Origin of the sequence: Curtobacterium sp. 1544, assembly GCF_040544915.1 — a bacterium.
Classification (GTDB): domain Bacteria; phylum Actinomycetota; class Actinomycetes; order Actinomycetales; family Microbacteriaceae; genus Curtobacterium; species Curtobacterium pusillum_C.
Map to the genome: position 1 here is coordinate 1 of NZ_JBEPKX010000014.1, position 56387 is coordinate 56387.

Sequence of the window (56387 nt, forward strand, 5' to 3'; positions counted from 1 at the left end):
GTGGGCCCCCCCGCATGGGGGTGGGCCCCACCCTCCCCCCCCGTGCCCACCTGAGTGGGGCGCCCCCCGCCCCCCCCCCCCCGGGCGGGGGGGGGGGGGGGGGGGGCCCCGCGGCCCCCGCGCCTCCCGTCCGTCGTCCCGTCGCGCCGACGCGCGTGGTGCGGCAGACCGACTCCTCGGTGCCGCCGTGCAGGGCGAGGGGTGGTTCGAGGACGCTGCGAGTGCCCAGCGCTGGTTGCGGGATCGGCTCCTCAGTCCGCCACGGTGATCGTCACCGCGGCGGACTCGGTGGATGCGCCCGCATCGTCGCGGTAGCGCACCGTGATGGTGTGCCGACCCGGCGCCAGCCCGGCGTCCCCGCGTCGGATGTGCCCGCTGAACCGGCCACCGGTTCCGGTCGACACCGTGCCGACCAGCGCGCCGTCGACGGCGACCTCGACGTCGGTGTCCGCCCATCCGGTGATCGTGACCGGTAGCGGCCCGCCCGTCGCCGTGCTCTCGTCGGCGGGGTCGGCGATGGTCGGGACGAACGCGAAGTGGGCGCTGCTCGTCGCCGCGGAGGTGTTCCCGGCGGCGTCTCGCGCGGTGGCGCGGATCCCGGTGGCGGTCGGGGTGAGGCCGTCCACGGCGACGTGCCAGTGACCGTCGGCACCGGTGGTGGTCGACGCGGTGGCCGTGCTGCTCGTGCCGCGGACGACGGTGACGTCGATCGTGCTGCCGGCCTCGGCGGTGCCGGAGAACACCGGCGGGGTGGTGTCGGTGGGCCTCCAGGTCGCCGCGATCGTCGGCGCCGCCGGAGCCGTGGTGTCCACGGTGACCGTGACGACCACGGGGACCGAGGTGGCGTGGTCCGGTGTCGTCGCGGTGATGCTGACCCGTTCGACCCCGTCCTCGGAGAACCGCAGCGTGGTCCTCCAGGTGCCGTCGGACCCGGCGGTGGCCGAGGCGGTCAGGGTGCCGGCGCGCGCCTCGACGCGGCTGCCGGGCGCCGCCGTCCCGGTGAGCTCGACGGTCCGGCTGGCGACGAGCACCGTGTCCTGCGCCGGGACCGGGGGAGCGGAGCGCGGCGGCTGCGGGTCGACGCCACCGGTGGTCGAGGACGCGCCGGTCCCCGGTGACGTCGGGTTCGCGCGCGGTCCGTCGGTGGGGTCGTCGGGTGTCGCCCGCGCCCCGGCGGAGGAGTCCCCGAGGACCGTGTCGATGACGGGGGTCGGTGCGGTCGGGACCGTCGTCCGGGCACCGGATTCGTCGCGACCGGGCGACGGCAGGGGGCTCGGGTCGGCGACGTGGGCCGGGGCGGTGCGCTCCGCCGGTGCGGGGTCCGCACCTGGCGGCGCCGGGACGTCCGCGGCACCTGGTGCGCGCGCGTCGGCGGTGGACGTGCCGGTCGGGTGGTCGTCCGACGACGTGACGGCGAGCGCGACGACGGTCGTGACGACGACGAGCGCTGCGACCACGCCGACCAGCCCGGTCACCGGCAGGGGCGCCCGGCGAGCAGCGCCCGTCGTCGGGACCGAGCGGGCGGCCGACACGGCCGCCGCAGCGGGGGCGTCCGCGTGCAGCACCGCGTGGCCGACGCCCAGGCCGACCACCGGCGGGAGGAGTGCCGCCGCGATCCGTCCGGCGAGTCGGCGGGCGTCCTCGAGCACCGGCGGGCAGTGCACGCAGTCGCGGATGTGCGCCTCGAACCGGCGACGGTCGCGCGCCGTGATCGTGCCCGCTTCGTAGGCGCCGAACGCGGCCAGTTGCCGGCGGCACTCGTCGGGCAGGCCGTCCGTCGCGAGGTGTTCCTGGACCCAGGCCGCGCGGAGCGCCCGCCGTGCGCGGAACGCCAGGGACGAGACGGCGCCGGGCTGGAGGTCGACCAGCGGGGCGACGTGCCGAGGTCGCAGTCCCTCGACCTCGGTGTACCAGAGCACGCTCTGCCACCGTTCGGGCAGGGTGCTGAACGCTCGTCCCAGTGCCGTGCGATCGGCGGCGCGGGCCATCTCCGTCGCCGCGTCAGCGCCGGAGTCCTCGAAGGCGTCGAAGTCGACGTCCGCGTCCGTGTGGCGAGCGCGTCGGCGGAACTCGGTGTTGGCGACGTTGCGGATGACCGTGTAGAGGTAGGGGCGGAACAGTTCGTCCGGGCCGGCCCCGCGTTCGATCGCGCCGACGACGTTCGTGAAGGCCTCGGACACGACGTCCTCGGCGTCCGAGGAACCCACGAGTCCGGTCGCGTGCCGGACGGCGGCGCGGTGGTGCCGGCTCCACAGCGCTGCCACCGCCGACCGGTCGCCGTCACGCGTCGACCGGATCAGTGCAGCGTCACTGCCTGGCTCAGGGGCACCGCGCACGTCGTTCTCCTCCTCGTCCTGTCTGCACCGGCTGGGCGGTGCAGACCATCAGAACACACCGCTCTCGGATGCGAGGAGTCCGTGTCGGACGTTTCATCACGCGACCCCGGCGGATCCGACCGGCGGGGACGGTGTCACGCCCGTGTGGCCGTGATCACGAGGTTCTGCGTCGACGGCGAGCCGTCCGGGCGTTCGAGGCAGGTGATGAGGAGCAGCCGGTCGGGGACGGTGGCCCACACGTCGGCGTCGTCGGCGATGCGGTCCTTGTCCACCAGGGTCGAGCCGGTCACCGTGTACGCCACGCCGGCGACCGTGACCGTGGCGCCGGCCGCGACCCGACTCCGACCCCGATCGACGTCCGTCAGGAAGTTCCCCGGTGCGGTACCGCCGCCCCGCAGCGAGTGCATCACCACGACCACGGTGCCCGACGCGGCGTCCTCGGGAGCGACCCCGACGTCGCGGACCAGGTACGCCGACCGGAACCCCGGCGGCGTGATCCTGCCGCGCACGGCGTCGAGTGCACCGAGGGGGACGTCGAGGTGCACGGACGGGACTGCGAGGCGTCCGGACCCGCTGGACGTCGCTCGGGCGCCGGGAGCGCTCGCGACGGGTGCCTCGAGCCGGACAGGGTCGCCGTGCATGTCGCGCGCGGTGCCTGGCACCGTCGAGTTCGGCGCGGTCACCACCCCGCCGACCCCGAGGCCGAGCATCGTCACCGCGCTCGCGGCGGCGAGGACGAGCAGGAGTGAGGACGGTCGTCGACCGGATCGGACGTGCACGGTGTCTCCTCGAGTGGTCGGTCGTGGTCGCGGCAGGTGCCGCGCTGCATGTGCGGACCGGTGGGCGCTTCGGGTGCTGCCCACCGGCCCGCGCGCCGGGTCGTCGTTCGGGCGACGGACCCGGCTGGGCTCCGCCCGACGCAGGGTCGCCGAGCGGAGCGGTCGGGGGCCGCGGCACCGGGTGCCGCGGCGACGGGTCACGGTCGCGTTCGAGCGCGCGTCCGGGCGGCCCACGCTCCGAGGACGAGCAACAGGGTCAGGCCGCCGCTGCCGAGGAGCGCGACGGACCACCAGGGCGCCGTGCTGTCGGACGTCGTCCCTCCGGTGTCGACGGCCGCGCCGATCGCCGTGGGCACCGGCGACTCGGTCCCCTCGCCCGCCGTCGACGCACCCGGTGTCACCGGCGCCTGGGGGGTCGGCTCGGCGGTCGGGGTCGGAGCGACCGTCGCCGGAGCCGTCGGGGTCGGGGTCGGCTCGACCGTCGCCGGAGCCGTCGGAGTCGGGGTCGGCGTGCTCGTCGGTGCCGTCCCGGACCCCGAGGCGCCACCACCCTGGTGCACGACCGTGCCGCTGACCGAGGAGTCGTCGTCGCCGTCGATGCTGATCGTGGCCGTGTTCGTGTAGCGGCCCGCCAGGCCACCGTCGGTGACCCGCGTGGCGAAGTGGACGTCGTAGAAGTACCCCTGGCGCGCGGTGAACGTGACGCTCCGGGCTGTGCTGGCGTAGTCCTCCCGTGGCGCCGGCGCCCATCCGGTGAGCCCTTCTCGCCCGTCGTCCCAGGTGGTCGTCTGGTCCGTCTGCCAGAGCGTGGCGAAGGGGTACCCGCGGAAGCTGGTGACGAGTTCCTGGTCGGGCCCGGGTGTGTCGGTGACCGTGATGCGCTGACCGCCCCGCATGCCGTCCGCACCAGAACCGATCGCCACGGTCCACTCGACCACGCCCGCGGCGGCGTCGTAGCTGCCCCACTTGCCGCTCGTCCGGCCGGTGAACGTGCAGTCCACGGTGCACGTCCCGGCTCCGGTGCCGGGCTGTGCGGGTTCGACGGTGGTCGTCACGGCGGTCCCACCGACCTGGTAGGTCGTCGGGGTGGCGGAGTCGGTGATGGTCTCGACGGTGACCCAGAACGAGAACGATCCGTGCAGGTCGTTCGGGTGCGCGGCGACGTAGGCGCTGTCGACGGCGCAGTCGAGCTGGGTCGAGGACACGGTGCACCGCCCCATCGCGGAGCCGTCCGGTGCGAGCAGGGGGAACCCGTCGGAGCGGCCCTGGAGCTCGGGCGGCAGGTCCACCACGAAGCCGGCCGGGGTGGCGGGGGAGTCCGGCAGGGACCACGCGCCGGAGAGTTCGGCGGCGCTGCCGGACGTGACGGTCTGGGACGTGAAGCGGAGACCGTCGATCGTCGCGTTCGTGGTGTAGTCGGCGGAGGCGGACGCGGGGGCCGCGGCGCTGATGCCGGCGGCGATGGCGGCCAGGGCGGCGATCCCGGCCGCGAGGAGGACGGATCCGCGTCGGTCGCGGGGTCGGGCAGGGTGGTGGTGCATTCGGGCTCTCGGGTTCCTACGGCAGCCAGGCCCGCGGCACCGAGCGGGGACGTGGCCGTCGACTCGGGTCGTCGGGTTGCGGTGCCGAAGGTGAGAGTCCGCCCTCCCCGTTTCGTCACGCGCCCGCCGTGAGCCCAGCGAACCGGCACCCACTTGCCGGACGCACCCCGTACCCGCCGTGAGCGCAGCGAACTGGCGCGGTCGAGGCGGTGACGCCCCGAGCGAAGCGACGGCGGCACTCGCCGGGAGGGCACAACAGGAAATGCCCCCGGGCCGAAAGGCCAGGGGGCATCCCATTTGATGTGTCCGAGGGGGGACTTGAACCCCCACGCCCTAATACGGGCACTAGCACCTCAAGCTAGCGCGTCTACCAATTCCGCCACCCGGACAGGTGTTCCTTCACTTGTCGGCCGTCGTTCCGGGCTGTTTCCCCGGCGATCCTGCCGAGAGAAGACACTAGCACGGGTCTGAACGCCCGATGAACACGGCGGCGCATCCCGGGCGCGTCCTGCTGTGACGTCCGACGCAGGGCCCGTCGGCGCGCACCGGTAGCGTTGGGGCATGACGAACCCGGAGGCCACGCTGACCGACCTCGAGGCCACCGCGGCGATCGCCCGTGACCTCATCCGCATCGACACGACGAACTGGGGCGAGGGGAAGTCCCGCGGCGAGACCGAGGCGGCGCACTACGTCGAGGCGAAGTTGCAGGCGCTCGGGCTCGAGCCGCAGCTGTTCGAGTCGGAGCCGGACCGGGTGAGCGTCGTGGCGCGGGTGCCGGGGCGCAACCGTGACAAGCCCGCGCTGGTCGTGCACGGACACCTCGACGTGGTGCCGGCGGACCCGGCGAACTGGTCGGTCGACCCGTTCGGTGGCGAGGTCAAGGACGGCATGCTCTGGGGTCGTGGTGCGGTCGACATGAAGAACATGGACGCGATGATGCTGACGTCCCTGGCTGACGTCATCGAGCAGCAGGGTGCTCCGGAGCGCGACCTCGTGATCGCGTACTTCGCCGACGAGGAAGCCGGCGGGGTCCTCGGGTCGCACCACGTCGTCGAGCACCACCCCGAGGTCTTCGCGGGTGCCAGCGCGGCGATCAGCGAGGTCGGTGGGTACTCGATCACGCTCGGCGATCGTCGGGCGTACCTGTTGCAGACCGGCGAGAAGGCCCTGATGTGGATCAAGCTCGTCGCGAAGGGCACGGCGGCGCACGGTTCGCACGTGATCCGCGACAACGCGGTGACGAAGCTCGCGGCGGCGGTCGCCCGCATCGGCAGCGAGGAGTGGCCGGTCCGCCTGTCGGCGACGACGGACGCGATGGTGGCCGAGGTCGCCCGGTTCCTCGGGGTGGACCCGACGGTGACCGGTCCGGACGAGGTCGCACTGGCGACGGGCTCGGCCTCGCGGTTCATCCACGCGGCGCTGCACACGACCTCGAACCCGACGGTGCTGAACGCCGGGTACAAGCACAACGTCATCCCGGACCAGGCCGAGGCGCTCGTCGACATCCGCTGCCTGCCGGGCGACGAGGAGTCGGTGCTCGCCCGCGTGCGGGAGCTCGCCGGCGACGACGTCGAGGTCGTGATGTCCTTCCGCGACATCGGGCTGGAGCAGGACTTCGGCGGTCCGCTGGTCGACGCTGTGCGGGACGTCCTCGGTCGGCACGACCCGGGTGCTCCGGTGCTGCCGTACCTGCTGTCGGGCGGGACGGACAACAAGGCATTGTCGACGCTCGGGATCGCGGGCTACGGCTTCGTGCCGCTGCAGCTGCCGGCCGGGGTGGACTTCCCCGCGATGTTCCACGGGGTCGACGAGCGCGTGCCGCTGGACTCGCTCGCGTTCGGGCGTCGTGTCCTCGGGGACCTACTCGCCACGTACTGATATTGTTGATGGTCGCCATCGTGGCGGTGTTCTGACCGACCTCCTGTGAAAGGCCCGCACGATGCACATCCTCGAGGCGATCTTCCTCGGCTTCGTCCAGGGGCTCACCGAGTTCCTGCCCGTCTCGTCGAGCGCCCACCTCCGGATCGTGGGGCTGTTCCTGCCCGACGCGAAGGACCCCGGTGCCGCCTTCACCGCGGTCACCCAGCTCGGCACCGAGACGGCCGTCCTGATCTACTTCTGGAAGGACATCACGCGGATCATCGGGCGCTGGTTCCGTTCGGTGTTCCGACGCGACGTCCCGAAGGGCGACCCCGACGTCCGCCTGGGCTGGCTCGTGATCCTCGGGACGATCCCGATCGGGATCGCGGGGCTCGTGCTGAAGGACTCCATCGAGACCACGTTCCGGTCGCTCTGGATCGTGGCGATCGTCCTCATCGTGTTCGGCATCGTGCTCGGGGTCCTCGACGTCGTCGGCAAGAAGGTCCGGCGGATCGAGCACATGACGTTCGGTGGCGGCATCCTGATCGGCCTCGCGCAGATGCTCGCCCTCGTGCCCGGTGTCTCGCGGTCGGGTGCAACGGTCTCGATGGGCCTCGCGCTCGGCTACACCCGTCCGGCCGCCGCGCGCTTCGCGTTCCTGCTGGCCGTGCCCGCGGTGTTCCTGTCCGGCCTGTACGAGGCCGCGACGAGCCTCGGGGACACCGGAGCACCGTTCGGCATCGCGGACACGCTGATCGCGACGGTGGTGGCGTTCGTCGTCGGCTTCGTGGTGATCGCGGCCTTCATGAACTACATCAGCAAGCGCAGCTTCATGCCGTTCGTCGTCTACCGCATCGCACTCGGTATCGTTCTCCTCGTGTTGTTGTCGCTCGGAGTGATCCAGCCGTGAGGGCCTGGCAGGTCCCGTCCGTCCCCGAAGTCCCCGGTTCCGCGCCCCGACCCGTCGTGCACGACACGGCGACCGGCAAGCCCGTCGACCCGACCGGCGGCGAGGAACGCGCCGCGCTCTACGTGTGCGGCATCACCCCGTACGACGCCACCCACCTCGGGCACGCGGCGACCTACCTGGCGTTCGACACGCTCGGCCGGGTCTGGCGCGACGCGGGGCTCGAGGTCGAGTACGCGCAGAACACCACCGACGTCGACGACCCGCTGCTCGAGCGTGCAGCGCGCGACGGTGTCGACTGGCGCGAACTCGCCGCGTCGCAGATCGACCTGTTCCGCCGGGACATGGAAGCGCTGCGCATCCTGCCGCCGGACGACTACGTGGCCGTCACCGACGAGGTCGAGCGGGTCGCCGAGGCGGTCGCCTTCCTGCAGGAGACCGGGTACGCCTACGACGTCCCCACCGCGGACTCGGAGGGCGAGGACGTCTACTTCGACGTCAACCGTCCGACCGAGGCCTGGTCCCTCGGTGACGAGAGCGGCCTCGACCGCGAGACGATGCTCCGCCTGGCCGGAGAGCGTGGCGGCGACCCGGACCGCCCCGGCAAGCGCGACCCGCTGGACCCACTGCTCTGGCGCGCTGCCCGCGCAGGGGAGCCGAGCTGGGACACCGTCCTCGGCGCCGGACGCCCGGGCTGGCACATCGAGTGCAGCGTCATCGCCGGCGACCGCCTCGGGTTGCCGATCAGCGTGCAGGGCGGCGGCAGCGACCTCGTCTTCCCGCACCACGAGATGAGCGCCGGGCACGCCGCCGCGCTCGCGCACCAGCCGCTCGCGCACGCCTACGTGCACACCGGGATGATCGCCTACCAGGGCGAGAAGATCTCGAAGTCGCTCGGCAACCTCGTCACCGTGCGAGGGCTGCTGGACGGCGGCGCCGACCCGCGGGCGATCCGGCTCGCACTGCTGTCGCACAAGTACTCCGACGACTGGGAGTGGTTCGACTCCGAACTCGCCAGTGCCGTGACCCGACTGGCGACCTGGGACGCCTGGGCGTCCGGTGCCGACGCCGGGCACGCGGACGACGCCGCCGAGGTGGTCGCGCGGGTTCGTGGCCGCGTCGCGGACGACCTCGACACGCCCGGTGCGGTCGCGGCCGTCGACACGGCGATCGCCGGCGGCACCGCGGTGACGCCGGAGCTCGTCGACCTGGTCGACGCCCTGCTCGGCATCCGCCTTGCCTGACGCGCCCGGGCCCGTGCGCGAGGTCGCACGACGCGCCACGAGCGTGCCGCCGAGGTCGCACGACGTGCCGCGCGGACGGCACGCGGACGGCAGTTTTCGCGACCTCGCGTGGCGCCCCGCGCCCGACGCGATCCCCTGACGGACTGGAGGCGGGGGGGGCGCCGGGGCCCCCCCCCCCCCCGGCGGGGGGGGGGGGGGGGGCCCGGGGCCCCCCCCGCCTCCAGTCCGTCGACGGGACGGGTCTACTGCGGCGGCTGCGGCGGACGGAACCCCTCGCCGCCGGCCGTGCCGCCGTCCTTGCCGTCCTTGCGCTCCCGACGGCGCAGGTACTGCTCGAACTCCTGCGCGATGGCGTCACCGGACGCCTCGGGCGAGTCGACCGTGTCACGGGCCTGCTCGAGCTGGCCGATGTAGGACGCCATGTCCTCGTCGTCGGCCGCGAGGGCGTCGATGCCCTCCTCCCACTCGGTCGCGTCGTCGAGCAGCGAACCGCGCGGCACGGTGACGTCGGTGAGCTCCTCGATCTTGTCGAGCAGCGAGAGGGTGGCCTTGGGCGACGGTGAGTTGTGCACGTAGTGCGGCACCGATGCCCAGAGCGACAGCGTGGTCAGGCCGGCCTTGTCCATCGCGTCTGCGAGCACCCCGAGGATGCCCGTCGGTCCCTCGTACGACGAGCGGTCGACGTCGAACGCGGCACGCACGCCGGCGTTCTCGCTCGACACGAACACCGAGATCGGCCGGGTGTGCGGGACGTCGGCGAGCATCGCGCCGACGAAGACCACGGCGTCGATGGAGTAGACGTCGGCGAGGTCGATGATCTCGGCGCAGAACCCCCGCCAGGTGCGTGAGGGCTCCGGGCCGACGAGGACGAAGACGTCGCGCTCGGTGGGGGATCCCGTCGCGCCGATCACGGGCCGTCCCTCGGCGCCGGGGCCGTGCAGGACGATCCGGGGCCACTGGACGCCGCGCCCGCCGTTCTCGTCGGTGCCGACGTTCGGACGGTTGAACTGGTAGTCGACGTACCGCTCACCGTCGAGCTCGCGCAGCTCGTCGAGTTCGAGCGACTCGACGATGCGCCTGGCGAGACCGCTCGCCGCTTCTCCGGCGTCGTTCCAGCCCTCGAACGCGACGACGAGCAGTCGTCCGTCGCTGAAGGGGGAGTGCTGTGGCACGGACGGGACCTCCTGGTGGTGGAGCGGGGCGGGAGCGGCGCAGGCCGCACTCGGCCGGACACGATTCAGGCAACAAGGATAGGGCCGCTGGCGTTCCCCGCGCCCGCCCGTCCGCGCTGAGCGGAAAGCGCGTCGGACCGCCCCGGTAGACTCGTCGCCCGTGACCGCCCAGCATCCCGACCGAGTCCTGCCCGCAGCCGTGCTGTGGGACATGGACGGCACGATCATCGACACCGAGCCGATCTGGCAGCAGTCCCAGGTGGAGCTCACCGACCGCTACGGCGTCGTCTGGACCCACGAGGACGGTCTGGCCCTGGTGGGCAGCGGCCTCGAGCGCTCGGGGGAGATCCTCCGCGACAAGGGCGTCGACATGGAGGTCGAGGAGATCATCCAGTGGATGACCGAGTACGTCATGGTGCGACTGCGCGACGCCGAACTGCCCTGGCGTCCGGGCGCGCGTGAGCTCATCGAGGGACTGCACGCCCGTGGCATCCCCACCGCCCTCGTGACGATGTCCCGTCGCAAGATGGCCCTCGTCGCGGCCGAGGCCCTGGGGGACCGTGGCTTCCGGGTCGTCGTCGCCGGTGACGACGTCGAGCGTCCGAAGCCCTTCCCGGACGCGTACCTGTCCGCCGCCGCGCAGCTCGGGGTGGACGCCACGGCCTGCGTCGCGATCGAGGACTCCGCGACGGGCGTCGCCTCGGCCGTCGCGTCCGGTGCCGTCACGGTGGCCGTCGAGCACATCGTCCCGCTCCCGGACATCACCGGTGGCGACGTGCACCTCACCACCCTCGCCGGCGTGGGAGTCGACCGCCTGGTCGAGCTGACCGGCCCGGCACTCGCCGCCCGCACCCAGGAGGTCGCGCGATGACCGACGCCGTCCCGAACCCCGCCGACCCGACCGGCCTCACCGACGCCCTGCCGCACACCGCCGGCGGTGCACCGCACACCCCGCCGCGCGGGCCGTTCCGTGCCGGTGACCGTGTCCAGTTGACCGGTCCGAAGGGCAAGCTGACGACGCTCTCGCTCGAGGTCGCCGGCGAGTACCACACCCACCGCGGCGTGCTCCGGCACGACGACGTCATCGGCCAGCCGGACGGCTCGGTCATCCGGGCGAGCACCGGCGACGAGTACCTCGCGCTGCGTCCGCTCCTCAACGACTACGTCATGTCGATGCCCCGCGGCGCGGCGATCGTCTACCCGAAGGACGCCGCCCAGATCGTCGCCTTCGCCGACGTGTTCCCCGGCGCCCGCGTGGTCGAGGCCGGCGTCGGCTCCGGTGCGCTCTCCCTGTTCCTGCTGCGTGCGATCGGCCCGACCGGTCAGCTGCAGTCCTTCGAGCGTCGCGAGGAGTTCGCCGCGATCGCCCGGGGCAACGTCGGCACGTTCCTCGGTGCCGTCCCGGACAACTGGTCGGTGACCGTCGGGGACCTCGTCGAGGAACTGCCCGGTGCCACCGAGCCGCAGAGCATCGACCGCGTCGTGCTCGACATGCTCGCGCCGTGGGAGTGCGTCGCCGCCGCCGCCGACGCCCTCGTGCCCGGCGGACTCATCGTCTGCTACGTCGCGACGGTCACGCAGCTGTCCCGCACGGCCGAGGCGCTCCGCGACACCGGCCGCTTCACCGACCCGCAGTCGAGCGAGACCCTCGTCCGCACCTGGCACGTCGAGGGCCTCGCCGTCCGACCGGACCACCGCATGGTCGGGCACACCGGGTTCCTCGTCACCGCGCGCCGTCTGGCCGACGGTGTCGTGCTGCCGAACCTGAAGCGTCGCGCAGGCAAGGTCGAGTTCTCCGACGAGGACATCGAGGCCTGGACCCCCGGTGCCGTGGGCGAGCGGTCGGCCAGTGACAAGAAGCTCCGCAAGGTCGCACGCCAGGCCGCCGCTCAGGCCCGCAAGGTCGCAGCGGCCGAGGCGGACGGCGCTGCTGAGAGCGACCGGTAGGCTACGCGACGTGCCCGTCCTGCATCGAACGGAAAGAGGGTCCGTGCGCACCATCCCCGCACTCCTGGTCACCATCGGCCTCGCCGCAGCGCTCACCGGCTGCGCGTCCAGCGGGGCCGGCACGACGCCGTCGAGCTGTGCCGCTCCCGGTGCCGCGTCCGAGGCGGTGACCGCCACCGGTTCGTTCGGCAAGGAGCCGAAGGTCTCCGTCCCGAGCGGCCTCACCACGAAGGGGACGCAGGTCTCCGTGCTGCGGACCGGCGACGGGCGCGAGGTCGAGGACGGCACCCCCGTCGTCATCGAGTACACCCTGGTCGACGGCGCCACGGGTGAGGTCGCGCAGACCAGCGGCTACTCCGGGCAGACCGCCCCGATCACCGCCGGCGCCGACAACTACGGTGCCCTCGGTGCCGCACTCGAGTGCGCGCACGTCGGCGACCGCCTGGCCGTCGCCCTGCCGAAGAGCGCCCTGAGCTCCGGTTCCACCGGCGACACCGGCACGAGCTCCAAGAAGACCGAGGACGCCGTCATCGCCGTCATCGACGTCAAGAAGGCCTTCGACGCCCGCGCCACCGGGACGCCGCAGCTCGCGGGCGACAAGATGCCCGCCGTGGTGCTCGCCCCGTCCGGTGCCCCCGGCATCACGATCCCGTCGTGGAAGGCGCCGTCCTCCGACGAGACCCACCTGCTCCGCAAGGGCTCCGGTGCCGAGCTGACCGCGAAGGACACCGCGCTCATCAAGTACACCGCCGTCACGTGGGGAACCGACGGCGCGGACGCCACCGTCGCCGGCTCCAGCTGGACCGACGGCTCGGGCGCGCAGACCGTGCCGCTCGCCAAGGGCCAGGTCGCCGAGGGCGTCCGGAACGCCATCGTCGGACACCGCGTCGGCGACCAGGTGCTCGCGATCGTGCACCAGCAGGGCACCGCGTACGCGTACGTGATCGACGTCCTCGGGAAGATCTCGAGCTGACCCCTCTCGACCGTCCACTGACCGCGGCGCGGGTGCACTTCGGTGCACCCGCGCTGCCGTAGGATCGGCTCGTGCCAGCGACCCGTGTGCCCCGTGTGCCTGCCGAGGAACGGCTGTTCAGCCTGGTGCTCGCGCTGCTCTCGACGGAGTCCGGGCTGACGAAGTCCGAAATCCTCGCGAACGTGCAGGGCTACCGCCAGCGGTTCACGACCGGCGGCGACAACGCCTCGCTGGAGCGCCAGTTCGAGCGCGACAAGGACGACGTCCGCGAGCTCGGCATCCCGCTCGAGACGATCGAGACCCCGGGTGCGGCGGGCAACAACCAGACGCTGCGGTACCGGATCCCGAAGGGCGAGTACGACCTGCCCGTCGACGTCCGCTTCACGCCGGACGAGTCCGCGCTACTGTCGCTCGCGGCGATGGCCTGGCGCGAGGGTGCGCTCTCCGCCGACTCCCGCCGGGGGCTCCTCAAGGTGCGTTCCGCCGGGTCGGAGGACGACGAGGGCGTCGGCGCGCTCGGCGTCGACGCCTACGCCCCGCGCCTCCGGGCGCGCGACGTCGCGTTCGAGCCGCTCCGCGCGGCACTCGACCGCGCGGCGGCCGTCCGGTTCGACTACATCACGCCCGGCCAGCACGAGGCCCGACGGCGTCAGGTGGCACCCCTCGCGCTGGTCCAGCACGGCGGCCGGTGGATGCTCGCGGCGCACGAGTTCGCCAGCGGCTCCGACAAGAACTACCTGCTGTCGCGGATCGTCGGGCCGGTCACCCCGTACGAGGTCGGGCAGCACCCGGCCCCCGCCGGCGCCGGGGAGCGCACGCTCACCGAGCTCGAGCGCATCTGGGCGTCCCGCACCGCGCGGATCCGGGTCGCGCCGGGGTCGGACGCCGAACGACGCCTCGCGCGCCGCCGGGACACCGAGACCGACGACGCCGGTGTGCTCGTGCTGCACCACGTCGACCCGCAGATCCTGGCCGAGGAACTCGCAGCGTTCGGACCGGAAGTCCAGGTCCTCGAGCCTGCCGACCTGCGCGACCGCGTGACCTCGCGTCTCCACGCACTCGTCGCCGACCACGAAGGGACGGACCGTGGCTGAGCAGCAACCGCTCCAGGCGCAGGACAAGCTGGCGTTCCTGCTGGCCCTCGTCCCGTACCTCATCGACCGGGAACGCGTCTCCGTGGCCGAGGCCGCCCGGCACTTCGGCGTGCCCGAGACCCGGATCCGCCGCGCCGTCGAGCTCATCGCGGTGTCCGGTGTCCCCGGCGAAACGATGCAGTACCAGCACGGCGACCTGTTCGACATCGCCTGGGACGACTTCGACCAGAACGACATGATCGTCCTGACGAACCTCGTCGCGATCGACGACTCCCCGCGGCTCTCCGCCCGCGAGGCCTCGGCCCTCATCGCCGGCCTGCAGTACCTGTCGGCGCTGCCCGAGGCCGCCGACCGCGATGCGATCCGCGCCCTGATGGCGAAGCTGTCCCGCGGTGCCGGGGGAGCGGCGGCGAACGTCGCCGTCGGGCAGGACCTGCACGACGTCGCCCTCGCCACGATCCGCCGTGCCATGGCCGACGGCCGGGGTCTCGCGTTCGAGTACGCCGGTCCGCGCACCCAGGGCAGCATCCGTCGGGTCGACCCCCTGCGCGTCGAGTCCATCGACACCGACTGGTACCTCCGCGCGTGGGACCTCGACCGGCAGGCGCTCCGGACCTTCCGACTCGACCGGATGTCCGCGGTCCGGGTCGACGACCGCGCGGTGGAGAAGTCCACCGACGACGTCGTGATCCCCGACACGCTGTTCCAGCAGGCCGCCGAAGACGTCATCGTCACCGTCGAGCTCGACTCGTCGTCGTTGCCGCTCGTCGCGGACTTCCTCGCCGACACCGCCGACGCGCCCGACGACGACGGACGGGTGCGCATCCGGCTCGCGGCGTCGAACGGGTTCGACGGCGTGGTGCGCCTGGTCGCCGGCCTGCCCGGTCGTGCGGTCGTGCTCGACCCGCCGGCGGCGCGCGCCGCCGTCCGCGACTTCGCAGCCGCAGCCCTCGCCGCGTACTGAGGCGCGGCCGCGCCGCGGCGGCCCGCGCCGGCCTGCGCCGTCCCGCCCCGGTTCGGGCGTACTTGGTTGAAACGGGCGTACCTGGTCGGTTCTTCCGACCAGATACGCCCGTTCCCGCTTGCCATCGCACGCGTTCTGGGAAGGACCGGTCGGGCGTGCGCCCCGCGCCCGGCGCGACCCGGCGACGGCCTGGAGGCACGGTGCCAGCCCGCCCCGCGCCTCCCGTCCGGAACCGGGCATGCCTCGCGCAATCGGGCGTACCTGGCCGAATCGGGCGTACCTGGTCCTCCGTTCCGACCAGGTACGCCCGTTCCCGCTTGTCATCGCAGGCGTTCTGGGAAGAATCGGACCGCGCCGCGCGTGCCGCCTGTGCGAACGCACGCCCCCGCGGCGGACTGTCGGCCCCGTTCCCGTAGGATCGTGCACATGGCTTCGACGACCGCGCGCGGGCGAGCGAGGCGGACCGGGCGTCCGACGAAGGACACCGACGGCCGCATGTCGCTCGGGCAGCACCTCATCGAGCTGCGCAACCGCCTGTTCAAGGCCGTGATCGCGGTGGCGGTGTGCGCCGTGGGCGGGTGGTTCCTCACCCCGTTCGTGCTCGACTCGCTGCGGTCTCCGGTCGCGCAGCTCGCCAAGGTCGGCGGGCACACGGCCGAGCTGAACTTCCCGATGATCACGGGCGCGTTCGACCTGAAGCTGCAGATCGCGATCACGATCGGCATCATCATCTCCAGCCCGGTCTGGCTCTACCAGATCTGGGCGTTCATCGTTCCGGCACTGGTCCGGCGCGAGAAGCAGTACGTGTTCGGCTTCCTCGGCACCGCGATCCCGCTGTTCTTCGCGGGGTGCTGGTTCGGGTGGTACATCCTGCCGCACGTGGTCGGGATCCTCGGCAGCTTCGTGTCGAGCCAGGACACCTCGATCGTCGACGCGAAGGCCTACTACGACTTCGTCATCAAGCTCATCGTGGCCGTCGGCATCGCGTTCGTGCTGCCGGTGTTCCTCGTGCTGCTGAACTTCGTCGGCGTGCTGTCGGCGAGCTCGATCATCAAGTCGTGGCGGATCGCGATCCTCTGCATCCTGGTCTTCTGCGCGATCGTCACGCCGAGCGCCGACGTCATCTCGATGTTCCTGCTCGCCGTCCCGATGATCGTGCTCTACGTCGCGGCCTGCTTCGTGACGTGGCTGCACGACCGCCGGGTCGCGAAGCGCCAGGCGAAGCTCGACGAAGAGTACGGACTGTGAGTCCCAGCAAGCAGCAGGACGCCGCCGGACCGAGCGCCGCCGAGCGGTTCGCGGCGGCGAAGGTGCGGAACCGCTCGCGCAACCTCGAACTCTTCCGCGCGGACCTGCGGTTCGACCTCGACCCGTTCCAGTTCGCCGCGTGCGACGCGCTCGATCAGGGGCGCAGTGTCCTCGTGGCCGCGCCGACCGGTGCCGGCAAGACCATCGTCGCCGAGTTCGCGATCTGGCTGGCGATGCGCCAGCCCACGGCGAAGGTGTTCTACACGACGCCGATGAAGGCGCTGAGCAACCAGAAGTACGCCGAGCTGGTGGACGTCTACGGCGAGTCCGAGGTGGGGCTGCTCACCGGCGACACGAACGTGAACCCTCGGGCCCGTGTGGTCGTGATGACCACCGAGGTGCTCCGCAACATGATCTACGCGGACTCCGACCTGCTCGACGACCTCGCCTGGGTCGTCCTCGACGAGGTCCACTACCTGGCCGACCGCTTCCGTGGCGCGGTGTGGGAAGAGGTGATCCTGCACCTCCCGACCGAGGTCCGGCTGGTCTCCCTCAGCGCCACCGTGTCGAACGCCGAGGAGTTCGGTGACTGGCTGCAGACCGTCCGCGGCGACACCGACGTCATCGTGTCCGAGGACCGTCCGGTCCCGCTCGAGCAGCACGTGCTCGTCGGATCGAAGATGGTCGACCTGTTCGACTCCAGCGGCGCCGCGGCGACCAACCGGGTGAACCCCGAGCTCCTGCGCCTCGTCGGCGGAGCGGCCCGCAGCGAGCGGCACGGCGGCGGACACCGGGGCGGCCGGGGTCGTGGTGGGTACCACGACCATCGTGGTCCGCGCACCGAGAAGCTGCACCGCGAGCGGATCGCGCACATGCTCGACGAGCGGATGCTCCTGCCCGCGATCTTCTTCGTGTTCAGCCGCAACGGCTGCGACCAGGGCGTCCGGAACGTCCTGCGCTCGGGGCTGTCCCTGACGACGGCACCGGAGCGCAACGAGATCCGTGAGACCGCGGAGTACCACTGCCGGACCCTCCTCGACGAGGACCTCGCCGTCCTCGGCTACTGGGAGTGGCTCGAGGGCCTCGAGCGCGGCGTCGCGGCACACCACGCCGGGCTCCTGCCGGCGTTCAAGGAGGTCGTCGAGGACCTGTTCCAGCGCAAGCTCCTCAAGGTCGTGTTCGCGACGGAGACCCTGGCGCTCGGCGTGAACATGCCCGCGCGGACGGTCGTGCTCGAGAAGCTCGAGAAGTTCAACGGCGAGGCCCGGGTGCCGATCACGCCGGGGGAGTACACCCAGCTCACCGGTCGTGCCGGCCGTCGTGGGATCGACGTCGAGGGGCACTCGGTCATCCAGTGGTCCGACGGCCTCGACCCGCAGGCCGTGGCGTCGCTGGCGAGCCGACGGACCTACCCGCTCAACTCCTCGTTCAAGCCGACGTACAACATGGCCGTGAACCTCATCGACCAGTTCGGCCGGCAGCGCACGCGCGAGGTCCTCGAGACCTCGTTCGCGCAGTTCCAGGCAGACCGCTCGGTGGTCGACCTCGCCCGCAAGGTGCGGTCGCAGCAGGAGTCGCTCGACGGCTACCAGCAGGCGATGCAGTGCCACCTCGGCGACTTCACCGAGTACGCAGCCCTGCGCCGTGAACTCTCCGACCTCGAGCGGACGAACGTGCCCGGCGGCCGCGAAGCCTCGCACGGTGCCCGGGCCGAGCGGCAGGCGGCGATCACCGACGTCCGACGCCGGATGCAGCGCCACCCCTGCCACGCCTGCCCCGACCGCGAGGCCCACGCCCGCTGGTCCGAGCGCTGGTACAAGCTGAAGCGAGCCAACGACAAGCTCGTCCAGCAGATCCGCTCCCGCACGGGTGCGGTCGCCACGACGTTCGACCGTGTCACCGACGTGCTCCTGCAGCTCGGGTACCTCGTGCCCACCGGCGACGGCGAGGCGACGGTCGCCGCTGGAGGTCGCCGGCTGCAGCGCATCTACGGCGAGCGGGACCTCCTCGTCGCCGAGTGCCTCGAGGCCGGGGTCTGGAAGGACCTCACGCCCGCACAGCTCGCCGCGATGGCAGCCACGATCGTGTACCAGCCCCGACGCGAGGACGCGCCCGGCACCGAACACGCCCTGCCCCGGGGAGCGTTCCGTCCGGCGCTCGACGAGACCCTGACGATCTGGTCCCGCCTCGACGACATCGAGCGCGACGCCCGGCTCGCGGGCTCCCAGCCGCCCACCCCGGCGGCCGCGGTCGGCATGTTCCGGTGGGCGTCCGGCTCCGCGCTCGACGACGTCCTGCGGACGCTCGACCTGCCCGCGGGCGACTTCGTGCGCTGGTCGAAGCAGGTCATCGACCTCCTCGACCAGATCCGCAACGCGGGCAACGAGGACCTCGCCCAGACCGCCCGGCGGGCGACGGACGCGGTGCGCCGCGGCATCGTCGCCTACGCAGCGGTCTGACGGGAGGCACGGTGCAGCTCCTCGACACCACTGCGCGTCCGGCGCGCGGTCACCTCCAGACCCCGCAGGTCCGGGCCGCGCGTGGACCGTTCGACGCACTCCCGCTCGCGCAGGCGTTCCCGCTCGCGGTGATCGGCGGGGTGCTGTTCGCGCTGTCGTTCCCGTCGCCGGGTTGGTGGTTCCTCGCCTACCCGGCCCTCGCGTGCATGCTGCTCGCCGCGATGGGGCAGCGCGCGCGGCGCGCCGCCTGGCTCGGCTACGTCGTCGGCGCGGCCTTCTACGTCCCGGCCATCTCGTGGGCGGGCCGCTACCTCGGGCCGGTCCCGTGGTTCGCGCTCGCCTTGTTCGAAGCCGTGTTCTTCGCGCTCGGCAGCGTGGCGATCGCGCTCGCGTACCGCTGGGTCGCCCGGGTGGTGCCGTCGACCGCCGGACGCGTGTGGGGCCTCCCGGCCGTCGTCGCCGCACTCTGGACCGGACGCGAGTGGTTCTCGGGGAGCTGGCCCTACGGCGGCTTCGCCTGGGGGCGCGTCGGGCTGTCGCAGTCCGAGAGTCCGTTCGCGCACCTGGCCGCGTACGTCGGCGTCCTCGGAGTGACGTTCGTCGTCGTCTACTGCGTCGCCGTGGTGCTCTCGCTCGCACTCGTCGTGCCGCGCGGCCCCGGTGTCGGCGTCCGTGTGCCGATGCGGATCGCGACGGCCGGGCTCCTCGTCGCCGCGGTCCTCGCCGTGCCCGCGTGGCCGACCGCCACGAGCGGGTCGATCCGCATCGAGTCCGTCCAGGGGAACGGTCCCGCCGGATACTTCGACCGCGCGGCCCCGGGCGAGGTGCTCGAGTCGCAGGTGACCGCGACCGACGTCGACGCGAAGCGCGTCGACTTCGTGGTGTGGCCGGAGGCCTCCGCCGAGTTCGACCCCCGGCAGCAGCCCGTCATCGCCTCGGCACTCGACTCGGTCGTCGACTCCGTCGGGGCACCGATCGTCGCCGGCGCCATCACGCAGACCCCCTCGGGCGTGCTGCACAACACGTCCTTCGTGTGGACGGCCGACGGGTGGCAGTCGTCCTACGACAAGAAGCGTCCGGTGCCGTTCGGCGAGTACGTGCCCGACCGCTGGTTCTTCTCGAAGCTCGCGCCGTCGCTCATCGGGCTGCTGCAGCGCGACTACACGCCGGGCACGAAGCCGAACGTGCTGTCGGTCGCCGGGGTCAAGGCGGGCATCGCGATCTGCTTCGACATCGTCGACGACGGGCTCACCCGCGACATGGCGCGCGGGGGAGCGCAGGTGATCCTCGCACAGACGAACAACGCGGACTTCTCGGGCACCGACGAGAACCTGCAGCAGCTCGAGATCGCCCGGATGCGGGCCATCGAGACCGGACGCTCGCTCGTCAACATCTCGACCGTCGGGGCGTCGCAGGTCATCGACCCGAGCGGCCGCACGATCGACCGGGTCCCGGAGTACACGGCGACGTCGATGATCACCGACGTGCCCCTCGGGACCTCGACGACCCCGGCGACGGTGGCCTCCGGATCGATCGCGCTCCTGCTCTCGCTCGGCGGGCTGCTCACCCTGCTCGCCTGCGCCCCCTGGGGCTCGCGGATCCGCCGTCGATCCTGAGCGCCGCGCCCTCCCACTGGGAACGGACTGTGAATGCGCCGGTCCGGGAGTGATCCCACGTGGGACAGTGTTGGAGAGGGCAGACGAGCGAGAGGAGCACACACATGGCTGATCGGAGTCTCCGCGGCATGCGGCTCGGGAGTCAGAGCCTCCAGAGCGAGGAGGGCGTCGAGCTCTCCGACCGCAAGCGCGCGGTCTACCAGACCGATTCGGGTGAGACGTTCGACATCGTCTTCTCGGCGGACGCAGACGTGCCCCAGACCTGGTCGGAGCCACGCTCCGGTCGCGAAGGTCGCCTTCTCGGTGACGACGGCATCCCCGTCGAGGTCGCCGAGGAGGACGTGAAGGCCCCCAGGACCCACTGGGACATGCTGCTCGAGCGCCGGTCGCGCGAAGAGCTCGAGGAACTCCTGCAGGAGCGCCTGCAGTTCCTCCGCGCACGACGTGGCGCCTGACACCACCTGACACACGACGACGCCCGCCCCGGTCATCCGGGGCGGGCGTCGTCGTGTGCGGCGTCGCGTGCGGGGGAGGCCTGCGTCAGCGGCGGCCCGACCCGTCGCTCGTGCGGTGGCCGGACGCGTCGTCGGCCTGCGGTGCGCCGGCGTCGGTCTGCGCCGCGGCGTCGGTCGGCGCGGCGGCGTCGGTCTGCGCGGCGGCTCCGTCGAGCTGCTGCGCGGCTTCGTCGTCGGCGGCGGCGAGGTGCGCGTCGACGCTGCGGTTCGACTCCGCCAGACGCTGGTCGAGCTCGGACTCCGGCACGATGTCCGCGGCGGTGGCATCGGCGCGCGGTGCCGCAGCGGCAGCAGCGTCGGCCGAGGCGGTGTTCGCCAGGCTCTCGTTCGCGAGCTTCGAGATGCGCGACAGGAAGTCGCCACCGCCGGCACCCGCGACGGGACCGCTCCCGGTGCGACCGCCGGAGAAGCCCTTCGCGATTCCGGAGAGCGCCTCGGTGAACTCGCTCGGGATCATCCAGAGCTTGTTCGCGGTGCCCTCGGCGATCTTCGGCAGCATCTGCAGGTACTGGTACGAGAGCAGCTTGTCGTCCGGGTCGCCCGTGTGGATCGCGTCGAACACGGTCGCGATGGCGGAGGCTTCACCCTCGGCACGGAGGACCTGGGCCTTCGCATCACCCTCGGCGGCGAGGATGGCGGCCTGCCGCTGGCCCTCGGCCTCGAGGATCTGGGACTGCTTGGTGCCCTCGGCCTGCAGGATCGCCGCACGACGGCTCCGCTCGGCACGCAGCTGCTGCTCCATGGCGTCCTGGATGGACACGGGCGGCTCGATCGCCTTGAGCTCGACCCGGCCGACGCGGATGCCCCACTTGCCGGTGGCCTCGTCGAGGACGACGCGCAGCTGGCCGTTGATGTTGTCGCGGCTGGTCAGGGCCTCCTCGAGGTTCAGGCCACCGACCACGTTGCGGAGCGTGGTCGTCGTGAGCTGCTCGACGGCACCGAGGTAGTTCGCGATCTCGTAGGTCGCGGCACGGGCGTCGGTGACCTGGAAGTAGACGACGGTGTCGATGGACACGACGAGGTTGTCCTCGGTGATCACCGGCTGCGGCGGGAACGAGACGACCTGCTCGCGCATGTCCAGCAGCGGGCGGAGACGGTCGATGAACGGCACCAGAAGGTTCAACCCAGGATTGAGGGTCTTGTGGTACTTCCCGAGTCGTTCGACGATCCCGGCGGTCGCCTGCGGCACGATCCGGATCGCGCGGGACAGGACGACGATCACGAAGATGACGACGACCAGGATGAGGACGAGCAGTGCGATCGTCCCGGCTGAGATGGTCACGAGGTGGCCCTTTCTCCGAGGCGGACGACAGCGGTCGACCCCTCGATCGACTCGACGACCACAGGGGTCCCGAGCGGCGGTGTTCGGTCGGTGGAGTCGGCGGCGATGCGGGCGCTCCAGGTCTCGCCGTTCGCCAGGCGGACCTGGCCGGGGGCGGACGAGGTGAAGGCCACGGCGACGGTGCCGCGCAGCCCGATGAGCCCCTCGACGTTGGTGCGGTGCGGGTCGGCGTTGCGGCCGAGCGCGGTCAGCAGGCGCGGGCGAACGAGCGAGAGCAGCACCAGTGCGACGACGGCCGCGATGATGGCCGAGAGCCACCACGGTGCGCCGAGGAGCGCGGCGATCAACCCACCGGCGGCACCGGCCGCGAGCATGATGAAGATGAAGTCGAGGGTGAACACCTCGACCACGCCCAGCAAGAGCACCAGGCCGATCCAGACGACCGTCTGGATCCAATCGATTCCGTTCACGCGATCTCCCTCCCTCGGTCGCGCGCGGCGGCTCGCAGCGTCGCGACGGCCGGTCCAACTCCGTTCAACATATCAGCACGGGGCTGCGGACGCCCAGGCGGTTGGTAGGCTCGACGGCGGCCGACCCGCCGGAACGCAACCTGGAGAACACGACTGTGAGCAACCCCCTCGCCCCCGGATCCCTCGCCGACACACGCGCCCTCGTCACGGGGTCGTCCCGCGGCATCGGTGCCGACACCGTCGCGTACCTGGCCGAGGCCGGCGCCAAGGTCGTCGTGAACTACCGCAACAAGGCCAAGCGCGCCGAGCAGATCGCCGAGAAGATCGTCGCCGGCGGTGGCTCGGCCCTGGCGGTCGGCGCCGACCTGACCGACCACGACTCCGTCCAGGCGATGGTCGACACCGTCGTGCAGGAGTGGGGCGGCATCGACCTCCTCGTCCTGAACGCCTCCGGCGGCATGGAGTCCGGCCTCGGCGAGGACTACGCGCTGCGCCTCAACCGCGACGCCCAGGTCGACATGCTGCAGACCGCCGTCCCGCACATGCCCGCCGGTTCCCGCGTCGTGTTCGTCACGAGCCACCAGGCGCACTTCGTCGAGACCGCGGAGACGATGGACGAGTACGTCCCGGTCGCGAAGAGCAAGCGCGCCGGTGAGCTCGCCCTCCGCGAGCTCATCCCGCAGCTCGAGGCCGCCGACATCGAGTTCGTCGTCGTCTCCGGCGACATGATCGAGGGCACGATCACCGCCACGCTCCTGAACCGCCTGAACCCCGGCGCCATCGAGGGTCGTCGGCAGGAGGTCGGCAAGCTCTACAGCGTGTCCGAGTTCGCGGCCGAGATTGCCGCGGCCGCCGTCGAGCCGATCCCGGCGGACCACACCAAGCTCGTCGGCGACGTCAGCGGCTTCACCGCCTCGTAGCGGGCACCGGTAGCCTCGGCCGCGTGACTGCTGCGCCCGGACTCCGACGGACCTCCCGCATCCTCCTGCTCGACCCCGAGGGGCGGGTGTTCCTCATGGACACCAAGGCCCCGTCGTCGGACGGTTTCCACCGCTGGATCACGCCCGGCGGCGGCGTCGACCCGGGGGAGGACCACCGTCAGGCGGCGATCCGGGAGCTCCGCGAGGAGACTGGCATCGTCATCGAGGACCCCGGCGCACCGGTGTGGTCGTGGGACTTCGCGGTGGACTGGGACGAGGCCGACCACGACCGCGGGCACTCCGAGTTCTACGTCGTCCGGTCGCCGGGCTTCGTGCTCTCCGACGCCGAGTGGACGGACGACGAGCAGGTCGACATCCTGGCCTCGCGCTGGTGGACCGCCGACGAGCTCGACGCGACCGACGAGGCGTTCGAGCCCGCCGAACTCCCGGAGCTGGTCCGCCGCCACGGTTCGCACTGAGGCCGGACACCCGGCACCGGACACCGCCCGACGTCGGTCGTCGGTCGTGCCCATGGCCAGGGGCGCGCGCTTCGCCGACGCCGGCCGGTCCACCGTCGCTGGTCGCGCCTCTCCCCGTCGGCACGGCCGAGCCGCCGCTGGCGCGTCGGCCCGGAACCGGCTCGATGGGCCCAGGCGGTCCGGATGGTCAGCCTGGAGGCGCGTCGCCGTCACCGACGCAGCCACCCGTCCGCCCCGCGGCGGCCTTCGCGATGACCGTCCGGTACGTCTCCGACGGGGACACGCTGCAGCTGCAGCACGACACCGCGAACGCGGTGGTCACCACGACGCCTCAGACGACTCGCACCGGTCGGGTCGCGGATCTGGGTCGACGCCTGTTCAGCGCGTGGACCGACGACGGGCGGTTCATCGAGGGGGAGCTGGTGGCTTCCGGGGCTGCGAAGGCGATCCGGGTCTGGCCGAACGTCACGAACCACCCGTACCTGTCCGGGCTCGAGCAGCGTGCCGCGAGCGAGCGGAAGGCCCAGTGGGGCCGGTGCTGATCGTCCTCGCACGACGTCGGTGCCCACCGGTACCCTGATCGACATGCATACCACTGTCGAGCACACCGCGGACAGCCACGACCGCATCCGGGTCCGGGGTGCGCGGGAGAACACTCTGCGGGACGTCGACGTCGACCTCCCGAAGCGCCGGCTGACGGTCTTCACGGGGGTGTCCGGCTCGGGGAAGAGCTCGCTCGTGTTCGCGACGATCGCCGCCGAGTCGCAGCGGATGATCAACGAGACGTACAGCGCGTTCCTGCAGGGGTTCATGCCGTCGTTGGCGCGGCCCGACGTCGACGTGCTCGACGGCCTCACCACGGCGATCGTCGTCGACCAGGAGCGCATCGGCGCCGACCCGCGCTCGACCGTCGGCACCGTGACCGACGCGAACGCGATGCTCCGGGTGCTCTTCAGTCGCCTCGGAACACCGCACGTGGGTGGTCCGAACGCGTTCTCGTTCAACCTCGCGACCGTGACCGCTGGTGGGGCGATCACCGTGCAGAAGGGCAAGGACGCCAAGGCCGAGAAGGTCTCGTTCTCCCGATTGGGCGGCATGTGCGCGGACTGCGAGGGGCGCGGCTCCGTCACCGACATCGACCTCACCCAGCTGCTCGACGACAGCAAGGCACTCGCCGACGGGGCGATCACCATCCCCGGGTACGGCACGGACGGCTGGAACGTGCGGATGTTCGCCGAGTCCGGGTACTTCGACAAGGACACCCCGATCCGCGACTTCACCGAGCAGGAGCGCCAGGACTTCCTGTACCGCGAGCCGACGAAGCAGAAGATCGCCGGGATCAACATGACCTACGAGGGGCTGGTGCCGCGGGTCCGACGGTCGTTCCTGCAGAAGGACCGCGAGGCGATGCAGCCGCACATCCGTGCCTTCGTCGACCGCGCGGTCACCTTCACGACCTGCCCGGCCTGTGCCGGCACCCGGCTGAACGATGTCGCTCGCTCGTCGAAGATCGCGGGCAAGAGCATCGCCGACGTCTGCGCCATGCAGATCACCGACCTGGCGACCTGGCTGCACGCACTCGACGAGCCGAGCGTGGGCCCGCTGCTCGACGGGCTCCGCGACGCCGTGGACTCCTTCGTCGAGATCGGGCTCGGGTACCTGTCGCTCGACCGCCCCACCGGCACGCTCTCCGGCGGCGAGGGACAGCGCGTGAAGATGGTCAAGCACCTCGGGTCCTCGCTCAGCGACGTGACGTACGTGTTCGACGAGCCGAGCACTGGCCTCCACCCGCACGACATCGAGCGGATGAACGGGCTGCTGCTGCGCCTCCGCGACAAGGGGAACACCGTGCTCGTGGTGGAGCACAAGCCCGAGGTCATCGCGATCGCGGACCACGTGGTCGACCTCGGTCCCGGCGCCGGTACGAACGGCGGGTCCCTCTGCTACGAGGGGCCGGTCGAGGGCCTCCGGGGGAGCGACACCGTCACCGGCGAGCACCTCGACGACCGTGTCATGGTGAAGTCCGCAGTGCGGGAGCGCACGGGGGTCATCGAGATCCGCGGCGCGTCGGCGCACAACCTCCAGGGCATCGACGTCGATGTCCCGACCGGGGTGCTCACCGTCGTCACGGGTGTCGCCGGGTCGGGCAAGAGCACGCTCATCCACGGTTCGCTCTCCCCGCTCGAGGGCGTCGTCGCGATCGACCAGGGCACGATCCGGGGCTCCCGGCGCAGCAACCCGGCGACCTACACCGGGCTCCTCGAACCGATCCGCAAGGCGTTCGCGAAGGCCAACGGCGTGAAGCCCGCCCTGTTCAGCGCCAACTCCGAGGGTGCCTGCCCAGCGTGCAACGGCGCCGGCGTGATCTACACCGACCTCGGCATGATGGCCGGGATCGCCACCCCGTGCACCGAGTGCGACGGCAAGCGCTTCGACCAGTCGGTGCTCGAGTACCGCCTGGGCGGGAAGGACATCAGCGAGGTCCTCGCGATGCCCGTCGCCGACGCCGAGCAGTTCTTCGCGGCGGGGGAGTCGAAGATCCCGGCGGCGCACGCGATCCTCTCGCGCCTGGTCGACGTCGGGCTGGGGTACCTGACGATCGGGCAGCCCCTGACGACGCTCTCCGGCGGCGAACGGCAGCGGCTCAAACTCGCGACGCGCCTCGGCGAGCCCGGCGGTGTGATCGTCCTCGACGAGCCGACGACCGGCTTGCACCTGGCGGACGTCGCGCAGCTGCTCGGGCTGCTCGACCGGATGGTCGAGGCCGGACGCTCGGTCGTCGTGATCGAGCACCACCAGGCCGTGATGGCCCACGCCGACTGGCTCATCGACCTCGGACCGGGTGCCGGACACGACGGCGGGCGCATCGTCTTCGAGGGGACGCCGGCTGAGCTGGTCGCGGCACGGTCCACGCTGACGGGGGAGCACCTGGCGGCCTACGTGGGAGCCTGAACCGTCGCGGGGACCGGCATCGGGGTACGGATCACCTGAGCCGAACTCACGGCATCGGACTACCGTCTGCTTCGGCGTCGAGTCACCCGGTACCCGCCGGGCGGGCGCCCTCATCGAGGAGGCACCACCATGACCACACCCGTTGCACGCAGTTCCAACAGCGGACTTGCGATCGCCGGACTCGTCCTCGGCATCGTCGGGCTCGTGCTGGCGTTCTTCATCCCCATCATCGGCCTTATCCTGGGCATCGTCGGCCTGGTGCTCGCTCTCGTGGCGCGCAACCGTGGCGCCGGCAGCCGTGGCGTCCTGCTCGGCGGCATCATCATCAGCGCCATCGCGATCGTGGCCGCGATCGCCAACTGGATCATCGGCGCGATGATCGTCGCCAACACCATGTGAGTCGCCGACGTCATGTGAGCTGGCGAACGTCAGCGAGGCGGGCCGGCAGTGATGCCGGCCCGCCTCGCCGCGTCGTCGGCCCGTCCACGCACACCCAGGCTGACCCGCGTACCGTCCCGCGCATGAGCTACAGCCAGCCAGACCCAGCCGAAGAGACCACCCAGAGCGAGGCGCCGGAGCAGCCCGACACGGACCGCGAGGTCCTGGAGGAACGCGACGACGAACAGGCCGCACTCGAGATCGACGCGGACGACGTGCCCGTCGACGGCGAGGACCCGAAAGCCGACTCAGAGTCCTGAGCGCTCGCTCGCCGGACCCTCGGCGGGGTCAGTCGTCGTCTCGGAACGTGGCCTCCACGAGTGCCCGGACGAGATCGACGTAGGGCAGTCCGACCGCCGCGAACATCCGCGGCACCTGCGACTGCTCGGTGAATCCCGGTGACGTGTTCACCTCGTTGAGGACGACGCCGTCGTCGGTGACGAAGAAGTCGAACCGCGCGACCCCGGCGCACCCGATCGTGTCGTACAACGTCCGCGCCGCCTGCTCGATCGCGGCGTGCTGACCTTCGGAGATCCGAGCCGGCACCGTGAACTGCGCCGAGCCGTCGTACTTCTCGGCACGGCCGAACAACGCACCGTCGGCGACGCCGATCTCGAGGGTCGCTCCGGACCGGAGTGCCCCGGTCCGATCGCGGAGGACGGCGATGTCGACCTCGCGCCCGGTGACGAACGACTCGGCGAGGACGTCGTCGCCGGCCTCCCGCGCCAGTTCGACCGCGGCCGCGTACTCGTCGGCCTGCCGGACGACGGAGACGCCGTTGCTCGAGCCGCCCGTCGTCGGCTTCACCACGAACGGCGGGTCGAGCGGGAGCGCGTCGATGGCATCGGCTCGTCGCAGCAGCACGGCGGGTGCCGTGCGGATCCCGACCGCCTCGGCGACGGTCTTCGTGACCCACTTGTCGATCCCGAGTGCGCCGGCCCGGACGGGGGAGCCGACGACCGGGACACCGATCATACCGAGCAGGCCGGCGGCGGCACCGTCCTCACCGTGCACACCATGGAGTGCCGGGAACGCCGCGTCACAGGTGGTGAGCAGGGCGACCGCCGCGCTCGGCGTCAGCGCGGCGCCGTCGGTGTGCCGCCAGCGTCCCGCCCGGTCGATGGTGAGCGGGACCGCGTCGAGGCCGAGGGTTCGGACCGCGCGGGTGACGGCGGCGGCTGATGCGAGCGACACCTCGTGCTCGTCGTTCGCCCCGCCGCCGATGACGGCGACACGCGTCGGAGGGTGCAGGGGAGCGGTGGGTTCAGGCAACGACGGCCTCCGGGGTCGTGGTGGTGCGGCGGACCCGGGCGACTCGACTGCCGATCCGGGTGACGATCTCGTGCTCGATGGTGTCCGACCAGCCGGCCCAGTCCCGGACCGTCGGTCCGCCGTCGTGCCCGCGGCCGAAGAGCGTCACGGTCTCACCGAGGGCCAGCCGGTCGTCTCCGGTGTCGACGACGACCATGTCCATCGAGAACCGTCCGACCAGTGGCCGTCGGCGTCCGCGCACCAGGACCTCCGCACGCTCGGAGGCCGCACGGGGGAGTCCGTCGCCGTAGCCGAGGGGGAGCAGCGCCAGGTTCGTCCGGCGGTCCGCCACGTGGTCGAGTCCGTACCCGATGCCCGTCCCGGCGTCGATCGACCGGGTGCCGACGACGGGCGCGGTGAGCGAGAGCGTCGGCTCGAGGTCCGTCGACGTCCCGGACGGGTCGATGCCGAAGAGGCCCGCCCCGATGCGGTGCACGTCGTACCCGTCGCCGACACCGGTGACCGTGGCCGCGGTGGCGGCGAGGTGCGTGACGAACCCCGAGAGCCCGCGTCGTCGGGCGGTGCGGACGGCGTTCGCGAACAGGAGCTGCTCGCGGACGTTCTGCGGATCACCGGGTCGGTCCGCGCAGGACATGTGCCCCATGACCCCGACGACGCGGATGATGCCCGCGGCCTCCAGCTCGCGAGCCGCCGTGCAGAGTGCCTGCCAGGTCGTCGGCGCCGCACCGTCTCGGGCCATGCCGACATCGGCGTGCAGGTGCACACGCGCACGGCGACCGGTCCGCGCGGCGGCACGGCTCACCGCGCTGAGCAGTTCCGGCCCGGACACGGCCACGTCGACCCCGGAGCGCAGTGCGGCGTCGAAGTCGGCGTCCACGGGGTTCAGCCAGCACAGGACCGGGACATCGCTGACGTGCGCGCGGATCGCGAGCGCCTCGTCGATGGTGGTCACGCCGATCGAGGTCGCGCCGGCCGCGACGACCGACTCGGCGATCGCGCCGTGTCCGAACCCGTCGGCCTTCAGGACCGCCATCACCCGGCCGCCCGTGCGCGCGGTGAAGACGGCCGTGTTGGCGCGGACCGCGTCGTCGTGAACGACGAGCTGCGGGGCAGATGACGACATGGGGCCTCCTCGGGCGCTGCGACTGGGACGCAGAGTACGAGCCTGCCGTCGTCGACCGGCGGCCGCATCGGCCGCACGGACGACGCGGCTCGCCGCACGACCGATGTAGGTCACGTCCCGCGGATGAGGGCTGTCCGCCTGGAGGCGCGGATCACGTGAGCCGGCCGTCCTGTGCGACCCGCGCCTCCAGACGGACGGTGCGCCGCTGCGGTCGTCTACCAGCATCTTCTGACCTCCGGCATTCGCTCGGTGAACCGGGTGTCGCTGCCGATGGCGCCCAGTGCGTACGCGATCGCGCAAGTTGGCCCCACTGACAACATCTCAACATACAAACATTCGACATTATGACATACATATTGCATACTGTATGTACAGTCTTCAACCCGATGAAACAGAAGGAGCTCCCCTTGTCACAGGACCGCCTATGGTTCCTCTTGACCGCCACCGTGCGGCCCAACCTCACGAAGAAGCTGGCGGTCGTCGATCCGAGCGTCAGGCTTCGCCAGTACCAGGAGGCGCTCCGGTCATGGGTCGAGGTGGCCCGGGAGCAGGACGCGCACATTGCCATCGTGGAGACCAGTGGGTTCGAGCGAGCAGCGTTCCTCGCCGCTGTCGACGCCAGTGATCAAGGAAGGATCACGTTCGTCAACTACGAGCCTTCGGCTGCTGTCATCGGCAGGGGGATCGGGTACATCGAATGGCAGGCCATCCGCTTCGCGCTCGAGACCGTCGGCTTCCATGCTGACGAGACGGTCTACAAGGTGACCGGCCGTCTCACGGTCACGAACCCGAAGGCGGTCTTCGGACGGCTGGAACCGAACGGGGTTCGCCTACGGACACGTATCGACGGCTCGCATTCGGACACGCGCGTGCTCGGTGCATCTGTGGCCGTCTGGCGAGATGTGCTCTTGCCGGCAGCTGATGATGTCGACTACGACAGGAGGATCGAGATCGAGCACACCGTGGCGGCACGCGTGCGTCATGCCCGGACCCTCGGTCGTGTGTCGGTGTCGAGTTTCCCTCGCCGGCCGCGTTTCGCGGGGCAGTCCGGAACGAACGGGGCCACCTACTCGCCGTGGAAGGTCGCCGTGCAGGGAGCTGTGGTCCGACCGTGGGAGCCAGTCATCGCGATCGCGGCGCGCTCGATCTCGCGGTGACGCGTCCGCCGTCGGCGCATCAGGCTGTCGGACTGGAGGCGCGGATCACGTGAGCAGACCGGCGCGGGTGATCCGCGCCTCCAGGCCAGGGCCTCGATCGCGCCCGTCAGGAACGTCGCTGCGTGCGCTGCCAGAGCGAGACGGCGGCGGTCCGCGCAGCGCGCGGCAGGGGAGACGAGGTGATCGTCGCGTAGGAGCGCTCGGTCGCACCGAGCGCCGTCTTGAACCGCGCGATGCCGTCGTCGACGCGGCCGACGAGGTCCGCGGCGGTGTGCCCGCGGTCGAGCGACCAGCGGAGGACGTCGTGGTACAGCGACGTGCTCGGGTTCGCTGAGCGGTGTTCGCGCAGTGTGCCGCCGGCCCAGACGGAGACCACGGGCTGGCTGCCCAGTGCCACGATCACGCCGGAGGTCTCGCCGGCGACGACCGCTGCGCCGATGTAGACGTCGTCACGGTCGGCAGCCCACTGCTCGATCCGGGCGCCGATGTCGTCCGGGTACGGCGACGGCACGCCACGGACCTCGTACGACTCGCTGAGGACGCGGGGGAGGAACGTCGTGGTCTCGCCGGGGGCCGCGGGTCGGACCTCCACGGCGTTGCGTTCCGCGTCGCGCAGGGACCGCCGGGCATTGCGGTTCATGCCGGCGACGAGTTGCTCCGGCGAGACCCCGGCCAGGTCGACGACGTAGGTCCGGTCGACCGACCACTCGGCACCCGAGCGCTGCAGTTCGGCGTCGGATGGTGTCATCACGGGACTGAGGTCGAACCGGGCGATCGGCACGCCGTGGCGGAGCTGCCAGGAGCGGAACGCGCGCAGGGTGTCGAACAGGTGTTCCTCCGGGACGAGCGGGCCGACGAAGGGGAACGGCGGATCGACCGGTCGTGGGATGGCTCCCGGGTGGAGCAGGAGCGGGAAGACACCGATCGGGGTGCCGCCGTGCGAGACCACCAGGGGGATGAACCGCCAGCCGAAGATCTCCGACTGCAGCTGCAACCACGACCAGTCGTGGAAGCCGGTCGCGCCGGGGCTCGTCGCGACGAGGGCGTTCCATTCTCGAGGATCGCTCGTCGTGCTGAAGCGGATCGGTGCGCCCACGGTGGTCTCCTGTCCGGAGCGCGTCGTTGCACGGTGCTCCGGTGCGCTGCGCCGTGAGCCTAACCAGGGCCCGCCGCGTCGCTCTGCTGCCCGAGTGAAGATTGCGGCTTCCCGTTCGGAGCTGCGGTTTCCGTGGTTCCGGACTGTTGGGTGTGTGCCGATAATGCATATTATGTCAACTCGAGCCCGCCTGGGCCCGTGCTCTGGTGGTCTGCGCCGCTCCCCTCTAGCATCGCCGTCGTGGGCACCGCGCGGTGCTCGGAACCGGCGGTGCCCGATGCGGAAACTCGTCCTGAAGATGTCGATGTCGCTCGACGGCTACGTCGCCGGACCTCGCGCTGAGTCCGACTGGATGTTCCGCGCCGCCGGTCCGGACTCGGCGGCCTGGGTGCTCGACACGGTGTCGAGCGCCGGCGTGCACGCCTTCGGACGGCGCTCGTTCGAGTCGATCGCGGGATTCTGGGCGAACGCGACGACACCCGTCGCCGGGACGATGAACACCATCCCGAAGGTCGTGTTCACACGTCAGGTCTCGTTCGACCCGTCGACGGTCGACGTGGGCGGCGCGGACTCCCCCGCCGCGGCGACCTGGACCGGCGCCCGGGTGGCGAACGGTGACCTGGCGAGCGAGATCGAGCGCCTGCGTGCCGACGACGGCGCGGACGTGCTCGCACAGGGCGGGACGGACTTCTGCCGGAGCCTGGTGACCGCCGGTCTGGTCGACGAGTACCGCCTGGTGGTCCTGCCCGTGGTGCTCGGCAGCGGCGACGGCATCTTCTCGGGACTGCAGGACGAACTGGACCTGACGCTGGTCAGCTCGACGGTGTTCGAGGGTGGTGCGAAGGCGGACGTGTACCGACCCGGGCGCTAGCGTTCCCGGCATGGGATCGTACGACGAGCAGATCGGCCGGAACCCTCGACGGGTGCGCCAGGAACTCCTCCACCTGGACGAAGCGACGAGGCGTCCGACCTCATGAGCGCGCTGGGCTACTCGTCAGCGTTCATCACGATGCGCACTGATGCCGAGTCGGTGGCAGAGGTCGCCGATCAGCGCGTCGTCCGTGCGGCAGCGGCCGTGTACGAATCGGCGGACCACTGGTTCGAGGACGCGGCCAGGTTCGACCTCGCGGGTCTCCCGGTGTCGACGACCATCGAGCGCGTCCTGGTCGAGGGTCGAGAAGCCTTCACGAATCCGGACGCGGTCCTGGGAACGCCCGTTCCCTCGCCCGACGGGGCTCCCGTGGAGATGACCCTGGCCGAGTGGGAGGACCTTCCGGAGCGGCCGACGTACCCGCTCGACACGATCGGCGTCGACGTCCCGTGGAACGACGACCAGCTCCTCCTGCAGTACGGGCACGACCTCCGCGAGGCGTCCGACGCGCTCCGGGTGGCCGTGGTCGAGTGGCTGCGCGCCGAAGCCGACCGCGCGCCGCACTGGCCGGGCGACACACCACGGTCGCCGGAGCAGATCATCGAGGACGTCCGAGCGTTCCGAAGCGCCGGCTGAGCGCAGCCGACGATCAGAACACCGCGACCGTCATGCCGGCGGAGGTCGCCGGCCGGTCCATCGCCAGGATCGCCTCGGGCAGCTCGTCGAACCCGATCGTGCGCCCGATCGACTCGGCCGGGCGGAGTCGCCCGGCCACGACGTCGTCGAGCATCGCCGCGTACTCCCCCACCGAGATCCCGTGACTACCGAGCAGTTCCAGCTCGTCCCCGATCACCCGGCCCATCGGGATCGCCGGGACTGCCTCGTCGTCGAGCAGCAGCCCGACCTGGACGTGTCGCCCGCGCGGCCGGAGCGACGCCACCGCGGCGACCGAGGTCGCACGGCTCCCGAACGCGTCCACGGACACGTGGGCTCCGCCACCGGTGATGCCCCGTACGGTGTCCCGGACGACGTCGTCCATCGGCACCGCGACTGCGCCGAGGGCTTCGGCGCGCGCGAGTGCGGCCGGTGAGACGTCCACCGCGACGACGTTCGCCCCGACGGCCACCGCGACGAGGACGGTGGACAGCCCGACTCCCCCGCAGCCGAACACGACGACCCACTCCCCTGCGGCGACCCGTCCGCGGGCGTGCAGCGCGTGGTACGCGGTCCCGAAGCGGCAACCGAGTCCGGCGGCCTCGGCGAACCCGACGGCGTCGGGCAGCGCCACCAGGTTCACGTCGGCGTGCGGGACCACCACGGCCTCGGCGTACGAACCCGGCAGCGTGAAGCCGGGCTGCTCCTGCCGGGTGCAGACCTGGGTCGCACCGTCCAGGCACTGCTCGCACTCGCCGCACGCGAAGACGAACGGGGCGGTGACCCGGTCCCCCACGGTGAACCCCGTGACGCCGGAACCGACGGACGCCACGACGCCGGCGAACTCGTGCCCGGGGACGTGCGGGAGCACCACGGAGTCGTCGTGACCCTTCCAGGCGTGCCAGTCGCTCCGGCACACCCCCGTCGCGGCGACCCGGACGACCACGCCGTCCTCTGGTGCGATCGGGTCCGGGACCTCGACGATCGTGGGGACGGAACCGAACTCGTCGTACTGGACTGCGCGCATCCGACCATCGTCGCAGGCCGGGCCACGGGAGGAGGATCGGCCGTTGCGCGCGTCGCCCGTCCGCCGGTTCACTGGCTGGATGAACGGACTGCGATTCTCCGCCGACCCCGACGACCTCGACGTCGCCCGTGTCCACCGATGGCTGAGCGAGGAGTCCTACTGGGCCCGCGGGCGGGACCTCGCCATGCAGCAGGCGATCATCGCCGGTTCCCGGAACTTCGGCGTCTACGACGAGGCCACCGGCCAGCAGCTCGGTTACGCGCGGGTGATCACCGACGGCGTGACGTTCGGTTGGCTCGCCGACGTCTTCGTCGATCCGGACGCACGGGGCCGCGGTGTGGGTGTCGCCCTCGTGCAGGGAGTGACCGACGCGATCGAGCCGCTCGGGCTCAAGCGGTTCGCGCTCTTCACCGCCGACGCCCACGGACTGTACGAACGGTTCGGCTTCCGCCCGCTCCCCGACGCCGACGGCTGGATGATGCGCCCCGGACCGGGGTTCGGCGCCGACGTCCACGACTGAACCAGGCGCCCTGCGACCCGGCCCCGGGCCGGGCCGAGCCCGCACGCCGGAAGCGAGCCGTGCCTCCAGGCCGTCCCGCCCGATCGTCGAGTGAGCAGACGTCGTCGGGTCTGGACCACAGACCCGCCGATTCCTGCTCACTCGACGAACGAGACGGACGACACGGCGGCGGCGCGGCGGCGGCACGGCGGCGGCGCGGCATCCCGCGTCAGTACGCGATCGCGCCCGTCCGGTCGTGGAACTCGCCCGTGGGACCGTCCGCGCCGATCGTCGCCAGCGCCACCGTGGCGTCCGTGCCCTCGGTCACGGTCTGGTGCCCGCCGAACCCGTTGAACTCCGTCGCCGTGTACCCAGGGTCACTCGCGTTCACCCGGAACCCCGGCAGGTTCTTCGCGTACTGCACGGTCAGGGCGATGAGCGCCGCCTTCGACGCCGCGTACGGCACTGCCGGCACCGGGTACTCGTCCCGCCCCGGGGTCGTCAGCCACCGCGGGAAGCCCACACCCGAGGCCACGTTCACGATGACCGGGTTCGCCGACTCCCGCAGGAGCGGCAGCGCGGCCTGCGTCACCCGCACCACCCCGGTCACGTTCGTGTCGAGCACCGCCGCGATCGCATCGGCGTCGAGGTCGTCGACCCCGAACGACGTCCCGAGGATGCCCGCGTTGTTGACGAGCACGTCGAGCTCGGGCAACTCGGCGACCGCGTGGTCGACCGAGGACTGGTCGGTGACGTCCAGCTGGACGACGTGTGCGCCGAGCGCACGCGCCTCGTCGCCGCGCGACGGGTCGCGCATCCCGGCGTACACGGTGTGGCCCGTCTCGACGAGGCGGCGGACGGTCTCGAGCCCGAGACTGCGGTTGGCTCCGGTGATGAGTGTCGTTGTCATGCCCCCACTCTCCGCCCCCGTGGCCGGGTCCCCCAGGCACCGTTCGACAGTGGGACCACCAGTACCAGGGAAGCCGGGAGGCGCGGGGCGAGGATGGTGGGCATGAGCGAGTTCGCGAGTGTGCTGCGTTCCTGGCGCGACCGGGTGCGTCCGGAAGAGGTCGGCCTGCCGGCCGGGCCCGGACGACGGACGCCCGGCCTCCGCCGCGAGGAGCTCGCTGCGCTCGCCGGGGTCAGCGTCGACTACGTGGTCCGCCTCGAGCAGGGGCGCGCCACGAACCCCTCCGCGCAGCTCCTCAGCGCGCTCGCGACCGCGCTCCGGCTCACCGAGGAGGAGCGCGACCACCTCTGCCGTGTCGCCTCCGTCGTGCCGCCGTCACGACTGGTCGTGCCCCGGCACGTCACGCCGGGCGTGCAGCGGATCGTCGACCGCCTCGGTGACGTCCCGCTCGCGGTGTTCACGGCCACGCACGACATCGTTCTGTGGAACGACCTCTGGGCGGCGATGACCGGCGATCCGAGCCGGTACACGGGCATCGAGCGGAACCTGGTCTGGCGGCACTTCATGCACGGCCACGACGGTGTCGAGTGGGACGACACGCACCAGGAGGAGTTCTCGAGCGACCTCGCCGCCGATCTCCGTGCCGCGCTCGGCCGCTACCCCGCCGACCGTGGCCTGGCTGAACTCGTCGCACGGCTCCGGCGGGACTCCCCCGAGTTCGAACGGCGCTGGAACACCGGCCGCGTCGCGGAGCACCGTGCCAGCCGCAAGACCGTCCGGACGCCCGTCGGACCGATCGAGATCGACTGCGACGTCCTCAGTGTGCCCGGCGGAGACCTCCGCATCGTCGTGTACACGGCGGTCCGGGGCACGGAGGACGCCGCGAAGCTCGACCTGTTGCGCGTCACCGGACTGCAGGAACTCACGCCGCACTGACCATCCCTGTCAGCGGGAGACCTGAAAGACATTTGCAGATCCGGGCGCTCGGACGTACGATCTGAAAAACCGTTTCAGATCGAGGGAGCCGCCGTGCAGGAGAACCGTCCGAACCTGGCCGACCCCGGCGTCCTCGACGCCCTGTCCCACCCGGTGCGCCTCGACGTCCTCGGCTACCTGGCCTCCGCCGGGCCCGCGACCGCATCGCAGTGCGCCCGCGCTGTCGGAGACACCCCTTCGAACTGCAGCTACCACCTCCGGGTGCTCGCGTCCCACGGGCTCGTCGAACCCGACCCGTCCGGCGACGGGCGGTCCCGGCCGTGGCGCACGACCATCACCGGCTTCACCACCGACGGCGTCGATCCGGCGGACCTCGCCGGCCTGGATCGGATGCTGTCCGCGTCCGTCGAACTCGACCACCACCTGCTCCGCGAGTACCTCCGCGGCCGCGACGCGGTACCGCAGGTGTGGCGCGACGTCGACGTCCACGCCAGCTACGGACTCGCGCTCACGCCGTCCGAGCTCGCCGAGGTCGTCGAACGCCTGGACGCGGTCGTCCGTCCGTACATCCAGGCGACCCGTCAGTGCACCCCGACCGACGCCGAGCACGTCCACCTCTCGCTCAGCGCGTTCCCGCGGCTCGGGTTCGGCGCGGACCGATGACCGACGCGCCGACGGCCCTCCGCAACCGCCCCGCAGGGTCGGCGATGGCGGTGCCGGCCTTCCGACGGCTCTGGCTCGCCGGGCTCGTCTCGGACACCGGCGACTGGCTGATGTTCATCGCGCTCCCCCTCGTCGTGCTCCAGCTCACCGGATCGGCCGTCGGGACGTCGCTCGCGTTCCTCCTCGAGCTCGCTCCGCCGGTGCTGCTCGCCCCGGTCGTCGCGCGGGTCACCGACCGGCTGTCGCACCGGCTCGTGATGGTCGTCGCGATGATCGGTCAGGCGACGACACTCCTGCCGCTCCTCCTCGTGCACGACCGCTCCGAACTGCCGATCGTGTACGGCGTGATCGTCGCCCAGGCCTCGTTCGGCGCCTTCTTCCTGCCGGCCAAGAACGCGCTGCTCCCGACGCTGGTCGGACTCGAGCGCGCGAATTCGGCCAACGCGCTCGTCGGACTGAACAACGACCTCGGCCGGATCATCGGTGGCCCGCTCGGCGGCGTGCTCCTCGCCGTCGGGTCGATCGCGACGGTGGCGCTCATCGACGTCGCGTCGTACGTCGTCGCTGGCGCTCTGATCCTCAGCCTGCCCCGCAGCCGCCACACCGACGCGGTACCGCCCGCCGACACGAGGACGGAGGGCGCGAGGACCGGGGGTGTCCTCCGCGCTCTGACGGACCGACCGACGCGTGACCTCGTCGTGGTGACCACCGTGGCGTCGATCGCGCAGGGGCTCTTCCTCGTGCTGTTCGTCTTCTTCGTGACCGACGTGATCCGCGGCGACGAGGCCGACGTCGGGCTGCTGCGCGGCGTGCAGGCGATCGGCGCGATCGGCGCCGGCCTCGCGCTCGGCGTCCTCGGCGCGAGGATCGACGCGCTGCGGCTCGCGCTCATCGGGTCGAGTGCGTTCACGGTCATCACGGTGGTCTGCTGGAACGCGTCGTTCGTGTCCCACGCCGTGCCGCTCTACGCCGTGCTGTTCGCCACCATCGGCGTGCCGGCCGTGTTCATGGGCGCCGGGATGACGAGCCTGCTGCAGCACGCGACGGACGGCTCGCGCCGGGGCAGCGCGTTCGCCGCGCTCGGCCTCGGGCAGGCGATCGGCCAGGCGATCGGGATCACCGCGGCGGGTCTGCTGCAGGAACCGATCGGCACGCTCCCCCTGCTCGAGGTCCAGGCGGGGGCGTACGCGCTCACCGCGGTGCTTGCCTTCGTCCTGCTCCGTCGAGGACCGCGCCGTGTGCGCAGCTGACGGTCGAGGACCCCGGTCCGCCCATGGTGCTCTTCCCGGGGGCGGAGACGCCGCGAAGCTCGACCTGCTGCGCGTCGCGGGCCTGCGGGAGCTCACGCCGAGCTGACTCCGGGCGGCGTGCCCAACGGGTGCACGAACGGATGATCCGCCGCCGCTGGGCAGTCGCACCGGACGCGGATCCGCTCGGCGGAGCGGGTCAGCACGAACACCTCCGCATGCTCTGCACCCTCACGTTCTGGACGACCCACGTGCTGCTCCCACCCTCGAACCGACGCCACGGTGGCCTTCCCCACCCGAAGGGAAAGGCCACCGCTTCCGCACCGGCACGGAGGCGTGCCGGTCGGGTTCGACGGTAGGGAGCCTGCCACCCGGATGCCATCCGCTGTGCGCGGCACCACCGTCGATGTGCGCGGAACCCGTCACCTGCCGGGTCCCGGCACGGTTGACGTGTCACCGCCGGGTAGAGTCGCGCCATGATCGAGGGCACAGCGGACATGTTCGCGTCGCACCCGGTCGCGACGAGCACGACCGTGGACGAGGCCGCCGCGGTGCTGAGCGACGTGTTCCTGCCCGTGCAGGTCGACCCCACGAACGGCTCCTCCGACGTCAGCATGCACCTGAACGCGCTCACCCTCGGCCGGATCACCTTCGGGTACATGCGGTTCCGCAACGCCGTGCGGATCCGGACCGCTGAGCCGGTCGAGTACCACCTCGACGTCCCGGTCCACTCGATGATGACCGCCCGTGCCGACGGGGGCGCACCGCTGCACGGGACCGCGCAGACCGCCGGCGTCTTCATGCCCGGCCGTTCGGTGGAACTCGACTGCAGTGACTGGTTCGCGCAGGTCGCGGTGATGATCCCTCGCCGTGACCTGCAGACCGAGCTGGAGCGGTTGTTGGACGAACCGGTGTCGACGCCGGTCGACTTCGACACCGCGTTCGACCTCGCGTCGGCCGGCGGTCGCGCGGTCTCACAGGCGCTCCGTCTCGTCGACGAGGGATCGCGACAGCCCAACGGCGCGCTCGGCCACCCGCTGGCGGTGCGCAGTCTCGAGCAGGTGTTCGTCCAGAGCCTCCTGCTCGGCCAGCCGCACAGCCACTCCGCGTCACTCGAAGCCCCCCGGGGGCGATCGGGTTCCCGTGCGGTGACCCGGGTGGTCGAGATGCTCCGCGACGACCCCGCGCGGCCGTGGACGGTCGGCGAACTCGCATCCGCGGTGTTCACGAGCGTCCGCAGCCTGCAGGAGGACTTCCGCCGCAGCCTGGACACCACGCCGATGGCCTACCTCCGGAAGCTCCGGTTGGAACGGGCGCGTGAGGACCTCCTGGTCGCGGACCCGGACGGCCGCACGGTGACGGAGGTCGCTGCCCGGTGGGGGTTCCTGCACGTCAGCAGGTTCGCGTCCGCGTACGCCGCACGCTTCGGCGAGCTGCCCTCGGAGACCCTGCGGCGGTGACGGGACAACACGACGCGGTCGCGACAGGCCGATGACCGCGAAGACCGGACACGCTGAGGAGGCTACCGGGGGTCGGCCTCAGGCGGATCCGTCCGCCCCTGTTGCTCCTCCTGCGCCCGGAGGTCCTTGAGCTTGGGCCACGGGACGAAGCAGATCCACGCGACCGACGCGATCGCAGCCCCCATGATCATCGAACTCATGTCCATGGGCCCGACGGTACCGAGACTCCCTCAAACTGTCCTGCGGCCGCGGATCACGCCGCTGTGAACACCAACGACGCGTTCTGCCCGCCGAACCCGAACGAGTTGTTGAGCGCAGCGCGGATCGGAGCCGTCCGCGCCGAACCGGACACCACCTCAAGGTCGACCGCCGGGTCCAGGTGCTCCAGGTTCAGCGTCGCCGGCACGACCCCGGTCTCGATCGCCCGCACGGCGAGGATCGACTCGACCGCCCCCGCTGCACCGAACATGTGCCCGATCGAGCTCTTCGGCGCGGTGACGAGCGCACCGGTGCCGACCGCACGGGCGATGGCGGCGGCTTCGCCGACGTCCCCGACCGGCGTGCTGGTCGCGTGCGCGTTGACGTGGTCGATGTCCGCACCGGTCAGCCCGGCCATCCGGATCGCCGCCGTCATCGCCCGCTCCTGTTCGCTACCGTCGGCGAGCGGGGCGGTGATGTGGAACGCGTCGGAGGTGACCCCCCACCCGGCGAGCGTGCCGTGCGACCGTTGCGTCCGAGCGGCGGCGTGCGCGGCGCTCTCGAGGACGACGAACCCCGCGCCCTCCCCCAGGACGAACCCGCGGCGGGACGCGTCGAACGGCCGGGAGAGCGTCGTCGGGTCGTCGTCGCCCGGCTTCGCGAGCGCCTGGGACTGTGCGAAGGACGCCATCGTGACCGGGGTGACCGCGGCTTCGGTCCCGCCGGCGATCACGACGTCGGCTTCACCAGTGACGATGAGCCGTGCGGCCATCGCGATCGCCTCGGCGCCGGACGCGCAGGCCGACACGGTCGTGTAGGCACCGGCCCGTGCGCCGTACTCGATGCTGATCTGCGCAGCGGCCCCGTTGGCCATGAGCATCGGGACGGTCCGCGGGGACACCCGTCGAGCGCCGGACGCGCCGAGGACGTCGTGGGCGTCGAGCAGGGTCTCCACTCCCCCGATGCCGGTGCCGACGACCACCGCGAGTCGGTCGCCCTCGACGGCGGGTGCGCCGGCGTCCGCCCAGGCCTCCCCTGCGGCGACGAGTGCGAGCTGCTGGCTGCGGTCGAGACGGTTGGCGCGGACCCGGCCGAGTGCGGCACCGGCGTCGAGTGCGGCGTCGGCGCCGACGAGGATCGGCACTTGCTCCCACAGTGCGCCGGGACGCTCGAGGACGTGCACGCCGGAACGCCCGGCGACGAGCGCGTCCCAGAGGTCGTCGACGCCGTGGCCGAACGGGGAGACCGCGCCGTAGCCGGTGATGGAGATGTCCACGGAAGACTCCTTCTTGTACGTTGAACAAGTTGAGTTGTACCACGTACAATTCAGGGATGGCAACCACCATCGACGGTCCCGGCACTCCGCGCGGCGCAGCGACCCGCGCCCGCATCCTCGCCGCGACCGCCGGCCTGCTCAGTGCGAGCCGGACTGCGTCGGCGGACGGCGACGGCACGCTCCGGTCCGTCACCGTCAGCGAGATCGCCCGCGCGGCGGGGGTCTACCCGAACCAGATCACGCACCACTTCGGCTCGAAGGACCGTCTCGTCCTCGACGCGGCCTTCGCACTGTTCCTCCGCGACACGACCCGGTTGCAGGCTGCCGGGCGCCGGGCGACGAGCGCGACGGCGTTTCGGCAGGTCCTCGCCCGGACGGCCCTCGCGATGCCGTCGACGCCGCTCGTGGTCCAGGCGCTCGCCTCCGCGGGCGACGACGCGGCGCAGCGGGAGCGGGTGCGCCTGCTCCTCGCCGTGCTCTTCCGACAGTCGGAGCGCTACCTCGAGCGCGTCGTCACCGAGCACGGCTGGACGAGCCCGAGCGGTGTCGGCCGGGATGCCCGGACGTTCTGGAGCGCGGTGTTCGGCGCCACCCTGCTCGCCGATGCCGGGGTCACCGGCGGGCCGTCCGACCTCGACCTCGCCGGCACCGTCTCCATCACCTGATTCGGCGCCCGAGACTCGGCGTGAGCGACGACTCTCGCGCTCCGGACCGCGAGATCGGTCGCCTCAGCCGAGTCTCGGCCGGATCGCGCCGACGAGCGGCCGCGCGCCGCGCCGGCTCACTCGCCGAAGCCGGACCGCACGAGCGCGACGAGCGCCTCGACGGCGTCCTGCGCGTCGGGTCCCGACCCCTTGATCGTCACCGTCGCGCCCTTCGGCAGCGCCAACGCCATGATCGCGAGCAGGCTCTTCGCGTCCACGCCGTTGACCCGCACCGACGCCTCGTACTTCGCTGCGGTCTTCACGAACTCCGCCGCGGGGCGGGCGTGCAGCCCGCTCTCGTTGACGAGTTCGACGCTCTCGGACGCGGCCACGTCGTCGACGGGGCCGGCGGCGTCAGCCGGCACCGCGCCTCCAGGCTGGTCGTCGGACGGACTGGAGGAACGACTCGCGTCCGCCTCGGAGGCTGCGGCAGACGCGGCAGCGGCCAGGACCGCGTCGACGTCGCCGCCGGTCTGCGCGGCGACGGCCGCGGCGACCGCGCCCTCCACCAGGGGTGCCTGCGAGACGTGCACCCGCGCGCGGGCGTCCTCGTCGAGGAAGTCGAGGGCCGTGTCGGTCGTCAGGTAGGCGGAGCCGAGGTCGCACAGGACGACGACGGCGTCGGCGTCGGCGAGCTCCTCGATGCCGGCGGTGATCGCCTCGAACGAGGTACCGATCCCGCCGTCGTCGGTGCCACCGGCGGCGACGAGCGGCACGTCGGAGGCCATCTGGCGCGCGAGCTCCACGGTGCCGGTCGCGATCGCCGCGCTGTGCGAGACGATCAGGATGCCGACGGTCACGCGGCGTCCACGGCGGCGCGGAGGATGTACACGGTCGACTGCGCACCAGGGTCGCGATGGCCGACGGCCCGCTCCCCGAGGTAGCTCGCACGGCCCTTGCGTGCGACGAGCGGGTCGGTCGACTCTGCGCCCGTCACGGCGGCGTCGGCGGCGGCGGCGAGTACCTGCTCGGGGCTGTCCCCGGCGGCGGCCGCGGCACCGGCGGCGTCGACGGCGGGCGACCACGCGTCGACCATGGTCTTGTCCCCGACGGACGCCTTGCCCCGGGACACGACACCGTCGCGGGCAGCGGTCAGCACGGCGACGAGCGTGTCGGCGTCGAGCTCGGTGGCGTCGCCGGCGGCCTGCGCGGCCTTGAGGTACGCCGTGCCGAAGAGCGGCCCGGCGGCGCCGCCCACGGTCGAGATGAGCTTCGTCGCGACCACCTTGAGCACGGCGCCGGGCGTGTCGAACGAACCGGTGTCGACTGCCTCGAGCACGGCACGGAACCCGCGGTCGAGGTTCTCACCGTGGTCCCCGTCGCCGATCTCCCGGTCGAGCGTGACGAGCTCGGCCCGGTGCTCGTCGATCGTCGCGGCGGTGCGGCGGACCCAGTCGATGGCCCATGCGGTGTCGAGCGCCAATTCGTGTTCCTTCCTGGATGGTGGGCGGTGGTTCAGCGTCCCCAGCGCAGTGCCGGGGTCTCCACCGGTGCGTCCCAGAGGGCGGTGAGTTCGTCGTCGAGCACCGTGACGGTGAGCGAGAACCCCTGCATCTCGAGGGATGTCACGTAGTCACCGACCAGGCTACGCGTGACCTCGTACCCGCGGTCGGCGAGCACCTCGGCGGCGCGTCGGTAGGCGATGTAGAGCTCCGAGAGCGGCGTGCCGCCCATGCCGTTCACGAGGAGCAGCAGCGTCGAGCCGGCCGGGGGTGCGAGGTCGGTGAGGATCGGTTCGAGCACCCGGTCGACGAGCTGGTCGGCCGGCGCCATCGGGATGCGCTCCCGGCCCGGCTCGCCGTGGATGCCGATGCCGAGCTCGACCTCGTCGTCGGCGAGCGTGAAGGACGGCTCACCGGCGTGCGGGACGGTGCCGGAGCTGAGCGCGAGGCCCATCGACCGCGTGACGTCGTTGACGTGGCGGGCGACGGCGGCGACGGCGTCCAGGTCGTCCCCGCGCTCGGCAGCGGCGCCGGCGCACTTCTCGACGACGACGGTGCCCGCGACGCCGCGGCGGCCGGCCGTGTAGAGCGAGTCCTGCACGGCCACGTCGTCGTCGACCACGACGGACTCGACGCGCACGTCGTCCATCCCGGCGAGCTCGGCGGCGGTCTCGAAGTTGAGCACGTCGCCGGTGTAGTTCTTCACGATGTGGAGCACACCCGCTCCCCCGTCGACGGCCTTCGTCGCGGCGACGATCGGGTCGGGCGTGGGGCTGGTGAACACCGGGCCGGGCACCGCGGCGTCGAGCATGCCGTACCCGACGAAGCCGGCGTGCAGGGGCTCGTGCCCGCTGCCGCCGCCGCTGACGATGCCGACCTTGCCCTGGACAGGGGCGTCCGCGCGGTGGAGGTGGATCGGGTCCTCGACCAGGACCACGTGCCCGGCGTGTGCGAGGGCGAACCCACGGACCGTCTCGTCGACCACGTCGTGCGGGTCGTTGATGAGCTTCTTCATGCGGAGCCTCCACTGTCGTCACTGACCGCGCCCAATCTACATCGGCCGGTCGTTCGGCCGTCGTGCACGTTCGTGCAGCGGGGTCCCGGGCCGGGATGCGGCTGCGTGCCCGCTGGGCGGTCGTACGCACACTGCGGATGCACGTTCGTGCACAATCGCGCACTTCCCTCACGAACGCATCGCCATCGGTTGAACGCCGTCACTATGCTCGGCCCCAATCACTCAACGGGGAGTGCCGGCGCAGCACCACCGGACCCCCACCCTCACGCACTGGAGGTCACCGATGGACGGCATCGGCGTCAATTTCCTCTCTGAGCTCGTCGGCACGGCGATGCTCATCATCCTGGGTGGCGGCGTCGTCGCCGCTGTCTCGCTGACGAAGTCCAAGGGCTTCGGAGCCGGCTTCCTCATGGTCACGATCGGTTGGGGCTTCGCGGTCTTCGCCGGTGTCACCGTGTCGTACAAGTCCGGCGGCCAGCTCAACCCGGCGGTGAGCCTCGCGCAGGCCATCCTCGGCAACATCACCATCGGCGAGATGTTCCTCTACTGGCTCGCCCAGCTGATCGGTGCGGTCATCGGTGCCGTCATCGTCTGGCTCGCCTACAAGCAGCACTTCGACGAGGAGCCCGACGCAGCAGCCAAGCTCGGCGTCTTCTCAACCGGCCCGGCGATCCGTTCGTACGGCTGGAACCTCGTGACCGAGATCATCGGCACCTTCGTCCTCGTCTTCACGGTCATCGCCTTCACCAACGGCGGTACCCCGAAGGAGCTCGGCGCGGTTCCCGTGGCCTTCCTCGTGATCGCGATCGGTGTCTCCCTCGGTGGCCCGACCGGGTACGCCATCAACCCGGCACGTGACCTCGGCCCGCGCATCGCGCACGCCTTCCTGCCGATCAAGGGCAAGGGCTCGAGCGACTGGGCGTACGCCTGGGTGCCCGTGGTCGGACCGCTCATCGGCGGTGCCCTCGCAGCCGGCCTGTCCTACGCGCTGCTGCCCCTCGCCTGATCCAACCCACCACACTCACCCGAGCAAGACCGTAAGGAGCACCAATGGCCGACTACATCGTCGCCATCGACCAGGGCACGACCTCGACCCGAGCGATCGTCTTCGACCACTCCGGCTCGATCGTGTCCGTGGGCCAGAAGGAACACGAGCAGATCTTCCCGCGTGCCGGATGGGTCGAGCACGACCCCGCCGAGATCTGGGACAACACCCGTGAGGTCATCGGCCAGGCCCTGTCCCGCGCCGACATCACCCGCCACGACGTCGCGGCGGTCGGCATCACCAACCAGCGTGAGACCGCGGTCGTCTGGGACAAGACCACCGGCAAGCCGGTCTACAACGCGATCGTCTGGCAGGACACCCGCACCCAGTCGATCGTCGACAAGCTCGCCGACGGCGACACCGACCGCTACAAGTCCGTCGTCGGCCTCCCGCTCGCGACGTACTTCGCCGGCACGAAGATCGTCTGGATCCTCGAGAACGTCGAGGGCGCACGCGAGAAGGCCGAGGCGGGCGACCTGCTCTTCGGCACGACCGACACCTGGGTCCTCTGGAACCTGACCGGTGGTGTGGACGGCGGTGTCCACAAGACCGACGTCACGAACGCGTCCCGCACGCTGTTCATGGACCTCGAGACGCTCCAGTGGCGCGACGACATCCTCGGCGACTTCGGCGTCCCGAAGTCGATGCTCCCGGAGATCGTCAGTTCCTCCGAGGTCTACGGGCACGTCGAGTCGTCGAACCTGCTCCGCGAGGTCCCGATCGCGGGCATCCTCGGCGACCAGCAGGCCGCGACGTTCGGCCAGGCCGCGTTCGACCAGGGCGAGTCGAAGAACACCTACGGCACCGGCAACTTCCTCATCTTCAACACGGGCACGGAGATCGTCCGCTCGGAGAACGGGCTGCTCACGACCGTCGGCTACAAGCTCGGCGACCAGGAGACGCACTACGCCCTCGAGGGTTCGATCGCCGTCACGGGTTCGCTCATCCAGTGGCTCCGCGACAACCTCGGCCTGATCGGCAGTGCCCCGGAGGTCGAGGCCCTCGCCAAGACCGTCGAGGACAACGGCGGCGTGTACTTCGTCCCCGCGTTCTCGGGACTCTTCGCCCCGTACTGGCGTCCCGACGCCCGCGGCGCGATCGTCGGTCTCACCCGCTACGTCAACAAGGGCCACATCGCGCGTGCGGCCCTCGAGGCGACGGCGCTGCAGACCCGCGAGGTCCTCGACGCCGTCAACGCGGACTCCGGCGTGGACCTCACCGAGCTCAAGGTGGACGGCGGCATGACCGCCAACAACGAGCTCATGCAGTTCCAGGCCGACATCCTCAACGTGCCGGTGGTGCGCCCGGTGGTCGCCGAGACCACCGCGCTCGGCGCCGCCTACGCGGCGGGCCTGGCGGTCGGGTTCTGGGCGAACCTCGACGAGCTCCGTGCCAACTGGCAGGAGGACAAGCGCTGGGAGCCGCAGCTCGACGCAGCCGAGCGTGACCGCACCCTCCGCCTCTGGAAGAAGGCCGTCACGAAGACCTTCGACTGGGTCGACGAGGACGTCCAGTAGTCCTGTGCTGAGGTGACCGCCTGGAGGCGGGGGGGGGGGGGGGGGCGCGGGGCCCCCCCCCCCCCCCCCGGGGGGGGGGGGGGGGGGGGGGGGGGGGGCCCCGGGGGGGGGGGGGGGGGGCGGCCCCCCCCCCCCCCCCCCCGCGCCTCCAGTCAGTTGCGTCGAAGTCCCGTGCTTCCGCGCTCAGGCCGCGGGGGTCGCGCCCACCCAGTCGGCCAGCTTGCGGGCTGCGGCACCCGAGTCGATCGCGTCGGCCGCGACGACCAGCTGCTCGCGGAACCGCTGCAGGATCGGGCGGTCGACCTCGGCCGGGTCCTCCGCCAGGCGGAAGGACACCAGGCCGGCGGCGGCGTTCAGCAGGACGATGTCGCGGACCGGGCCGGACTCCCCCGCGAGGACGCGGTGCACCACCGCGGCGTTGTGCTCGGGGTCGCCGCCGAGCAGGTCCTCGATGCGTGCGCGGGCGATGCCGAGGTCGCGCGGGTCGAGGTCGTGCTCGGTCACACGGCCGCCCGTGACCTCCCAGATGTGACTGTGCCCGGTGGTCGTCAGCTCGTCCAGGCCGTCGTCGCCGCGGAACACCAGCGCGGTCGCCCCGCGCGTCTGGAACACGCCCGTGATGATCGGCACGAGTTCGAGCTGCGCCACGCCGACCGCGTTCGCCTCGCACCGTGCGGGGTTGACGAGCGGGCCGAGGAAGTTGAAGACCGTCGGCACACCGATCTCGCGGCGGACCGGGCCGGCGTGCGCGAAGCCGGGGTGGAAGGCACTCGCGAACGCGAAGGTCAGTCCGACACGCCGGAACGTGTCCGCGACACGCGCGGCGTCCATCGTGAGGTCGAGGCCGAGTGCGGCGAGCACGTCGCTCGAGCCGGACTTCGACGAGCTCGCCCTGTTGCCGTGCTTCACGACCGGCACGCCCGCCGCGGCGATGACGATGGCCGCCATCGTCGAGACGTTCACCGTGCCGACGACGTCGCCGCCCGTCCCCACGATGTCGAGCGCCATCGGGTCCACGTCGAGCGGAACCGCTGCGTCGAGGATCGCGTCGCGGAACCCGACGACCTCGTCGACGGTCTCGCCCTTGGCGCGGAGTGCGACGGCGAACGCGGCGATCTGTGCCGGCGTCGCGCGGCCCGCGACGATCTCCTGCATGGCCCATGTGGACTGGCTGATCGTCAGGTCCTCGCGCGCCATGAGCGCGCTGATCACGGTGGGCCAGGTGGGGGCGTCGAGCATGACTCGATCGTAGTGAATTCGAGAGACCCGCCAGTTCGCTGCGAAAACACTGTCCGTGGTTTCGGCCATAATGGAACCTGTGACTAGCACCCCTCTCTCCAGATCCGCCAGCGGTCCGGTCCTGAACAGGCCGAACGCCGTTGCCGTGGGGACGATCGTGTGGCTGGGCAGCGAGGTCATGTTCTTCGCCGGCCTGTTCGCGATCTACTTCACGTTGCGCAGCACCTCGCCCGAACTGTGGGCGACCGAGACCGCCAAGCTCGAAGTGCCCTTCGCCTCGGTGAACACGATCATCCTGGTGCTGTCCAGCTTCGCCTGCCAGTTCGCGGTGTTCGCCGCGGAGCGCTTCCAGGTGCACCGCACGAGCTGGAACCCCAAGGACTGGGGCATGACGGAGTGGTTCTTCGTCACGTACTGCATGGGCGCGATCTTCGTCTGCGGCCAGATCTTCGAGTACGCCAACCTCTGGCACGAGGGCGTGACGCTCTCCTCCAGCGCGTACGGCTCGGCGTTCTACATGACCACCGGCTTCCACGGCCTCCACGTCACCGGCGGCCTCATCGCCTTCCTGCTGACGCTCGGCCGCGGGTTCGCCGCCAAGAACTTCGGTCACAAGGAAGCGACCACCGCGATCGTCGTGTCGTACTACTGGCACTTCGTCGACGTCGTCTGGATCGGCCTCTTCGCCGTCATCTACCTTCTCAAGTAGGAACTGGATAGCCCCCACCGCATGTTCAACAGAACCAAGTCCAAGAAGGGCCGCCGTTCACCGATGGCGACCGTGTCGCTCATCGTCGTCGGTCTCATGACCACCGGCGGTGCGTACGCGCTGTTCAGCTCCACGGCGAACGCCGACGACAGCACGAGCACCGTGGCGGCGACGAGCCAGTCGAAGGTGAACGAGGGCCAGAAGCTCTTCGCCTCGAACTGCGCCACCTGCCACGGCCTGTCGGCCCAGGGCACCTCCGAGGGTCCGTCCCTCATCGGTGTCGGTGCCGCGTCCGTCGACTTCCAGGTCGGGACCGGCCGCATGCCGATGGCCGCCCAGGGTCCACAGGCCGAAGAGAAGCCCGCGCAGTTCACGGACGACCAGATCGACGCCCTCGCCGAGTACGTCGCGTCGCTCGGCCCCGGCCCGTCGGTCCCGTCCACCAGCCTCACCGACGGCTCGGACGGCAACGCGGCTGAGGGTGCGGAGCTCTTCCGCATCAACTGCGCCATGTGCCACAACGTGGCCGGCGCCGGCGGTGCGCTGACCGAGGGCAAGTACGCCCCGAACCTGCAGTCCGTGTCCGGCAAGCACATCTACGAGGCCATGGTCACTGGTCCGCAGAACATGCCGGTGTTCAACGACCTGAACCTCACGCCCCAGCAGAAGGCCGACATCATCACGTACCTCAAGTACGTGCAGGACAACAAGTCGCCCGGCGGGTTCGCCCTCGGCTCCCTCGGCCCGGTGGCAGAGGGTCTGTTCATCTGGATCTTCGGACTCGGCGCGGTCGTCGCGATGACCGTGTGGCTGACCGCGAAGTCCAACTGATCGTCCGTGTCGAACGACACTGAAGGGAACACCATGGCAGAGCACGACGACGAGGCACTGAACTCGTCCTCGGCTGTCGAGAAGCACGGCACGACCACGACGTCGGCCGGCACCGCGGTCCTGCCCGCGGAGCCGTTCGAGAACCCGGGCGAGCCGCCGCACCGCGCGCGCCGCACCGACGTCGACCCGAAGAAGCAGCGCCTGGCCGAGCGTCAGGTCGCCACGTTCTTCTACCTGTCGATCGTCGGCAGCGTCCTCGCGATCGCGGCGTACGTCGCCTTCCCGATCAGCTCCGACGACTTCGGCACGGTCCGCACCGCGAACCTCTTCCTCGGCCTCGCGATCGCCCTCGCGCTCCTGGCGCTCGGTCTCGGCGCCGTGTACTGGTCGAAGTCGCTCGTCGTCGACCGTGAGATCACGGAGCTCCGCCACCCCACCCGTGGCACGGACGCGACCCGTGAGAAGGCCGTGGAGGCCTTCCAGCTCGCCGACAAGGAGTCCGGCTTCAGCCGTCGCAAGCTGATCCGCAACTCGATGATCGGTGCACTGGCAGCGTTCCCGCTCCCCGGGATCGTCCTGGTGCGTGACCTCGCCCCGGCGGCCGACCCGAACGAGCTGCTCCGCCACACGTTCTGGAAGTCGGGCATGCGCCTGACGAAGGACCCGACCGGTCTCCCGATCAAGGCGTCCGACGTCACGATCGGCTCGGTCTTCCACGTCATCCCCGACGGGATGCTCGACTCGGAGCACATGCTGGAGGAGAAGGCCAAGGCCGCCGTCCTCCTCATGCGCCTCGACCCGAAGGACCTCAACCCCGCCAAGGGTCGCGAGAACTGGGGCTACGACGGCATCGTCGCGTACTCCAAGATCTGCACCCACGTCGGGTGCCCGGTCGCGCTCTACGAGCAGCAGACGCACCACCTGCTGTGCCCGTGCCACCAGTCGACCTTCGATGTCTCGAACAACTGCGACGTCATCTTCGGACCGGCCGCGCGCCCCCTCCCCCAACTTCCGATCGCGATCGACGACGACGGCTACCTGGTTGCGCAGAGCGACTTCCACGAGCCTGTCGGACCGTCCTTCTGGGAGCGTGAACGCTGATGAGCACCACCACCACGAACGCACCCGCGTCGGCCACCAAGCCGGCGCCGGAGCGCGGATCCCGCATCATCGGCGGGGTCGCCAACTACATCGACGAGCGAACCAGCATCTCGGGCCTCGTGAAGGAGGTCGGGCGCAAGATCTTCCCCGACCACTGGAGCTTCATGCTCGGCGAGGTGGCGCTGTACAGCTTCGTCGTCGTCCTGCTCTCGGGCACCTTCCTGACGTTCTTCTTCCAGGCGTCGATGGCCGAGGTCGTCTACAACGGCTCGTACGTCCCGCTCAAGGGCGTCGAGATGTCGACGGCGCTGCAGTCCACGCTGAACATCTCGTTCGACATCCGCGGCGGACTCTTCGTCCGGCAGATCCACCACTGGGCAGCCCTGCTGTTCGTGGCCTCGATCATGTTGCACATGGCCCGCGTGTTCTTCACCGGCGCCTTCCGCAAGCCGCGTGAGCTCAACTGGGTGTTCGGCTTCCTCCTCTGGGTCCTGGCCATGGCCGAGGGCTTCACGGGCTACTCGCTCCCCGACGACCTGCTCTCCGGCAACGGTCTGCGGATCATCGTCGGCATGATCGAGGGTGTGCCGGTCATCGGCGTCTGGATCGCCTACCTGCTGTTCGGCGGCGAGTTCCCGGGCACCGACATCGTCGGCCGTCTGTACACGCTGCACATCCTGCTGCTGCCGGCGATCCTCGTCGCGGTGCTCGGCGTCCACCTCGTGCTGGTCGTCATCAACAAGCACACGCAGTTCGCGGGCCCCGGCAAGACGAACGAGAACGTCGTCGGCGTCCCGATCCTCCCCGCGTTCGCCGCGAAGGCTGGTGGGTTCTTCTTCATCGTCGCGGGCATCCTCGCCCTCATCGCGTCGCTGTTCACGATCAACCCGATCTGGAACTACGGCCCGTACGACCCGTCCCCCGTGTCCGCCGGTACCCAGCCCGACTGGTACATCGGCTTCGCGGACGGCGCGCTCCGACTGGTGCCCCCGCACTGGGAGGTCGTGTGGTTCGGCTACACGGTGTCGTTCAACATCCTCGCGCCGATCGCGGTGCTGGTGCTGCTCATCCTGGCGATCCTGCTCTATCCCTTCATCGAGGGCTGGGTCACCGGCGACAAGCGTGAGCACCACATCCTCGACCGTCCGCGCAACGCCCCGACCCGCACGGCGTTCGGCGCCGCCGGCATCACGCTCTACGCGAGCCTCTGGGCCGCCGCGTCGTCGGACATCATCGCGACCCACTTCCTGGTGTCGATCGAACACGTGATCCACGTGATCCAGGCGACGACGGTACTCGGCCCGTTCATCGCCTTCTGGATCACGAAGCGCGTGTGCATCGCCCTGCAGAAGAAGGACCGCGAGATCGTGCTCCACGGGTACGAGTCCGGCCGTATCGTGCGACTCCCCCACGGTGAGTACATCGAGGTGCACGAGCAGCTCGACGAGTACGAGCGCTGGAAGCTCCTGCAGTTCAACGAGTACAAGCCGCTGATGATCCGCCCGAACGCCAAGGGCAAGATCTCCGGTGTGCAGAAGCTCCGCGCCGGTGTCTCCCGCTTCTTCTTCGAGGACCGCATCACGCCGGTCACGAAGGCCGAGCTCGAGGCTGCGCACGCCGCGCACCACGGTCCCGAACTGGAAGGTGAGCACCAGGCCCCGGCCCTCGGTGCGAACAACCACTAGTCGCCGACTCCGAAGCAACCCCCGTCACGATGTGGCGGGGGTTTCTTCATGGTTCGGGAACACGCCGTGCGCGGTTCACGTTCGGTTCACCGACACGTGCTGGACTCGTCCAGGACGGTGTGGCACTGTGTTGCACCACGCACCCGCCAACGGAATGAGACCCCGATGGACAGCCGGACGGCCGAACACCCCAGGCCGAACCACTTCCTCCTCCACCTCAGCGACACCCACCTCGTGGCGGGTGACGGCGACCTCTACGGGGACGTCGACTCGGCAGCGCGGCTCGGTGAGATCATCGCCGACATCGAGGCATCGGGCACCAAGCCCGAGGCGATCGTCGTCACCGGCGACGTGGCCGACAAGGGCGAACCGGGCGCCTACGCGCGCATCCGCGACATCGTGCAGCCCGCGGCCGACCGCATCGGCGCACAGGTGATCTGGGCGATGGGCAACCACGACGAGCGTGGCGCGTTCCGGCAGGAGCTCTTCGGCCTCCAGCCCACCGACCGACCCGTGGACTTCGTCTACGACGTGAACGGCCTCCGGGTGATCACCCTCGACACGAGCGTTCCCGGTGCGCACCACGGCGAGGTCTCCCCCGAACAGCTCGACTGGCTCGCCGAGGTCCTGTCCGAGGCCGCCCCGCACGGCACGATCCTCGCGATGCACCACCCGCCGGTGCCGAGCGTGCAGGACCTCGCCGTCCTCGTGGAGCTCCGCGACCAGGATGCCCTTGCCGAGGTCGTCGAGGGCAGCGACGTCATCGCGATCATCGCCGGTCATCTGCACTACTCGACGAGCGCCGTGTTCGCGGGCATCCCCGTGTCGGTGGCGAGTGCCACGTGCTACACGCAGGACCTCACCGAGTTCCAGGGCGGGACCCGTGGCCGCGACGGCGCTCAGGCGTTCAACCTGGTGCACGTCTACGGCCACAACGTCGTGCACTCGGTGGTGCCGATCGGGCACTACTCGACAGTGGGCCAGCCGGTCTCCGCCGTCGAGACCGAGGCTCGCCTGGCTGCCGCCGGTGTCTCCATCGCCCCCGCGGTCGAGCCGGCTCCGGTCACCTCGAGCATCCCGGTCTTCACGCTCGACTCCGTGCCGGTCTCCCCCGTCCACCGCTAGCGGTCAGGGGTCGCCGGCCGGTCGTTGCACGGGCATCAGTTGCTCGTGCATGGTGCGACATCGCGGTCGTCGTTCGACAGGTGTCTTGTCGCTCGTTGCACGCGCAATGGTTGCGGGTGCATGGTGCGACTTCGCGGACGTCGTTCGACAGGCGTCTTGTCGCTCGTTGCACGCGCACACCCGCAGGCGCACGCTCACGCCCGCGCGCACAAGCACACACCGGCGCCACACCGCACCAACTCATCACCAACCGGGCCGGCGGCGCGAGGCGGCCCGGCGCCGCGCCTCCAGGCCGTCAGACGGTCTCGCTGTCCGCGTCCCGCTCCCACGGGGCCGGGAACGGGAAGTACTTCTCGAGGAAGTCCGTCACACGCCGCGTGCGTTCCTCGTCGCTGACCTCGGGGAAGCTGCCGTCGTTGAGGCAGAAGAAGTCGACGTTCCGCTTCTTGAGCAGCTCCTCCAGCGCTCGGAGCCCGGACAGCATCGTCGTGTCGATGTACCGCACCGGCGCGTTCTCCTGCACGATCGCCCGGCCCGTGAGCAACGAGTAGTAGTGGTAGAGCGAGTTCGTCACCGAGATGTTCTCGGCAGCACGGAAGCGGGATGCGGCCGTCGCGCGGAACTCGTCCGCGAACTCGTGCTCGATCTCGGTCATGATCGAGGCGCGCAACGGCGTCGGCGCGTGCTCGAGGTGGCGGGTGGTCACGGCACCGAACCGCTGCTGCAGGAGCCGGCGGTTGACCCGGGCCGCGTTCTCGAAACCGCTGCGTGCCGGGTTGTTCGATCCCAGGCCGATGCGGGTGGTCGCGAGGATGAACTTCGTCACGGAGCCGGGGCTGAAGAACACCGAGGGGTCCACCGTGCGCCCGAAGAACATGTCGTCGTTCGAGTAGATGAAGTGTTCGCTGATGCCCGGGATGTGGTGCAGTTGCGACTCGACGGCCTGTGAGTTGTGCGTCGGCAGCACGGACGGGTCGGCGAAGAACTCCTCCGACCGGACGATCCGCACCTTGGGGTGCTCGGCGAGCCAGGCGGGGGCGGGTGAGTCGGTCGCGATGTAGATCTGCCGGATCCACGGGGCGAAGGTGTGCACCGAGCGCAGCGCGTACTTCAGCTCGTCGATCTGCCGGAAACGGGCTGGGGCGTCGTCGCCCTCGCCCAGGACGGCGCCGGACTGCGCTGCCTGTCGGGCGCGCTGGTACTCGACCGCGTTGCCGTCCACCCACGAGAAGACGATGTCGATCGGGAAGCGGATGTCCGAGACGTGGTCGTCGAACATGTGCTCGACGGTGCGCCAGGTGCGGCCGTAGCGCTCGATGTCCACGAGGACGAACTCGTCGACCGGCAGGCTGCGGCGCATCAGGGCGTTCTCGACGGGTGCGAGCACCTCGGTGTCGGTGACCCGCCAGAACTCGAGCTGCACGCTCGTCTCGGCGCCGTACCGCAGGCGTCCGAGGGGCTCGACGCGCGGCCGGAACACCCGCAGCACGGGTTCGTCGACCGAGGCGAGACCGTCGTCGATGACGAGCACGGCGGGCTTCCCCGGCGGCTTCGCGTACAGCGGCTCGTTCGCGGCGGCGGCCATCACGGCGCTCTCCGCGCGCTGACGGTCGCGTTCGTCCAGCGCGATGACGGGGCGCTGGTCGTTGCCCCGGATGAGCAGGTGGTCGACGTCACCGGCGGTGAGGGCGTCGTCGAGGAACAGGAGGTCCTCGATCATCGACTGCTGCGGCGTGAGGTGCCCGTTGACGAGCGTCAGACGGCCCTTGCGCACGACGACGTCGGGTCGGTCGAGACCGCCGGAGGACGGTCGAGGGTTCAGCAGAGGACTCTCGGTCACCGGCTCGGTCTCGCTGCTCATCCATGCCCTTCGGGTCGATCGGTCGGGCACTGCGCCCGACCTCTCGATCCTACCGTCCGCGCGGACGCTCGGTCCGCCCGTCGGTCGGCTCCGCTACGGCCTGGAGGCGCGGGTCGGCTCCGTCTCGCGCGGCACCTTGACGACGATGCCGACGACGACGAACAGTGCGGCGGCGACGATCTGCAGCGCTGCCCACACCTCGCCCGGGATCGGCACGACGGCGATCGGGTTCCAGCAGACGGCGACGGCCGCCATGACGGCTGCGGCCCACCAGGTCCGGCCGCGGACGGCGAACACCAGGACGATCAGGGCGAGCACGGCGACTCCCCACCGCGCGAACACGAACGCGGACGAGTCGATGACGGCGACGCACGCGAGCAGCAGCATCGCCGCGATGAGCGAGGGGGCGAGCGCGGGCCGGGTGAACGGCGGTGTCTCCTTCTTCCCGGAGACCTTCGGCGTGCTCGTCGCGGTCGAAGCGGGCACGCCCTGCAGCGACGAACCCGCGGCGGGCCGCCCCTTCCGCGC

General features: G+C 71.2%; 53 protein-coding genes and 1 tRNA gene (1 of these 54 running past the window's edge). 34 read left to right on the forward strand and 20 right to left on the reverse strand.

Features of this window, described 5'->3' with window-relative positions:
* Positions 1-251: 251 nt before the first annotated feature.
* From ABIC61_RS09950 to ABIC61_RS09965, 4 genes are all read right to left on the reverse strand, one after another.
* On the reverse strand, positions 252-2336 hold the full coding sequence (locus tag ABIC61_RS09950) for a sigma-70 family RNA polymerase sigma factor (protein WP_354029771.1): 2085 nt from the start codon (positions 2334-2336) through the stop codon (positions 252-254).
* 134 nt (positions 2337-2470) lie between these two features.
* Entirely contained in the window at positions 2471-3115 is a 645-nt protein-coding gene (locus ABIC61_RS09955; protein WP_354029772.1) for a class F sortase, read from the reverse strand.
* 197 nt (positions 3116-3312) lie between these two features.
* Complete coding sequence (locus ABIC61_RS09960) at positions 3313-4656, reverse strand: hypothetical protein (RefSeq protein WP_354029773.1); 1344 nt, start codon at positions 4654-4656, stop codon at positions 3313-3315.
* Between the two features lie 303 nt (positions 4657-4959).
* Positions 4960-5045: transfer RNA gene (locus tag ABIC61_RS09965), tRNA-Leu, on the reverse strand.
* Between the two features lie 172 nt (positions 5046-5217).
* On the opposite strand from ABIC61_RS09965, the gene ABIC61_RS09970 reads away from it, so the two are divergent.
* The 3 genes from ABIC61_RS09970 (at position 5218) to mshC (ending at position 8667) form a co-directional block, all read left to right on the forward strand.
* Complete coding sequence (locus ABIC61_RS09970) at positions 5218-6534, forward strand: M20/M25/M40 family metallo-hydrolase (RefSeq protein WP_354029774.1); 1317 nt, start codon at positions 5218-5220, stop codon at positions 6532-6534.
* Positions 6535-6595: 61 nt separating this feature from the next.
* Positions 6596-7426, forward strand: coding sequence for an undecaprenyl-diphosphate phosphatase (locus ABIC61_RS09975; RefSeq protein ID WP_354029775.1), 831 nt, complete (start codon positions 6596-6598; stop codon positions 7424-7426).
* Complete coding sequence (gene mshC, locus ABIC61_RS09980) at positions 7423-8667, forward strand: cysteine--1-D-myo-inosityl 2-amino-2-deoxy-alpha-D-glucopyranoside ligase (RefSeq protein ID WP_354029776.1); 1245 nt, start codon at positions 7423-7425, stop codon at positions 8665-8667. The genes ABIC61_RS09975 and mshC overlap by 4 nt, the downstream gene beginning before the upstream one ends.
* Positions 8668-8909: 242 nt before the next feature.
* Here mshC and ABIC61_RS09985 read toward each other — a convergent pair whose 3' ends face one another.
* The gene (locus ABIC61_RS09985; protein ID WP_079236073.1) at positions 8910-9839 is read right to left on the reverse strand and encodes a proteasome assembly chaperone family protein; all 930 of its coding nucleotides are present in this window, start codon (positions 9837-9839) and stop codon (positions 8910-8912) included.
* A 160-nt stretch (positions 9840-9999) separates the two neighbouring features.
* Between ABIC61_RS09985 and ABIC61_RS09990 the strand changes: the two genes are divergently transcribed.
* From ABIC61_RS09990 to ABIC61_RS10030, 9 genes are all read left to right on the forward strand, one after another.
* On the forward strand, positions 10000-10710 hold the full coding sequence (locus ABIC61_RS09990; RefSeq protein ID WP_354029777.1) for an HAD family hydrolase: 711 nt from the start codon (positions 10000-10002) through the stop codon (positions 10708-10710).
* Positions 10707-11786, forward strand: a complete 1080-nt coding sequence (locus ABIC61_RS09995) for a tRNA (adenine-N1)-methyltransferase (protein ID WP_354029778.1) — start codon at positions 10707-10709, stop codon at positions 11784-11786. Before ABIC61_RS09990 ends, ABIC61_RS09995 begins: the two co-directional genes overlap by 4 nt.
* A gap of 43 nt (positions 11787-11829) precedes the next feature.
* Positions 11830-12759 carry an FKBP-type peptidyl-prolyl cis-trans isomerase gene (locus ABIC61_RS10000; RefSeq protein WP_144749794.1) on the forward strand — a complete coding sequence of 310 codons (930 nt, stop codon included), beginning with the start codon at positions 11830-11832 and terminating at the stop codon, positions 12757-12759.
* 71 nt (positions 12760-12830) lie between these two features.
* On the forward strand, positions 12831-13853 hold the full coding sequence (locus ABIC61_RS10005; RefSeq protein WP_354029779.1) for a helix-turn-helix transcriptional regulator: 1023 nt from the start codon (positions 12831-12833) through the stop codon (positions 13851-13853).
* Positions 13846-14817, forward strand: a complete 972-nt coding sequence (locus tag ABIC61_RS10010) for a helix-turn-helix transcriptional regulator (protein ID WP_354029780.1) — start codon at positions 13846-13848, stop codon at positions 14815-14817. The genes ABIC61_RS10005 and ABIC61_RS10010 overlap by 8 nt, the downstream gene beginning before the upstream one ends.
* Positions 14818-15312: 495 nt before the next feature.
* Positions 15313-16065, forward strand: coding sequence for a twin-arginine translocase subunit TatC (gene tatC, locus ABIC61_RS10015; protein WP_144750791.1), 753 nt, complete (start codon positions 15313-15315; stop codon positions 16063-16065).
* Positions 16062-18524, forward strand: coding sequence for a DEAD/DEAH box helicase (locus tag ABIC61_RS10020; RefSeq protein ID WP_354029781.1), 2463 nt, complete (start codon positions 16062-16064; stop codon positions 18522-18524). The genes tatC and ABIC61_RS10020 overlap by 4 nt, the downstream gene beginning before the upstream one ends.
* Positions 18525-18535: 11 nt before the next feature.
* Entirely contained in the window at positions 18536-20140 is a 1605-nt protein-coding gene (lnt, locus tag ABIC61_RS10025) for an apolipoprotein N-acyltransferase (RefSeq protein WP_354029782.1), read from the forward strand.
* 104 nt (positions 20141-20244) lie between these two features.
* Entirely contained in the window at positions 20245-20595 is a 351-nt protein-coding gene (locus ABIC61_RS10030) for an RNA polymerase-binding protein RbpA (protein WP_079236067.1), read from the forward strand.
* Positions 20596-20680: 85 nt separating this feature from the next.
* Here the strand turns inward: ABIC61_RS10030 and ABIC61_RS10035 are convergent, their stop codons facing one another.
* Both ABIC61_RS10035 and ABIC61_RS10040 read right to left on the reverse strand, forming a co-directional pair.
* Positions 20681-21937, reverse strand: a complete 1257-nt coding sequence (locus tag ABIC61_RS10035) for an SPFH domain-containing protein (RefSeq protein WP_354029783.1) — start codon at positions 21935-21937, stop codon at positions 20681-20683.
* Positions 21934-22407, reverse strand: coding sequence for an NfeD family protein (locus tag ABIC61_RS10040; protein ID WP_260852513.1), 474 nt, complete (start codon positions 22405-22407; stop codon positions 21934-21936). The genes ABIC61_RS10035 and ABIC61_RS10040 overlap by 4 nt, the downstream gene beginning before the upstream one ends.
* A gap of 155 nt (positions 22408-22562) precedes the next feature.
* Between ABIC61_RS10040 and ABIC61_RS10045 the strand changes: the two genes are divergently transcribed.
* The 6 genes from ABIC61_RS10045 (at position 22563) to ABIC61_RS10070 (ending at position 27456) form a co-directional block, all read left to right on the forward strand.
* Positions 22563-23327, forward strand: a complete 765-nt coding sequence (locus tag ABIC61_RS10045) for an SDR family oxidoreductase (RefSeq protein WP_354029784.1) — start codon at positions 22563-22565, stop codon at positions 23325-23327.
* A gap of 23 nt (positions 23328-23350) precedes the next feature.
* The gene (locus tag ABIC61_RS10050; protein WP_354029785.1) at positions 23351-23806 is read left to right on the forward strand and encodes an NUDIX hydrolase; all 456 of its coding nucleotides are present in this window, start codon (positions 23351-23353) and stop codon (positions 23804-23806) included.
* Positions 23807-24057: 251 nt separating this feature from the next.
* Positions 24058-24348: a thermonuclease family protein gene (locus ABIC61_RS10055; RefSeq protein ID WP_354029786.1), complete on the forward strand. Its 291-nt coding sequence runs from the start codon at positions 24058-24060 to the stop codon at positions 24346-24348.
* A gap of 43 nt (positions 24349-24391) precedes the next feature.
* On the forward strand, positions 24392-26758 hold the full coding sequence (locus ABIC61_RS10060) for an ATP-binding cassette domain-containing protein (RefSeq protein WP_354029787.1): 2367 nt from the start codon (positions 24392-24394) through the stop codon (positions 26756-26758).
* 129 nt (positions 26759-26887) lie between these two features.
* Complete coding sequence (locus ABIC61_RS10065; protein WP_144749812.1) at positions 26888-27157, forward strand: hypothetical protein; 270 nt, start codon at positions 26888-26890, stop codon at positions 27155-27157.
* A 122-nt stretch (positions 27158-27279) separates the two neighbouring features.
* Positions 27280-27456 carry a hypothetical protein gene (locus ABIC61_RS10070; RefSeq protein WP_186321866.1) on the forward strand — a complete coding sequence of 59 codons (177 nt, stop codon included), beginning with the start codon at positions 27280-27282 and terminating at the stop codon, positions 27454-27456.
* 28 nt (positions 27457-27484) lie between these two features.
* On the opposite strand, the gene ABIC61_RS10075 is transcribed toward ABIC61_RS10070, so the two are convergent.
* Positions 27485-28468 carry a D-alanine--D-alanine ligase family protein gene (locus tag ABIC61_RS10075; RefSeq protein ID WP_354029788.1) on the reverse strand — a complete coding sequence of 328 codons (984 nt, stop codon included), beginning with the start codon at positions 28466-28468 and terminating at the stop codon, positions 27485-27487.
* Positions 28461-29591: an alanine racemase gene (gene alr / locus ABIC61_RS10080; protein ID WP_354029789.1), complete on the reverse strand. Its 1131-nt coding sequence runs from the start codon at positions 29589-29591 to the stop codon at positions 28461-28463. The genes ABIC61_RS10075 and alr overlap by 8 nt, the downstream gene beginning before the upstream one ends.
* Positions 29592-29977: 386 nt before the next feature.
* Here alr and ABIC61_RS10085 point away from each other — a divergent pair, with 386 nt between their 5' ends.
* Positions 29978-30748, forward strand: coding sequence for a hypothetical protein (locus tag ABIC61_RS10085; RefSeq protein WP_354029790.1), 771 nt, complete (start codon positions 29978-29980; stop codon positions 30746-30748).
* 106 nt (positions 30749-30854) lie between these two features.
* Here the strand turns inward: ABIC61_RS10085 and ABIC61_RS10090 are convergent, their stop codons facing one another.
* Complete coding sequence (locus ABIC61_RS10090; protein WP_354029791.1) at positions 30855-31844, reverse strand: GNAT family N-acetyltransferase; 990 nt, start codon at positions 31842-31844, stop codon at positions 30855-30857.
* A 277-nt stretch (positions 31845-32121) separates the two neighbouring features.
* Between ABIC61_RS10090 and ABIC61_RS10095 the strand changes: the two genes are divergently transcribed.
* Together ABIC61_RS10095 and ABIC61_RS10100 are read left to right on the forward strand one after the other, a co-directional pair.
* Entirely contained in the window at positions 32122-32715 is a 594-nt protein-coding gene (locus ABIC61_RS10095) for a dihydrofolate reductase family protein (protein WP_354029792.1), read from the forward strand.
* A 102-nt stretch (positions 32716-32817) separates the two neighbouring features.
* Positions 32818-33351 carry a hypothetical protein gene (locus ABIC61_RS10100; protein WP_354029793.1) on the forward strand — a complete coding sequence of 178 codons (534 nt, stop codon included), beginning with the start codon at positions 32818-32820 and terminating at the stop codon, positions 33349-33351.
* Between the two features lie 13 nt (positions 33352-33364).
* On the opposite strand, the gene ABIC61_RS10105 is transcribed toward ABIC61_RS10100, so the two are convergent.
* The gene (locus ABIC61_RS10105) at positions 33365-34396 is read right to left on the reverse strand and encodes an alcohol dehydrogenase catalytic domain-containing protein (RefSeq protein ID WP_354029794.1); all 1032 of its coding nucleotides are present in this window, start codon (positions 34394-34396) and stop codon (positions 33365-33367) included.
* A gap of 79 nt (positions 34397-34475) precedes the next feature.
* Between ABIC61_RS10105 and ABIC61_RS10110 the strand changes: the two genes are divergently transcribed.
* A complete protein-coding gene (locus tag ABIC61_RS10110) occupies positions 34476-34916 on the forward strand; it encodes a GNAT family N-acetyltransferase (RefSeq protein WP_354029795.1) in 441 nt (146 codons plus the stop codon).
* A gap of 208 nt (positions 34917-35124) precedes the next feature.
* On the opposite strand, the gene ABIC61_RS10115 is transcribed toward ABIC61_RS10110, so the two are convergent.
* Positions 35125-35805, reverse strand: coding sequence for an SDR family NAD(P)-dependent oxidoreductase (locus tag ABIC61_RS10115; protein ID WP_354029796.1), 681 nt, complete (start codon positions 35803-35805; stop codon positions 35125-35127).
* 102 nt (positions 35806-35907) lie between these two features.
* On the opposite strand from ABIC61_RS10115, the gene ABIC61_RS10120 reads away from it, so the two are divergent.
* From ABIC61_RS10120 to ABIC61_RS10135, 4 genes are all read left to right on the forward strand, one after another.
* Entirely contained in the window at positions 35908-36741 is an 834-nt protein-coding gene (locus ABIC61_RS10120; protein WP_354029797.1) for a helix-turn-helix domain-containing protein, read from the forward strand.
* Between the two features lie 93 nt (positions 36742-36834).
* The gene (locus ABIC61_RS10125; RefSeq protein WP_354029798.1) at positions 36835-37404 is read left to right on the forward strand and encodes a helix-turn-helix domain-containing protein; all 570 of its coding nucleotides are present in this window, start codon (positions 36835-36837) and stop codon (positions 37402-37404) included.
* A complete protein-coding gene (locus ABIC61_RS10130; protein WP_354029799.1) occupies positions 37401-38654 on the forward strand; it encodes an MFS transporter in 1254 nt (417 codons plus the stop codon). The genes ABIC61_RS10125 and ABIC61_RS10130 overlap by 4 nt, the downstream gene beginning before the upstream one ends.
* A gap of 473 nt (positions 38655-39127) precedes the next feature.
* Positions 39128-40111, forward strand: coding sequence for a helix-turn-helix transcriptional regulator (locus ABIC61_RS10135; RefSeq protein WP_354029800.1), 984 nt, complete (start codon positions 39128-39130; stop codon positions 40109-40111).
* A 62-nt stretch (positions 40112-40173) separates the two neighbouring features.
* Here ABIC61_RS10135 and ABIC61_RS10140 read toward each other — a convergent pair whose 3' ends face one another.
* Positions 40174-40317: a hypothetical protein gene (locus tag ABIC61_RS10140; RefSeq protein ID WP_354029801.1), complete on the reverse strand. Its 144-nt coding sequence runs from the start codon at positions 40315-40317 to the stop codon at positions 40174-40176.
* A 47-nt stretch (positions 40318-40364) separates the two neighbouring features.
* A complete protein-coding gene (locus tag ABIC61_RS10145) occupies positions 40365-41585 on the reverse strand; it encodes a beta-ketoacyl-[acyl-carrier-protein] synthase family protein (RefSeq protein ID WP_354029802.1) in 1221 nt (406 codons plus the stop codon).
* Positions 41586-41641: 56 nt separating this feature from the next.
* On the opposite strand from ABIC61_RS10145, the gene ABIC61_RS10150 reads away from it, so the two are divergent.
* Positions 41642-42250, forward strand: coding sequence for a TetR/AcrR family transcriptional regulator (locus tag ABIC61_RS10150; RefSeq protein WP_354029803.1), 609 nt, complete (start codon positions 41642-41644; stop codon positions 42248-42250).
* A gap of 116 nt (positions 42251-42366) precedes the next feature.
* On the opposite strand, the gene dhaM is transcribed toward ABIC61_RS10150, so the two are convergent.
* The 3 genes from dhaM to dhaK are packed head-to-tail and all read right to left on the reverse strand — an operon-like array spanning position 42367 to position 44746.
* Entirely contained in the window at positions 42367-43089 is a 723-nt protein-coding gene (gene dhaM, locus ABIC61_RS10155) for a dihydroxyacetone kinase phosphoryl donor subunit DhaM (protein WP_354029804.1), read from the reverse strand.
* On the reverse strand, positions 43086-43712 hold the full coding sequence (gene dhaL, locus ABIC61_RS10160) for a dihydroxyacetone kinase subunit DhaL (RefSeq protein ID WP_079236049.1): 627 nt from the start codon (positions 43710-43712) through the stop codon (positions 43086-43088). The genes dhaM and dhaL overlap by 4 nt, the downstream gene beginning before the upstream one ends.
* Positions 43713-43744: 32 nt before the next feature.
* Positions 43745-44746: a dihydroxyacetone kinase subunit DhaK gene (dhaK, locus tag ABIC61_RS10165; protein ID WP_354029805.1), complete on the reverse strand. Its 1002-nt coding sequence runs from the start codon at positions 44744-44746 to the stop codon at positions 43745-43747.
* 283 nt (positions 44747-45029) lie between these two features.
* Between dhaK and ABIC61_RS10170 the strand changes: the two genes are divergently transcribed.
* Together ABIC61_RS10170 and glpK are read left to right on the forward strand one after the other, a co-directional pair.
* Positions 45030-45752 (forward strand): MIP/aquaporin family protein, encoded by a 723-nt coding sequence (locus ABIC61_RS10170; RefSeq protein ID WP_144749848.1) that lies wholly within the window; start codon positions 45030-45032, stop codon positions 45750-45752.
* Positions 45753-45796: 44 nt separating this feature from the next.
* Positions 45797-47308 (forward strand): glycerol kinase GlpK, encoded by a 1512-nt coding sequence (gene glpK / locus ABIC61_RS10175; RefSeq protein ID WP_354029806.1) that lies wholly within the window; start codon positions 45797-45799, stop codon positions 47306-47308.
* Positions 47309-47491: 183 nt separating this feature from the next.
* On the opposite strand, the gene trpD is transcribed toward glpK, so the two are convergent.
* Complete coding sequence (gene trpD / locus ABIC61_RS10180) at positions 47492-48547, reverse strand: anthranilate phosphoribosyltransferase (protein WP_354029807.1); 1056 nt, start codon at positions 48545-48547, stop codon at positions 47492-47494.
* A gap of 70 nt (positions 48548-48617) precedes the next feature.
* Here trpD and ctaE point away from each other — a divergent pair, with 70 nt between their 5' ends.
* The 5 genes from ctaE to ABIC61_RS10205 all read left to right on the forward strand — a co-directional run bounded on the left by ctaE (position 48618) and on the right by ABIC61_RS10205 (position 53998).
* A complete protein-coding gene (gene ctaE / locus ABIC61_RS10185; protein ID WP_144749854.1) occupies positions 48618-49256 on the forward strand; it encodes an aa3-type cytochrome oxidase subunit III in 639 nt (212 codons plus the stop codon).
* A 21-nt stretch (positions 49257-49277) separates the two neighbouring features.
* Positions 49278-50087 (forward strand): cytochrome bc1 complex diheme cytochrome c subunit, encoded by an 810-nt coding sequence (gene qcrC / locus ABIC61_RS10190; RefSeq protein WP_079236043.1) that lies wholly within the window; start codon positions 49278-49280, stop codon positions 50085-50087.
* 33 nt (positions 50088-50120) lie between these two features.
* Positions 50121-51188 carry a cytochrome bc1 complex Rieske iron-sulfur subunit gene (qcrA, locus tag ABIC61_RS10195; RefSeq protein ID WP_144749856.1) on the forward strand — a complete coding sequence of 356 codons (1068 nt, stop codon included), beginning with the start codon at positions 50121-50123 and terminating at the stop codon, positions 51186-51188.
* Positions 51188-52873, forward strand: coding sequence for a cytochrome bc1 complex cytochrome b subunit (qcrB, locus tag ABIC61_RS10200; protein WP_144749858.1), 1686 nt, complete (start codon positions 51188-51190; stop codon positions 52871-52873). The genes qcrA and qcrB overlap by 1 nt, the downstream gene beginning before the upstream one ends.
* A 165-nt stretch (positions 52874-53038) precedes the next feature.
* Positions 53039-53998, forward strand: a complete 960-nt coding sequence (locus tag ABIC61_RS10205; RefSeq protein WP_354029808.1) for a phosphodiesterase — start codon at positions 53039-53041, stop codon at positions 53996-53998.
* Positions 53999-54293: 295 nt separating this feature from the next.
* Here ABIC61_RS10205 and ABIC61_RS10210 read toward each other — a convergent pair whose 3' ends face one another.
* On the reverse strand, positions 54294-55859 hold the full coding sequence (locus ABIC61_RS10210) for a stealth family protein (protein ID WP_354029809.1): 1566 nt from the start codon (positions 55857-55859) through the stop codon (positions 54294-54296).
* A gap of 93 nt (positions 55860-55952) precedes the next feature.
* Positions 55953-56387, reverse strand: the 3' portion of a protein-coding gene (locus tag ABIC61_RS10215; protein WP_354029810.1) for a DUF6804 family protein. The gene runs 6 nt beyond the window's last position; 435 of the gene's 441 nt are visible here — the last part of the coding sequence; its start codon lies off the right edge, out of view — the gene reads right to left on this strand; it ends in the stop codon at positions 55953-55955.

Excerpts from the sequence above, each read along its gene's own strand:
- ABIC61_RS09960 (WP_354029773.1), bottom strand. The coding sequence starts at position 4,656 with ATGCACCACCACCCTGCCCGACCCCGCGACCGACGCGGATCCGTCCTC.
- ABIC61_RS09970 (WP_354029774.1), top strand. The coding sequence starts at position 5,218 with ATGACGAACCCGGAGGCCACGCTGACCGACCTCGAGGCCACCGCGGCG.
- ABIC61_RS09975 (WP_354029775.1), top strand. The coding sequence starts at position 6,596 with ATGCACATCCTCGAGGCGATCTTCCTCGGCTTCGTCCAGGGGCTCACC.
- ABIC61_RS09995 (WP_354029778.1), top strand. The coding sequence starts at position 10,707 with ATGACCGACGCCGTCCCGAACCCCGCCGACCCGACCGGCCTCACCGAC.
- tatC (WP_144750791.1), top strand. The coding sequence starts at position 15,313 with ATGTCGCTCGGGCAGCACCTCATCGAGCTGCGCAACCGCCTGTTCAAG.
- ABIC61_RS10030 (WP_079236067.1), top strand. The coding sequence starts at position 20,245 with ATGGCTGATCGGAGTCTCCGCGGCATGCGGCTCGGGAGTCAGAGCCTC.
- ABIC61_RS10055 (WP_354029786.1), top strand. The coding sequence starts at position 24,058 with ATGACCGTCCGGTACGTCTCCGACGGGGACACGCTGCAGCTGCAGCAC.
- ABIC61_RS10060 (WP_354029787.1), top strand. The coding sequence starts at position 24,392 with ATGCATACCACTGTCGAGCACACCGCGGACAGCCACGACCGCATCCGG.
- ABIC61_RS10065 (WP_144749812.1), top strand. The coding sequence starts at position 26,888 with ATGACCACACCCGTTGCACGCAGTTCCAACAGCGGACTTGCGATCGCC.
- ABIC61_RS10070 (WP_186321866.1), top strand. The coding sequence starts at position 27,280 with ATGAGCTACAGCCAGCCAGACCCAGCCGAAGAGACCACCCAGAGCGAG.
- alr (WP_354029789.1), bottom strand. The coding sequence starts at position 29,591 with ATGTCGTCATCTGCCCCGCAGCTCGTCGTTCACGACGACGCGGTCCGC.
- ABIC61_RS10085 (WP_354029790.1), top strand. The coding sequence starts at position 29,978 with ATGAAACAGAAGGAGCTCCCCTTGTCACAGGACCGCCTATGGTTCCTC.
- ABIC61_RS10095 (WP_354029792.1), top strand. The coding sequence starts at position 32,122 with ATGCGGAAACTCGTCCTGAAGATGTCGATGTCGCTCGACGGCTACGTC.
- ABIC61_RS10100 (WP_354029793.1), top strand. The coding sequence starts at position 32,818 with ATGAGCGCGCTGGGCTACTCGTCAGCGTTCATCACGATGCGCACTGAT.
- ABIC61_RS10105 (WP_354029794.1), bottom strand. The coding sequence starts at position 34,396 with ATGCGCGCAGTCCAGTACGACGAGTTCGGTTCCGTCCCCACGATCGTC.
- ABIC61_RS10110 (WP_354029795.1), top strand. The coding sequence starts at position 34,476 with ATGAACGGACTGCGATTCTCCGCCGACCCCGACGACCTCGACGTCGCC.
- ABIC61_RS10115 (WP_354029796.1), bottom strand. The coding sequence starts at position 35,805 with ATGACAACGACACTCATCACCGGAGCCAACCGCAGTCTCGGGCTCGAG.
- ABIC61_RS10120 (WP_354029797.1), top strand. The coding sequence starts at position 35,908 with ATGAGCGAGTTCGCGAGTGTGCTGCGTTCCTGGCGCGACCGGGTGCGT.
- ABIC61_RS10130 (WP_354029799.1), top strand. The coding sequence starts at position 37,401 with ATGACCGACGCGCCGACGGCCCTCCGCAACCGCCCCGCAGGGTCGGCG.
- ABIC61_RS10135 (WP_354029800.1), top strand. The coding sequence starts at position 39,128 with ATGATCGAGGGCACAGCGGACATGTTCGCGTCGCACCCGGTCGCGACG.
- ABIC61_RS10140 (WP_354029801.1), bottom strand. The coding sequence starts at position 40,317 with ATGGACATGAGTTCGATGATCATGGGGGCTGCGATCGCGTCGGTCGCG.
- ABIC61_RS10150 (WP_354029803.1), top strand. The coding sequence starts at position 41,642 with ATGGCAACCACCATCGACGGTCCCGGCACTCCGCGCGGCGCAGCGACC.
- dhaK (WP_354029805.1), bottom strand. The coding sequence starts at position 44,746 with ATGAAGAAGCTCATCAACGACCCGCACGACGTGGTCGACGAGACGGTC.
- ABIC61_RS10170 (WP_144749848.1), top strand. The coding sequence starts at position 45,030 with ATGGACGGCATCGGCGTCAATTTCCTCTCTGAGCTCGTCGGCACGGCG.
- glpK (WP_354029806.1), top strand. The coding sequence starts at position 45,797 with ATGGCCGACTACATCGTCGCCATCGACCAGGGCACGACCTCGACCCGA.
- trpD (WP_354029807.1), bottom strand. The coding sequence starts at position 48,547 with ATGCTCGACGCCCCCACCTGGCCCACCGTGATCAGCGCGCTCATGGCG.
- ctaE (WP_144749854.1), top strand. The coding sequence starts at position 48,618 with ATGGAACCTGTGACTAGCACCCCTCTCTCCAGATCCGCCAGCGGTCCG.
- qcrC (WP_079236043.1), top strand. The coding sequence starts at position 49,278 with ATGTTCAACAGAACCAAGTCCAAGAAGGGCCGCCGTTCACCGATGGCG.
- qcrA (WP_144749856.1), top strand. The coding sequence starts at position 50,121 with ATGGCAGAGCACGACGACGAGGCACTGAACTCGTCCTCGGCTGTCGAG.
- qcrB (WP_144749858.1), top strand. The coding sequence starts at position 51,188 with ATGAGCACCACCACCACGAACGCACCCGCGTCGGCCACCAAGCCGGCG.
- ABIC61_RS10205 (WP_354029808.1), top strand. The coding sequence starts at position 53,039 with ATGGACAGCCGGACGGCCGAACACCCCAGGCCGAACCACTTCCTCCTC.
- ABIC61_RS10210 (WP_354029809.1), bottom strand. The coding sequence starts at position 55,859 with ATGAGCAGCGAGACCGAGCCGGTGACCGAGAGTCCTCTGCTGAACCCT.